We start from the raw sequence: 57,671 nt of genomic DNA, 5'->3' as shown, positions 1-57,671 counted from the left end.
CCGCCCCCGGCGGGCAGGGGCGGACCCATCAGCCGCACTTCGTGGCCAAGGCCCTCGAAGGCGCGGCACAGGGCCGTGATATGGACGCCCTGGGCGTCCTCCCCGCGGGTGCGGTGGTGGTACAGAATCCTCATGGCGACGACTCCGGCTGGCTCGCGGCCGGCCGCGGCCGGCCGGCGGCAGGGGCCGCGCCCGGGTACACCGGCTCCCGGTCCAGCTGCCGCAGAAAGGCCGCGAACATGAGCAGGGACCACAGCACCGCGCCGTGGTCCCACTTCCCGGACTGGTGCTCCTCCAGGATCCGCTCGAGGGCCGCCCGGTCGAACAGCCCGGTGTCCTGCAGGTCCGGCCCGAGCAGGGCCTCCCGGACCCGGTCCCGCAGGGGCCCGCGGAACCACCGATCCACCGGCACGGCGAACCCCATCTTGGGCCGGTACAGCACCTCGTCCGGAAGATAGGGCCGCAGGGCCTTCTTGAAGAGGTATTTGCCCTCCCCCTGGCGGTACTTGTAGCGGGGAGGCAGCGCCGCCGCCCACTCCACGAATTCGTGGTCGAGCACGGGGACCCGCACCTCCAGGGAGTGCGCCATGCTGGCCCGGTCCACCTTGGTCAGGATGTCGCCCGGGAGGTAGGTCTTCATGTCCAGGTACTGCACCTGGGACAGGGGGTGGTCCGGGGCCCGGCGGGCGTGGCCGCGCAGCACCTCCACCGCGTGATAGCCCTGCAGGTCCCGGCGCATCCGGTCGCTGAACATCGCCCGCCGGATGCCCTCCGGCACCACCCCCATGTTGTCCAGGTAGGCGTCCAGGCTATCCCGGGCCACCGACTCCAGGGTGGCCTTGGCCCGCAGGACGCGGGGCGCACGGTTGAGCTTGGGGTAGACCCGGGCCAGTGCCCCGAACAGGGGACCGCGCAGGGCCTGGGGTACGCGCCGCCGGACCTGCTCCTCGTGGACGTGCCAGCGGTAGCGCCGGTACCCCCCGAAGCTCTCGTCGCCGCCGTCCCCGGACAAAGCCACGGTCACCCGCTTCCGGGCCTGTTCGCAGACCCGGTAGGTGGGCATGGCGGAGCTGTCGGCGAAGGGCTCGTCGTAGATGCCGGCCAGGCGGTCCACCAGATCGAAATCCGAGGGGTCCACCTCCGACACCGTATGGTCGGTGCCGTAGCGCTCCGCCACTCGCGCCGCGTGGGCGGCCTCGTTGTAGCGGGGGTCGCCGAAGGAGATGGAGCAGGTCCGCACCGGCTCATCGTCGGCCCGGGCGAGCATGGCCACCACCGCGCTGGAGTCCACGCCGCCGGAGAGGAAGGCTCCCACGGGCACATCGGCCACGCGCCGCATGCCTACCGCCTCCGACAGCTTCTCGGTGAGCTCTTCCGCCACGCTGTCCTCCGCCGGCCGGGAGTCCCCCTCGGCGAAGGCCACATCCCAGTAGGCCTCCGGCTCGGGGACGGGCTGCCCCCGGCACACCATCAGGCGGTGGGCCGGCGGGAGCTTGCGGACCCCCTTCAGGATGGTGCGGGGATCCGGCACATAACCGAAGGCGAAGTACTCCTCCACCGCCGCCGGGTCCAGGTCCCGGCTCACCCCGGGGTGCGGCAGCAGGGCCTTGAGCTCGGAGGCAAAGGCCAGAGTCCCGTCATCGAGCAGGGCGTAGTACAGGGGCTTGATGCCCATGCGGTCCCGGGCCAGAAACACGCTTTGCCGGTCCCGGTCCCAGATGGCCAGGGCGAACATCCCCCGGAACCGGTGGACGCAGTTCGGTCCCCATTCCCGCCAGGCCTGCAGGACCACCTCCGTGTCGCACCGGGTGCGGAACCGGTAGCCCCGGTCGCGCAGCTCCCCGGCCAGCTCCCGGAAGTTGTAGACCTCGCCGTTGTAGACCACCGCCACCTTTCCGTCCTCGCTGAACAGCGGCTGGTCCCCGCCGTCGAGGTCGATGATGGCCAACCGGCGGTGGCCGAGGCCGATCCCGGGCTCCACATGGACCCCGCCCCCGTCCGGTCCCCGGTGGTAGAGCCGTTGGTTCATGGCCTCCACGAGGCCGCGATCCATGGGCCGCGTGTCCCGCGTGTCGAACAGCCCCACCAGACCACACATCAGCGTGCTCCTCCTTCGGGAATGGGTCCGCCCGCCAGGGGACCCGCCCCCTGGCCGAGCAGCCGGCGGTAGACGCCCAGGTAGGCCGCCACCATGGCCTCGATGCTGTAACGCTCCTCCGCCCGGGCCCGGGAGGCACGGCCCATGGCGGCCCTCCGGTCCGGGTCCGCCAGGGCCTCGGCCAGGGCCTCTCCGAGAGCCCGCGGGTCGCCGGGGGGAACCAGCACGCCGGTCTCGCCGTCGACGATCAGCTCCGGGTTGCCACCCACCCGGGTGGCCACCACCGGCACGCCGCAGGCCATGGCCTCCAACACGGTGTTGGAGATGCCCTCCGCCAGAGAGGGGAGCACGAACAGGTCGAGGTCCGGCAGGATCTCCGCCACATCCGCCCGCTCCCCCGGCAGCCAGGCCCGATGGGCCAGGCCTGCGGCCTCCAGCTCCTCCCGGGCCTGGCCACGGAGGGAGCCGTCTCCGAGCATGACCAGCCGCGCCTTTGTCTCGCCCTCCTCCTCGTCGCCGGCCACCCGGATGAAGGCCCGCACCAGGGCGAGCGGATCCTTCTCCCCCTCCATGCGGCCCACCCAGCCGATCACCGGGGCCGCCGGAGGGAACCCGGCCCGGCCCCGCAGGGCCCCGCCGTCCCCAACCGGCCGGAAGCGCCCCACGTCCACGCCGTTGCATATGCGGGTCATGCGTTCCGGCGGCACCCCGATGGCCCCGCCCAGGTAGTCCTCCAGGTCCAGGGACAGAGGGATGAAATGGTGGACCAGGGGGCGCAGCGCCCGCCGCAGCATCCGGTAGCGGCGGCTGGCCCCGCCCAGGTCCGCCATGTCCCAGCCGTGCTCGCCGTGCACCCGCCGCCGGACCCCCGCCAGGGCCGCCGGCAGCTGGGCCTCGATGGCCGCCAGGTTGCGGGTATGGACCAGATCCGGCCGCAGCGTCCGCAGGAGCCGCCAGAGCCGCCCGTACAGGCCGGCGTCCAGCCCCGGGTGCTTGTGGAGGGCATAAACCTCCACCGCGGGATCGAGGCGGGTGGCGAAGTCCGAGTACCCCTCCAGGCAGATCACGACGTGCCGCAGGGCCCCCGCCGGGGTCCGGTTAATGAGGTTCACCAGGCCGTTCTCCATGCCGCCCACGCGCAGGGAGTGGATCACGTGGGCCACCAGCGGCGGGCTGCGGTCCTGAACGGCCCCGGCCATCACCTCCCCCCTTCGCTCAGGATCCGCACCACCCGCCCTTCGCGGGTCAGCTCGGGATGCTTCGCCAGGAAGCCGGTTACCCGCTTCCGGGCCTCCCCCGGATCCCCGGCGTAATCGGCCGCCACGGCGATGAGTGTGGCATCGGGCCGCCCTCCCCTGACCCGCTCCCAGGCCATCCAGACCTTGCCCATCACCGAACGGGCGGTGATGTGGCCGCCGACGTCGAACCACTGCCACACCAGCCGCCGGTCCTCGGGTCCGCGTAGCCGGAGCTCCCGGACCCCCAGCTCGCCTCCCTTTCCGGGGAGGTCCAGGCGGGTTCGGCCTTCCCCGCTGCGGAGCCAGCGCTTCCCGTCGTACAGATGGTTGCCGGAGGCGATCAGCTCCTCGCCCTGACGCTGGTCGTAGTAGTGGATGAGAAGCACCTGGACGGACCCCTCCGGGGATCGGTAAACGCGCCGCAGGGTCCGGTCGGCGCCCCGGAAGGCCGGGCGCCAGCCGTCGTCCACGGGGAAGGGCCCGCTCCACGGATCCTCGGCGGCAGGGAGATCGAGGCTGGTGGCCTTGATGGGCGTGCCCGACCGCTCCAGCCACCCGGCCCCGGCGGGAGCCGCCCCCGCCACCGCCAACACGACCAGCCCGGACAGCGCCAGGGTCACGGTCCCCCGCCCCCCGCCCTCCGGGGCCTCCCCCTTCGGGGCCTCCGGGACCCCGGATTCGGCGTCCCGCCACAGCCCCCCGACCCAGAACAGCAGGACCATAACCACGCCAAAGAACACCCAGCCATAGATGAGGTGATCCACCCCCGTGGCCAGGGTCATGTCGCTCCAGCGAGCCAGCATCACGATGCCGTAGGCGCGGAGGCCGTTGGCCACCACCGGCACGGCCGCGGCGGCGGCGACGAAGGCCAGGCGGCGCCAGAGGGAGCGGTAGTTCAGGTAGGCGAACAGGGTGCCGATTGCCAGGGAGGCGATCAGGTAGCGGATGCCGCTGCAGGCCTCGGCCACCTCGAAGCGTCCCTCCGGGATGGAGAGGTAGTGGCCCTCGCGGTACACCGGCACCCCCGACAGCTGCAGGCCGGCGACACTGAAGTCCGCCGTGAAGCCCTGGAGGATGGGCACCAGGCCCTCGCCCAGGGGCACCGCGAACAGGAGGAAGCCCAGGGGGAAGGCGGCGGTCCGGAGGAACGGCAGCCCGAGCAGCGCCCAGAGCCCGGCGGGGACCATGGCCACGAAGGTCAGATGCTGCAGGAACAGCACATCGGCCTGCCGGGCCACCAGCCAGGTGACCGCCAGCAGGGCCAGGGCGAGCATCCCTCGCAGGTCCGGCTCCAGGGGCAGCCCCGCCAGGGCCCGCCGTCGGCGCCACAGGAAATAGGCGGACACCGGCAGCACCAGCATGCCGTGGGCGTAGGTCTCGGAACGCCACCAGATGGCGGCCATGGACAGGGCGGTCTCGTGGTAGAGGCCCACCAGCCCCGCCAGGAGGAGCAGGGCCAGGAGGAGGGGGCGCATCTCGGCCCGGCTCCCGGGGCCGGCGACCGCCTGGATCCCTTCCGGGGCCGGCACCCTCATCCTTCCTCCCCCACCGGCACCTGCGCCGGCGCCGGCACGGCGCCGGCCACGGGCTCGTCCTCTAGCAGGGACCGGAAGCGGGCCAGGTGCGCCTCCCAGGCGTAGCGCTCCGCCACCCAGGCGCGCAGTGCGGGGCCCGACACCGGCGGGTTCTCGGAGAGGGCCGCCAGGGTCGCCTGGCAAAGAGCCTCCGGATCGTCCCCCACCAGGGGGTAGTCAACGAGCCCCTCCAGCCCGTCCAGGGCCGCCCCCGTGGCCACCACCGGCCGGGCCATGGCCATGGCCTCCAGCACCTTGTTCTGGATGCCGCGCGCCACCCGGAGAGGCGCCACGGCCGCATCCGCGTGGGCCAGATAGGGCCGGATGTCGGGGACCGTTCCGGTCACCTCGATCCCCGGACGCGTCCCCAGCCCCAGCACGGCGTCCGTGGGCCGCGCCCCCACCACGAAGAAGCGGGCCGCCGGCAGCCGCTCCCGGATGCCCGGCCAGACCCCCTCAGCGAACCAGGTCACCGCGTCTACGTTGGCCCAGTAGTCCATGGCCCCCGTGAACACCAGGATCGGCCCCGTATTCGGATACGGATCCCGCAGGTCCGCGCCGGGGGTGAAATGCTCCACGTCCACCCCGTTGCCCACAGCGGCAAGCCGTTCCCCGGCCTCGGGGACCTCCGCCTCGAGAAGCTCCCGCTCCGGCCGGGTCACCAGGACCGTGGCGTCGAAGTCGAGGGCCGCCCGCCGCTCGTGCTCCAGCAACCGCCGCCCCTCCCGGCGGAAGATCCAGCCCATGGGGCCTGGCCGCATGCGGCCGTACTGGGCCCACTTGGCCGAGTCCACATCCACCATGTCGAGCACCCGGCGGGCCTCCGGGGTCCGTTCCCCCGGCACGTACTGGGCCATGGCCGAGGAGAACACCATCACCCGCCGCGGCTTCACCGCGCGGAGCGTATCGCGAACCCAGGCGTCCATGCGCCGGTCCTGGTAAAAGGGGAGCGACAGGGGGCTCCCCGCCATCAGGCCCCTCAGGCTCCGGAGCCGGGCCCGGCCCCGGCCCAAGGGCACCAGCTCGGTGGCGGCGCAGTACCGGGCCGTCTGCTTGGCGTACCTCCAATCGGCCGGATCGTCCACGAAGGCGCCCAGGTGGATGTCGTAGTACCGGCTCAGGTACTCCAGCAGATGGAACGAGCGGATCTTGTCCCCCTTGTTGGGGGGATAGGGAATCCGGTGCGCCAGAAACAACAGGGGGGGCTTGCCGGTCATCCGAGATTCCGCGCGATCACGGGCCCGATCACCCGGGCCATGGGCAGGGGCAGGCGCTTCCAGGCGTCCACGAAGACGCGGTAGCGGGGGTTGGAGGGACTCACGTCCGGGATCTCCTGCCCCCGCACCAGGTGGTATTCGTAGTACAGGGGCTCGGGCTCGAATCCCCAGTGCTTCTTGAACCGGTAGGAGCCCGTGTCCCGCTTGCTGCGGCCGTAGTCGAAGACGGCGTAGCCCCGCTCCACTGCCCGGCGCATGAGGTCCCAGTACATGAAGTCGTTGGCCTTGAGGTCGCGGGCCGCCGGCCCTCCCCCGCCGTAGTAGGGCAGCACCTCGTCCCGGAAGTAGAAGGACAGCACGCTGCTTACCGCCTGCCCCCGGTGCTCGATGGTGAGCACCTCGCAGTCGTCGCCGAACACCTCGCGCAGCGTGCGCAGGTAGCGCTTGGGGAACACCGGCGTACCCAGGTTCCGTACGCTCTCGGCGTACAGGGGGTAGAAGCGCTCCAGGTCGTCGTCGACCACCCCCTCCAGGCCGGCCTCCATGCCCTTGCGGATCATGGCCCGCTGCTTGCGGGGGATGGCCTTGAGGTTGGCCTCGGGATCGGGATCCAGGGCGCGCCGGAAATGGACGTACCGTTCGCTCTGGGTGGGCCAGTCCGGATTGCGCGGGGCCTCCTGGCGCAGCTCCAGATGGTCCACGCCGAGGCGGTCGGCGAGGTCGCAGGCCGCCCGCTCCAGGGCCGCCCGGGTCTCCTCGCTCCTGCCCACCACCCCGGCACGCACGCAGAAGGGCAGGGAAATGAGGGCATCCCCGAACAGCCGGCTGCGGATGCGGCCCAGGGGCAGGATCCCGTCCACCTCCCCGTTGCGCTCGGCGAACAGGAAGTGGGCGCGGTGGCCAAGCCCCTCCTCGAGAACACGCCGCCACCCGGCGCGATGGAAGAAGGTGGCCTCGGGCGCAGCGTCGACGAAGGCGTCCCAGCGCGCCTCCTCGCCACTGCCCATCTCGCGGATGACCGGATCGGTGATCCCGGTGACCGTCATGCCTGCTCCTCTTCGAGAAAGATCCGATCCATGCGCTCCCACCGGAAATCGTCGAGCAGGCGCCGGAGGCGGGGCTCGGTCCGGTGGAGGTTGACGTAATGGCGGAAGCGGGTCCGCAGGGCGACTCCCCGCTGGCGGGGCTGTTCGGGGTCGATCTCCCAGGGGTGGAAGTAGAAGACCGCCGGCCGCCCCTCCCTCCGGTTGATACGCCGCAGGCCCCAGCGGAAGTAGGCATAGGGCAGCAACCGGAAGAAGCCGCCGCCCCCGCAGGGGAGGTTTCGCCCCCCCGCTTCCACCGTGGAGACGGGCACCTCGATCAGGTCCCCCCCGGCGGGCGCGTGGGCGAAGCGCGGCGCCTCCGGCATGCCGTAGAGATCGTGTCGGATGGGGTTGACGCTGGAGCTGTAGCGGTGGCCTTCCTCGCGCAGCACGTCGAAGGCCCAGGTGCTGTCCCGGCCGATGGAGAAGCTGGCGGCCCGGTATCCCCGCACGGCCTGCCCGGAGGTGTCCTCGAGCAGGGCCTTGGCTCGCTGGACATCGGCGCGGAATTCCTCCGGGGACTGCTCATCGACCCGGATGTGCCCGTAGCCGTGGCTGGCCACCTCGTGGCCGTTGTCCGCCAGCCTTCGCACCAGGTCCGGGTAGCGGTCCGCCACCCAGCCGAGCACGAAGAAGGTGGCCCGCGCCCCGTGGTCGGCGAAGAGCTGGAGGATCCGGTCGGTGTTGCGCTCCACGCGATGCGGCAGGCGGTCCCAGTCGGCGCGATCGATGTGCCCCGCGAAGGCGGAAACCTGGAAATAGTCCTCCACGTCCACGCTCAGGGCGTTGGAAATCGGGCCGGAATCTTCCATGCCCCTACCCGTAGCGCTCGGCGAGGGCCTGGTTCAGGCCGTCGCGGGTGGCGCTAAGGGCCTCCTCCAGGAGCTCGATACGCCGTTCCAGGCGGGCCATGCGGGAGCCCCCCTCGGCGGAGCTTCCCTCCCCTTCCGCCTCCTCCTCGTCCTGAAGCTCCAGGTTGAGCTCCTGGGCCACGGCCTCCACGGTCTCCACCGAGATCTCGTGGAGCCCCTCCAGGTAGCCGTACAACAGGAGGCGATCGCAGAAGGTGTTGATGGAGCGCGGCACCCCCCGGGTAAACTGGTGGATGCTCTGGAGAGCCTCGTCCGAGATGGACGGATCGTGCTGCCAGCCCACGTTGCCCAGCCGGTGCTCGATGTAGCTGCGCGTTTCCTCCTCCTCGAAGGCCGTCAGGTGGCAACTGGCGATCACGCGCTGGCGCATCTGCTCCAGCCGGGGGGAGGCCAGGGTGTCCCGGAACTCCGCCTGGCCTAGCAGGAAGCTCTGAATCAGCGGCTGCTCGCCGTCGAGGAAGTTGGAGAGCATGCGCAGGGATTCCAGGCTCCGCGCGGGCAGGTTCTGGGCCTCGTCCAGCAGCAAAAGGACCCGCCGCCCCTCGCGCCGCTGCTTGCGCAGGTAGGACTCGAACTTGCGCAGCAGGGCGGCCTTGCTCAGGCCCTCGTTCTCCAGCCCCAGGGCCCCGGCCACCATCCGCAGGAGGTCGTCCGGCTCCAGCTGGGTCATGACCAGCTGAGCCGCCACCACGTTACGCTGGCGCTTGAGCTCGGCGAGCAGCATCTGCACCAGGGTGCTCTTGCCGGTGCCCACCCCGCCGGTAACCACCACGAAGCCGTCGCCCTGCCCCAGCCCGTAGCGCAGATAGGCCAGGGCCCGGCGGTGCCCCCGGCTGCCGAAGAAGAACCGGGGGTCGGGGCTGAGCTGAAAGGGCTTGGCCTGCAGGTTGTAAAAGGACTCGTACATGGTGCGTACCTAGAAGACCTTCGTGAGAAGCAGGGTGACCGAGTTCTGCCGGTACTCGGCGCTGGACTGGTTGGAGTCCCGGCGCAAGTACTGGTAGTCCACGGAGGTGGTCAGCTGCCGGCGCAGCTCGCGGGCCAGCCGCACCCCGAACCGCCAGATGTCGTCCTTCCGGTTCCCCTGAAAGGCCAGGTCGTGGTGGTCCCAGGACAACCGGGTGATGGCCCGGGTCCGGGGGGCCACCCGCCAGGTCCAGCCGGTGCCCGCGCCGTAGCCCTCTTCCTCCAGTCCAGTGCGCTGGTAGTCGCGGGACTCCTGGTACGCCGAGAGCCGGAACTGGCTCTTGCCGGTATCGGCGGTGACGTCCGCGGTCCATCGCTTGCGCAGGAAGACATCCTGGACCTGGAGGGAGAAGGGCACCTCCAGGAGAATGGGATTGCCCTGCTCGTCGGTGATGGTGTTGCCGCTGGGGTCCGTGACGCGCAGATTCAGCGTGTCGGCCTGGAGCTGGGACTCGGTCTCGATGGTCTCCGAATACCCCACCTGCCAGTTCGTCCGCCGGGTGGCGTGCTGCAGGCTGGCCCGCCAGGTATTGCCGAAATACCGCTCGCCGTAGGCCCCTTCCAGCGCGGTGCGGGGGGTCGGGTTGAAGCGCATCCCGGCCTCCCAGAAGTCGCTGCTCAGGTCCCCCCCCGTGGCATCGGTCTCGTAGTCGTTGTCCTCGTACCCGTACACCCCGAAGACCTCGGTCTTGGCACCGAGGCGGTGGCTGAGCTCGCCGGAGACCCGCTCGAAGGTGCGGTCGGGCCAGTCCTCCAGGCGCTCCTCCTCGCGGTAGTAGCTCGCCCGCCAACCGAGGTCGTTGTAGCGCTCCCCGCTGTCCAGGGAGGCGCTCACCCCGTTGCTCTCCGAGTCGGACAGGGACTGGGTCTCGTAGTCCACCCGGTTGTAGGTGTACCGGGCCCGGGCGTCGGCGAAGCTCCCCAGCCGCTGCACGTAATTGGGGCTCACCTCGTAGGTGGCCACATCCGTGCGATTGGCCGTGGGCACCAGGTTGGACTCGGGGACGGCACCCAACGGGGAGATCAACTGCTGGGTGTAGGAGGCGGCCCCGTCCAGAAACAGGTGGTTGCGCCACAGCTCCCCGGTCCCGTTGGCCTCCAGCTGGTGGAACACCCCGTCGCTTTCCGGGTTGCGCACGTAGAAGAGGCTCTGGGCCTGGTAGTCCAGGAAGGCCCGGGTCCGGCTTCCGTCCCGCTCCACCCGGATCCCCGGGGTGATCTGGGAGATCAGGTCCCACTCCTCCTCGCCCGGCGGGGCGAGGGCGAAGTTGTCGCTGATGGTCTCCCCCAGGGTCAGCCGCGGAGCCACGACCCACTCCCCGGTGCGCTCCTCGGGCTCCGTGCCCTCATCGGCCCCCTCGCCGAAGGGGGTGGCGCCGAACAGGGCGCCCGTGCCCTGCGCCGACACCCCCTGCCCCAGCACGGGAGCCGGCGCCGCGAGCGCGGTTACCACCATGGCGATTACCCTTCCCCCCTTGAACGGGGCAGAGGCGGGGGCGGCGAGCATGGAGGACGAACGACGACCGGCGCGCTCAGCCGTACTGGCCATAGTAGCCGCCGTAGTAGGAGCCGCTGGCAAATCGTTCACCCTTGTTCAGAAGCGAGCCGACCCACTGGTTCTCCGTATCGAGCAGGCCCATGGCCTCGTGCACGAGGTGCTGGGGAGTCCGCCCGGACTCCACCACCAGGAGCACCTGGCCAACGGACCCCGCCAGCACGGTGGACTGGCTCGTAACCAGCAAGGGCGGCGAATCGAAAAGCACGATCCGGTCGGGGTACCGCTGCGACAGCTCTTCCGCCACCTGGGCCATCTGGCCGCTCGCCAATAGCTCGGTGGCATGGGGATGACGCTTCCCCGCCGGGATCATGGTCAGACGCGGCATATCGGTGCGTAGCAGGGCCTCGCTGACATCCCGGTCCGGGTCCTCCAGGAGGTCCGAGAATCCCGTCATGTCCCGCCGCGCCAGCCAACGGGTTAGGGAGGCCTCCTCCAGGTCGCCGTCCACCAGCAGGACCGTGTGGTCCAGCTCCATGGCCATGCTCACGGCCAGGTTGAAGGCGGTGAAGGACTTGCCCTCCCCCTGGAGGGCGCTGGTGACCATGACCAGGTTGCTCCGGGCCAGCGTCCGGCGCTCCTCATGGAAGGCGTTCATGAGCAGGGGACGCTTGATCAGCCGGTATTCCTCCGCCAGGCGGCTGTCGGTGTCCGTGGGAGTCAGGAGCCCCCGCCGGCGGAGCCGCTTGAAGGGCAGCTGGATGTCCACATCCTCCGCGGCCCGTTCGCCGCCCGCCTTGCGGGACTGCTTCTCCTGGACCTCCTCCCCCCCGGTGGATTCCATATCCAGGGCGGGACTGCCCCCCATCTGGTCCATCGCCTTTTCTATGCTGCTCATAGGGAAATCCCCCACGCGTTGAGCCAAGTCTCTACGGGTCCTGTTCCCCAGAAGGCAATGGCCATGGCCACCCCGTAGGCGAGCAGCAGCAGGACCATCCCCAACAGGTACAGCAGGCCTTCGGTTCGCTTGCGGGCCGCGGTGGCCCGGGTGCTTACCCTGGACACCGTCCCCAGGACCGGCAGACCCGTGGCCTCGAACAGGCTCCTACGGGAGTCGAAAACCGGCCGGATCTGGGCCATGAGCACCCCCAGGACCATGCCCGCCCCCACGCTGCCGAACAGGCCGCCACTCACGAGCAGGGCCCGGTTGGGGGCCACGGGCTCGACAGGGGTCTGGGGCGGATCCACCACCTGGAACTTCACGTCGTCGCTGCTGCGCCCCGCCTCCTCGGAGATCTGGGCGCTCTGCAGGCGCGCCAGGAGCTTCTCGTAGTTCTCCTTGTTCACCCGGTAGGTGCGGTTGAGCTGCGCCAGCTTGGCCTCCACCTGAGGAATGGTGTCCACCTTCTCCTTCAGGGTTTCCACCTGCTCCTCGAACCGCTCCTTCCGGGCCCGCAGGGAGGCCACCTCCGCCTTGGCCTCGGCAAGGGCGGTGCGCAGGTTCTGGTAGTACTCGTTGGCCGCCAGGTTAGCCTCGAAGCCTCCGCTGTCTCCGCCCTGGTCGACCGCCGCCACCTGCTGGGACTGTTGGCCTTCCTGCTGTTCCTTCAGGTTCTCGATGGTGGCCTGCAGGTTGCGGACATCGGGGTGCTTGTCGGTGTACTGCAGCCGGAGCTGGTCCAGTTCCTGCTGGAGCTGGGAGACTCGCTGCTGGAGCTCGCTCGGTTGCCCCGTTCCGGCCGGGGACTGCGCGGTGCGCTCCATCACCCCATAGGTGGGCTTCTCGCCGGCCAGCTGCTCCTCAAGGACATCCCGCCGCTTCTGGGCGGTTTCCAGCTGGAGCCTGGCCTCCTCGAGCTGGGCCTGCTTGCCCTGCAGTCGCTCGTAGTAGTCCCCGCGCTCATCGGGCATCTCACCTGTGTGCTTGCGCTTGAAGTCCATCAGGCGCTGCTCGGCCTCTTCCAGGCGCCGCTCGTATTCCTTGAGCTTGTGCGTCAGGAACTTCTGGGCATTGGCCGAATCCTGCCGGGTATCGCCCAAGCTCTCCTCCACGAAGAGGTCCAGTAGGGTCTGGACCACCCGCTCGGCCCGCTTGGGGTCGGAATCGCGGTAGGTGATGTCGTAGAGGTTGAACTCGCTGGTGGCATCGATCTCGATCCGCTCCCGGAGCCCGTCGATTAGGTCCTCCATGCCCTTCCGGCCGTTGACCTGAAGGTCCAGGTCCGTCGCCCGTGCCACCTTCTCCAGGTTGGGGCGGCTGAGCAGGGTCCGGGCCATCAGGCGGACCCGCTCCTGGGTGTTGGTCTCCACCACCATTCCTTCCAGCAGGGGCTTGAGCACGGAATGGGTATCCACGTGGACGCGGGCATCGGCCTCGTACTTGTCCGGCAGGTAGTACACCAAGGCCCACGAGGCGAGAGCGATGGCCCAGGCCGTGAGCAGGGCGGACCAGCGGAAGCGCAGGACGCCCCGCAAATAGGTCATAAGCTGGCTTAGCATTTCGTGCATGATCGGTTACCAATCCGCCTGTAATCGGGGTAGCTAGAACAAGGCTTCAGGGATGAACAGGACGTCCCCGGGGAGCATGTCCACGTTCTGGCTGATATCGCCATCGCGGACCAGATCGTCGAGGCGGACGTTGTACTGCTTGCGCTCACCATCCACGGTCCGGACCAGCTTGGCTCGATTGCCGGCGGCGAACTCGGTAAGCCCCCCTACCTCGATCATCACGTCGAGCAAGGAAAGATCGTCTTGATAAGGCAGGGCCATGGGCTCCGTGGCTTCCCCCACCACGCGGATCTGCCGGGGGGGCAGCCCCTGGAACTGATCGACCATGACGGTCACTTCCGGCTGCTTGATGTAGGTGCTCAGCTCGTTCTCCATCACCCGCGCCAGCTGGGTAGGAGTCCGTCCACTGGCAACGACGTCCTCCACCAGCGGGGTGGTGATGCGCCCGTCCGGACGGACGGGAACGGTCACCGAGAGCTCCGGGTTCCGCCAGACGAAGATGTTGACCGAATCCCCCGGACCGATGCGGTAGTGCGGGGTCTCGTCAACGTCCAGCTGTTTGGGAGCCCCTTCCGGAAGGCCGGGACCGCCACAACCGGCCACCCCCACCAAACCCAACGGCAAAACCATCCATACGAGAGTGCGTGGCACCCCAAGGCATACCTTCAAGATTTCCCCCTCCCCGGCCCGGAGGCCCTTAGGTGCGATTTACTTTCTTTTGGACATTAATAACGTAAAAGACACCACCGAAACCTTGGGACGAACCCTTACCGGGCCCGGAAGGGCCCGTTTTGGTGTAAAAAATATTTTACAGAACATAATTTTTAGCATTTAAAAACAGCCTATTATTAAAAACAAAGGATCCAAATAACGCCGATGGGGTCATCAGCGCCTGTCCCGCTCCGGAACAAGAACAAAACCCTCCAAACGGCCGTCTTTACACCCCGTCTACTAGCGACGGGACAAGGGGGTCGGGTCTTCGTGGCGGGAAACAAGGGCGCGGTGGGGCCACGGTCCAGTGGCCCGGGGTCCGCCTGGTGGTGATTCCGAGCGGCTCATTGTCACCGCCCGACAAAACAGCCCGGAGCACGCGGACGGGTAACCGAAAACAATGGCGGATCCTGAGTCTCTCCCTTGGGGGAAAAGCCCCATGTCCGTTCTACGGACACCCAAGGGAAACGCCACTCCGGAGGGTCCCGCCCCCGGACGCGGCCATTCACCGGGGCGGACACGAGGAACTAGCGGCTCCCGGGAGCCTGGCGGGGCCACCCGGGCGGCGTCGGAAAAGTTTCCATGGCCTGCCCACGGATTCCATGTCCAGAAACTAGATAGTTGAAAAAATAAGCTTTTCTTTTTTGGCACGGTACTGGCTAGAGACAGGGCGAGGCGGGTGCCACAGATGTCGGGCTCCCAGCTAGACACCAAACATTCTGTGGAGGAAGAACGATGGCAGTACGCAATGTCGTGTTGCATACGACCCTGGCCGGCATGGTGGGTCTCGGGCTGGGCGCCGCGGGCGCGGCCCAGGCGACCGCCCTGGATTCCATCATGCCGTCCGGTATGGCCCTGTGGACCGATGACAGCGGGGAGAACTTCTACCGCAGCGGGGAACGGGTGCAGAGCACCATCCAGCAGGGGGATATCCTGCGTGGCGCCATGGATATCACCAAGCTCGAGAACGGGGGTGACTCCTCCTATGTGAACACCACCGGACGGCAGTTCACCTCCCTGTTCCAGGTGGAGGTGGCGGACCTGGGGAATTCGGGCAAGACCGCGGAACTCGGCGGCAACACCTACGAGATGTGGGACATCAGCTTCCGGAACCCGATCGCCACGGCCTGGGATCCCTACATCAGCGACGCCGAGGCCGACTCCCTCGGCATCGACAAGGGCCGGTTGTCCACCCTGTTCTTTGACGACTCCATCGGCGCGGGAACCGAGTTCGACCGGACCGCGGCGGATTCGGAGCAGGAGCTGGCGGAGGCCGGCGACGGAAGCCTGCGAGCGGCCGCGGGGCTGGACGGCGAGGACGACTTCTGGATTGCCCAGAGTCCTATCGAGCTCCAGGCCTTCCAGGACGCCATGATGAACGAGGACGTGGGCGACTTCTTCTTCGGGGCCAGCTGGATGTATGAGGATTTCGAGCGGGACTTCGGGGAGTTCTCCCAGAACCTGGGGTCGGCCGCCATCCAGGACATCGCCTTCGCCGGGGACGGCGCGGCCGAGGTCGGCCTGTACGGCGACGGGGACCTGTTCGGCCCCACCGGGTCGAGCGGCTTCGACGGCTTCAACAAGGCCAACATCACCGTTGCCGGGGGTGGGGAGCAGGTCCCCGAACCGGCCACGGCAGCCCTGGCCGGTCTCGGCCTCGTCCTGACGGCCGCCTTCGGACGGCGGCGCTTCCCGGGGCGGTCTCTGGGCTGAGTAGCTCACGGCACCGGCCTTCGGTATGGGCCGCCCCGCTGGGGCGGCCTTTTTGCGTCCAGCCCCAGCCGGTACAGAGAACACAGGTTGGCCCCCTCCATTCGCCGAGCGGAGGGGACCGTTTTCGGGGTGGCCGGGCCCGGGCCCATGTCCCGGGACGCCCCACCACCCCGGTCCGGAGACATCATGGCTGGGCCGATAGCTCCTCCAGCATCCCTTCCACCTCCGCCCGCTGGGGCAGATCGGTGCCCTGATCCAGCAACGACTCCAGAATGGAACGCGCCTCCCTCCGTTCCCCCTGGGCCCGCAGGGCGCGTGCAAGGTGGACCTGAAAGGCGGGACGCTCCGGGGCCAGATCCACGGCGCGCCGCAGCTTCCGAACGGCGTCTTCCGCCCGCCCCTGAGCCAGCTTGATCAGACCCGCGGTGTCCAGGACCACCGCGGACTCGGGGGCCAGCTCCAGGGCACGGGCCGCGTGGCGCTCCGCCTCCTCCGGATGGTCCTCCCGGAGCACCCAGGCGAGGTTGTTCCGTGCCGCCACGTTATCGGGATGCTCCTCCACGAGCCGCCGGAAGGCCCGCGCGGCCGCTTCCTTCCGGCCCTCTTCCAGATGGAGGTTCCCCAGGGCCAGCCGCGCCTGCCCGTCGCCGGGATGGCGCCCCAGCCAGTCCTCCAGGGTCTGTCTAGCCTCCCCCATTCGCCCAGAGCGGCGCTGCACGGCAGCCAGGTCCCGCACCCACGCGGAGCGTTCCTGCTGGGCCAGGGCCTCCTGGTAGGCATCCGCGGCGGCCTCCCACCGGCCCTCCCGCGCGGCCAGACGAGCCGCCCGGATGGCCACCTCCGGATGGTCGCCATGGTCCCGCCGCAGACGCTCCACCTGGTCTTCGGCGGCATCGATCCGGCCCTGCCGGATAAACAGCCGGGCCAGAGCCAGACGAGCCTCCAGGAGGCCCCCATCCCGCTCCAGCGCCGCCCGCAGGTCGCGCTCCGTTTCCGCCGCATCCCCGATCCGCGCGTGCGCCCGGGCCATCAGGAGCCGGGCCCGGGCGGACCCGGGGACGATCTCCGCCAGCTGCTCGAAGGCGTCCAGGGCCGCACCGCCCCGTCCCAGCGCCAGCCGCGCCCGACCGATCTCCTCCAGCAGATCCGGATCCGTGGGGGGGCCCTCCAGCCCCTCCTCGGCGGCGGCCAGCGCCTCGGCGTACCGCTCCTCGCTGCGGTGGTATCGCGCCAGCATGGTCCGCGGCTCGGCCGCTTCGGGATTCGCCTCCCGAGCCCGCTCCAGGTCCCGAACGGCCGCCTCGCGATTGCCACGCTCGGCCTCCAGGCGGGCCAGGGACACCAGGGTCCCCAGATGGCCGGGGTGCTCCTCCAGGATCCGGTCGTAATAGCGGCGAGCCGCCTCGAGCCGCCCGTCCCGGGCGGCCAGGCGGGCCAGATTGTTGCCCGCCGCCGGATCACCGGGCTCCCGCTCCATGGCCTCGCGGAAGGCCTCGCGGGCCTCCTCCACCCGGTCCTTGCCCAGGTAGGCCAGCCCCATGTAGACCAGGGGACGGGCGCTTTCCGGGCGGTTGTCCCGGTACCGGCGAGCCGCTTCCAGGGCCTTGTCCAGGTCTCCGGACTCGAAATACTGCCGGACGATGAGCGCCGCCGGCAGATCCGCCTCCGGGGCCAGCTCAATGGCCTTCTCCAGGGCCCGGGTACCTTGCCCCCGTTGCCCGCCGTAGATGTGGCCCAGGGCAAGGGTGGTATGGGCCGCAGCGTTGTCGGGGGACTGCTTCACTAGCCGTTTCAGGTAGGAGATGCCCTCCTCGGTCCGCCCCGCCCGCAGGGACGCCCGGCCCATGAGGGTCAGGGCCACCCGGTCCTCCGGACTGCGCCGCAGGATGGGCTTCAGCACCCTAATGGCCCGGTCGAAGTTTTCCCACCGGAGGTGGATGGAGGCCAGGAGTTTGGCGGCCTGGTCCTGGCGGGGTGCCCGCTCCAGCACTCGGGAGAGCTCCACCTCCGCCTGGTTGTAGTTCTCCTCCAGGAAATGGGTGACACCCAGGTAGAACCGGGCTGGAAGGTGCCGCGGAGCCCCCCGCACCGCCTGCCGGAACCCGCCCAGGGCCTCATCCAGGTCCCCCTCCTGGAAGGCGATCAGCCCCCGTCCGTAGGACAGGCCGGGGTGCTCCGGAGCCACCCTTTCCAGGGCGTCCAGATCCTCCTCGGCTGCGGCCATCTCCCCTTCCGTGATGCGGATCAGGGCCCGCTTGAAATAGTCCCCCGCATTGTTGGCCCGGAGCTCGACGGCCCGGGAGTAGGCCTCCTCGGCGGCCTCCACCTCGCCCTGGCGCCGCCGGATGTCCCCCAGCAGGCTCCAGGCGGCGCCCCGGTCATTACCCGTCTCCAGGGCCCGCTCTGCCCATTCCCGGGCCTCCTCCAGATCCCCGCCGGCGGCGGCCACCCAGGCGCGCGCCTGCAGAACGCTCGACGATCCCTCATCCAGGGACAGGGCCTGGTCCACCAGGGGGCTGGCCTTCTGCAGATCCCCGCGGGCCAGCCGCGCCCGGGCCCGCAGGGCGAGGATGCGGGCCCGCTTCCCGTCCCCGGAGACCGCCTCGGGATCGATCTCCTCCAGCACCTTTTCGGGAGCACCCTTCAGCAGCAGGGCCCGGCCCAGCGGCAGGACCAGGTCGGCCTCGGGAAGGCCCGCCTCTTCGGCCCGCCGCAGCTCCTTCACGGCGGAGACCCCGTCACCGAGGGATGAATAGGTGCGTCCCAGATGGAGCCTGGCCTCGGCGTTCCCGGGCTCCTTCTGCAGGGCGTTCTTGTACTCGATCACCGCCGCCCGCAGATTGCCCTCCTCCCGGTAGGCCTCCGCCCGCTCCAGGTGCTCCGCGGCGTCCATGCCCTCACCAAGGCACCCGGCCAGCAGGACGGCGGCCAACAGGCCGGCCAGGGGGCCCCCGTGGCGCCCCTTGCGTAGAAACGTTCCCATAAGCTGCTCCCGTGGAAGCCGATCCGGTTGAGGTTTCCCGCGGACTCAGGCGTTCTTGGTGGCCCGGCCGCTGCGCATCTGATGCTTGTCCAGCAAGGCATAGAGGGTGGGCCGGGTTACGCCGAGCACCTCGGCCGCCCGGGACAGGTTGTTGTTGGTATGGTTGAGGGCGCGGTGCAGGGCGGTGCGCTCCGCCTTTTCCCGGATCTGGCGCAGGTTGAAGGGCAGCGGCTCGGTCTCCGGAGCCTCCAGCTCCAGGTCTTCGGGGGTGATCCGGCCCCCCTCGCACATGATGGTGGCCCGCTTGATCCGGTTCTCCAACTCGCGGACATTGCCCGGCCAGCTGTGGGCCTCGATGGCGTGCACCGCGTCCTGGGTGAGCCGGGGCACCGGCCTAGATTGCTCCCGGGCGGTCTGCTCCAGGAGGGACCGGGCGATCACAGCCGCGTCCCCCTCCCGGGCGCGCAGGGCCGGGATGCGGACGGTCACCTCGGTGATCCGGTAGTAGAGGTCCTCGCGGAAATCGCCCCGGGCCAGCTGCTCCTCCAGGTCCTGGTTGGTGGCGCAGATGACCCGCAGGTCCACGGGGATCTCCTCGCGGCCGCCCACCCGCTCCACCACGCGCTCCTGGAGGAAGCGCAGGAGCTTGGCCTGCAGGGACAGGGGCAGGTCCCCCACCTCGTCCAGGAACAGGGTTCCGCCGTGGGCGTGCTCGATCTTGCCCTTGGTCTGCCGGTTGGCGCCCGTGAAGGCCCCCTTCTCGTAACCGAACAGCTCGCTTTCCAGGAGGTTCTCCGGGATCGCGGCGCAGTTGATGGCGACGAACCGGTTGTCGGCTCGGGCGCTGAGCTCATGGAGGCCGCGCGCCAGGAGCTCCTTGCCGGTTCCGCTCTCGCCCAGGAGGCAGACCGTGGCCTCCGAGGGGGCCACCTTCTCCACCATCTGGCAGACATGCTCCATCTGGGGGCTCGCCGCTACCACGCCCGCCAGGGGCGAATCCTGCCGGCTGCGGCTCAGCTTGCGGTTCTCCTCCTCCAGCTCGTAGACCTTGAAGGCCCGGTCCACGATGACGCCGAGCAGCTCGGGATCGAGGGGCTTCTCATAGAAGTCGTAGGCGCCCATGGCCACCGCCCGCACCGCGTTGTCGCGGTCGTTGTTGCCGGTGATGACCACCACCTTTACCCGGGGGTCCAGGGCTAGGATCTCGCGCAGGGTTCGCAGGCCCTCCTCCACCCCACCCGGGTCCGGGGGCAGGCCCAGGTCCAGGCTCACCACCTGGGGCTCGTACCGGCGCAGCTGCGCAAGGGCGCTCTGGCGATCCTCGGCGACGATTGGCTCCACCTCGTCGAAGGACCAGCGAAGCTGCCGCTGGACCCCCGGATCGTCCTCCACGATCAACAAACGGCGCTCCCTGCCACTCATTGCCCCACCTCCCTGGCCAAGTCCATGGGCTCCTCCACCAGCGCCTCCTCCGGGAAGCGGATCCGGAACCGCGTCCCCGCGCCGAGGGCACTGGAGACCTCCACATCGCCCCCGAGCTCGCGGACGTATTCCCGAGCCTCGTAGGCCCCGATCCCCATACCGGTGCTTCCCTTGCTGGTATCGAACGGCTTGAACAGTCGATTATGAATGAAGTCCGCGTCCATACCGCTCCCGTCGTCCTCTATCTCGATCAACGCATCGTCCCTGTCACGGCCCAGCCGAACCTCCACGAAGCCCTCCTCCGCCGTGGCGTCCTGGGCGTTCTGGATGATGTGTCCCAGCACCGCCACCAGCCGCCCACGGTCGGCCACCACCCGCCCGACGGGGCCGGGCTCCTCGAGGGTGGGAACCGGCTTGCGGTCGCCGTGGGCCGCCACCGCCTCCCGGGCGCACTCGGCCAGGTCCAGGGCCACGGGCTGGCTCAGGTTGCGCCCGCCCCGCAGTTGCTCCATCAGGCGCTGCATCCGTTCCACGGAGTGCTCGATGGTGAGGACGGCGTCGTCCACAAACTCCGGGTTGTGCTTGTGCCGGGAGGCGTTCTGGGCCAACAGGGAGAGCTGGCCCATGACGTTTTTCAGGTCGTGGAGGACAAAGGCGGAGAGGCGATGGTAGGTCTCGAACTGCTGGGCCTCGCCCAGCGCCTCGGCGGCCTCCTCCTGGGCGATATAGCTCGCCGCCTGGCGCCCCGCGGTCTTGATCAGGTCGTAGTCCTCCCAGTCCAGCGTTCGGGTGCCCGCGCGGGGCTCGCCCAGGACCACGAACCCGATCAGCGACTCGCGGTAGATCAGGGGCACCACCAGCCACGCCTCCGGTTGCACGCTGAACCATTCCGGAACCGCGATCCCGCGGTATCGATAGGGGCGCTCCCGCCATTCGCCGGCCTCCAGGATCCAGCCGGACTCCTCCAGGAAGCGAGCCAGGGGGTCCTCCCCGGGCAGGGGATCCGCCTCCGTCCGACGCATGTTCCAGGCCGCCGTGGGCCGGTAGTCGCTGTTCTCGTCCCGCTTCCAGAGCACGCCGCCCCGGCTCTCCACGATCCTCGCCAGGGCGCGGATCACCCGCTCCTTCAGCGGCCCGCCCTCCTCGTCGGCGAGGGTGGCGGCGAAGCGCAGCCATTCCTCGCGGTAGTCGTACTTGTAGTTGAAGAAATGCTTGCTGAGGAATACCCGGGCCTGAGCGCGTAGCTGACCCGAAAACAGCAGCACCGCCAGGAGGATCCCGGCGCCGAACAGGAAGACCGCCTGCACGGTCCCGCTCCAGATCCCCCCGTAGGCGCGGATGGAGTAACCCACCCCCGCCATCACCAGCATGTAGAGGCCGGCGCCCACCAGGGTGGCCGTATGCAGCACCATGCTGCGGGATACGTAGACGTCCAGGGACCAGCTCGGGTTGCGGGCCGCGGACACGGCGATCAGGGGCACCACCAGGGCGTTTACCGCTCCGCGGGCCGCCCACAGGTCCAGGTCCGTGCGCTGCACCAGGAGGCCGTCGGCGAACAGAAAGAAGTCGTAGGCGAAGATCGCCCCCAGCCCCAGACAGAGGTACTTGATGGCCCAGCGGCCGTCCTCCTCGGTGTTGCGCAGGGTCTGCTCCACCAGCAGGAGGCCGAAGACCGCCAGCAGGATGCCCGTCAGCATGGACGACCCGGCGAGCACCGCGCCCCCCGACCCCCCGCCCGCCCAGCTCCCCCAGGCGGCGCCCAGGAAATGGAGTACAGGCAGGCCGGCCGCGATCGCCGCGATCCCCCGGAATATGCGGGGCTCCGCCACCCCCTTCAGGAGGCCCGCCAGAAAGACGAACCAGAGGCCGTAGCGCAGCCCGTCCACCAGCGCCACCGCCACCGGTCCCCCCTGGCCGGACCAGGCCTGCCAGGCCAGGAAGCCGGCCCACAGGGTGTTCCCGGACGCGGCCGCCAGCAGCAGGGTACCGGCGCTGCGCCCCCGCCAACCGATGGCCAGCACCAGGGTCAGGGCCAGGAAGGCCGCCATCCCCCCGGCATAGCTCAGGGCCGCGATGCTAGGCATGGCTCTCCGTCCCGTCGGTGCAATTCCCCGGCACCTTCATCGCGCCCCCTTTCCCCAGAGAACCACTTCCGCCGTGTGGATGAGGATCATCAGGTCCAGAAAAAGGCTGAAGTTCTTGACGTAGTACAGGTCGTACTGGAGCTTCTCGAGGGCGTCCTCCTGGGAGGCGCCGTAGGGGTAGCTGATCTGGGCCCAGCCCGTGAGCCCGGGCTTGACCCGGTGGCGCTCCGCGTAGAAGGGCAGCTCCCGGAGCAGCTCCTCCTCAAACTCCGGACGCTCCGGACGGGGACCCACGAAGCTCATGTCCCCCCGCAGAATATTGAGCACCTGCGGGAGCTCGTCGATGCGATACTTCCGGATCACGGCGCCCACCCGGGTCACCCGGGGATCGTTCTCCTCCGCCCATTGGGGCACACCCATCCGTTCGGCGTCGGTACGCATGCTCCGGAACTTGATCAGCTGGAAGGGCCGGCCGTCCTCGCCAGCCCGTGTCTGGCGATAGAACACGGGGCCCCCGTCCTCCAGGCGGATGGCCAGGGCCGTCGCGATCATGACGGGGCCGGCCAGCACCAGGAGCGCCAGGGCCCCCACCAGATCGATGGCGCGCTTGAAAGTGCGGTGGAAAAGCCCTCGGTAGAAGAAGCCGGGGGAATAGGTGAACCAGCTCGGCTGGGCCAGATCCACCTTCACCTTCCCCGTCTCCCGCTCCAGGAAGGTCAGCAGGTCCACCACCTCGATACCCCGCACCCGGCACTCCAGGAGCTCCTGCACCGGCAGTACGTCGCGGCGCTCCTCCACGGCCACCACGATCTCGTCCACGTTGCGGTAGGCGTAGGGACAGAGGCCCTCCCCGAGCTCCACCAGCTGGCTCTTAGGAACCCGGGGCGTCTCGCTGCCCATGGGGACGTAGCCGATGATGTCCTTGCCCAGGCGGTCCGTCTCGCGGCGGAACTGGCTAAGGGCCTCCGCCCCCCGTCCGGCGCCCAGCACAAGCACGTGCCGGCGCATTCCCGGACTGCGCACCACCGAGAAGAAGGTGGCCCGAACGGCCAGGAGCGACGGAAAGGCGATAAGCAGGGCGGCACCCAGGATGCCGCGGCCCAGGTACAGCTCGGGAAGGGTGTAAAAGAACACCGTCAAAAAGATCACGGCGATGACGAAGGCGATCACCAGCCTCCGGCCGATCCCTCCATAGCCGTCCCGCAGGTGCCGCTGATACAGCCCGGTTGCCACCATGCCCAACTGCACCACCAGGGCGAAGAACACGGCCTTTGGGAACAGGGGGCCGACACTCTCCCGGACAAGAAGGGGGTCCCACTCGAAGCGGGCGTAAGCGGCAACGGACACCGCGACCACCAGGACCATCAGCTCCACCAGGCCCAGGATCAGGAATCCCGCCTTGATGTGGTGCTGGAACAGAGGGATGGTCCGCATCTGCCTCTCCTTTTTCCCGGATAGCCACCCGGGTTTTGGTTACCGGCCGCGGAAATTGCATAGGGATATGCTTAACGCTTCACCTATGTCCAGGGCTCAATTTGTTACCCCCTTCCCCAATTCATAGTACGCCCGCTGCAAAATAACAAAACAAATTTAAACTGCGTCAGTCTTCTTTACATGGGCAATCCTGCAATTTGTTTTACTATTTTTACGTCTGGAATTTGATGGGGAGAGTCCGGTAGGTGTATTCCCTAAAATTCCCAACAATGCCGTGTAGTGGGGAACGCTTTCGACTTTTTGTGGAGGATTGCGAGGTAGGCAGGAAACGGGGCCACCCGGAACGGCGCGCACAAGGACCCCGTGTGCCGCTGGCTGGCCCCTCCAGGGGCCTGCTCAACGCGGGGCGGATCCCCTTCCGTTTTCCGGTACTGGACAGCCCGCAGGCGGAATGCCCCGGCGCTGGGCTAGGGAGAGGGCGGCTGGCTCGAACTTGAGCGGATTCGTGGGCACCCCGGGTGCGGCCGTGGGGCCAGGCGGTGGCCGGGGCTGCGGTGGGCTCGGCTAGCCCGCGGCGCGCTCCTGGGCCGGGCCGGCGGGAAGCCCTTCGATGGCGGGAGGCGTGGCGGAGTGCTCTCGCTGCCAGGCCTGGAACATGAGCACGTCCCAGAGGTGGTAATTCCAGCGACGGTGTCCCGAGAGGTGCTCCCGCCACATCCGCCGGATGGGCTCGGGGCGGAGCACCCCCTCCTCACGCAGACGCTTCTCGTCCAGCAGATCCTCCGCCCATTCGCGCAGGGGGCCGCGAAGCCAATGTTCGATGGGAACCTCGAAGCCCATCTTGGGCCGGTCCATGAGGGCGGACGGCACGTGGCGATAGAGCACCTGGCGCAGCAGCCACTTCCCCTGTCCCCCGCGGAACTTCAGGCCCGTGGGCACCCGCCACGCGAACTCCACCAGCCGGTGGTCGAGCAGGGGAATCCGGGCCTCCAGGCTCACGGCCATGGTGGCCCGGTCGGTCTTGGCCAGGATGTCGTCGGGGAGATAGGTGAGCGCGTCGAAGTACATCATGCGCTCCCGCAGTCCGGGCAGATCCGGCCACCGGCCGGGCTCGGTGAGCAGAGTGTCCGGCTCCACCGCTCCGCGCACCACCTGTTCCGGCGCTTTCCAGTGGGATACCAGGCTGCGGTAAAACTCCTCGCCCTCCGTCGGCGGCAGCACCTCGGCAAGCTTCAGCAGCCGGTCTGCCGAGGCCGCCTGGCGCAGCCGCCGGGGCAGGCCCCTCGCCGCAGCGTCGAGGGTGGGGGCCGGGGTCCCGGACAGGGCCTCCGCCACCCGTCTGCGCAGGGCTAGGGGCACCCGGCGCAGACGGTTCCAGAGCCGAACCCCGAGGGCGTACTGGTGGTAGCCGCAGAACAGCTCGTCCCCGCCGTCCCCGGACAGGGCCACGGTGACGTGCTGACGGGCCAGCCGGCTCACCAGGTAAGTGGGGATCTGCGAGGAATCGGCGAAGGGCTCGTCCCAGATGGTCGGCAGCTCGGGGATGACCTCCCGCGCCTCCTCCGGGGTCACGTAGAGCTCGGTATGGTCCGTGCCCAGATGGTTTGCCACCGCCCGGGCGTGCTCCGCCTCGTTGTAGGCCGCCTCCTGGAAGCCGATGGAGAAGGTGCGCACCGGGCGCTGGCTGCGCGCCTGCATAAGGGCGGCCACGGTGGTGGAGTCGTAGCCGCCGGAGAGGAAAGCCCCGAGGGGAACGTCCGCGGCCATGCGACGTTCCACGGCGTCGCCGAGCAGCCCCTCCAGCTCGTCGGTCAGCGCCTCCGGATCGCCGCCCGCGCTCGCGGCCCCTTCCTCGGCCACCGCGCGCAGGTCCCAGTAGCATCGAGGCGCCGAAAGGCTCCTTCCATCCTCTCCCACCACCACGTAATGGGCCGGGGGGAGCTTGTGGATGCCCTGGTAGATACTCCGGGGGGCCGGGATGTAGTTGTGGCGGAGGTAGAGAGTCAGCGCATCGCGATCCAGGGTCCCCCGCCAGTGGGGGTGGACGGTCAGGGCCTTCAGCTCGGAGCCGAACAGGAAAGTCTCCCCGCTGCGGCCGTAGTACAGCGGCTTCTCCCCCATGCGGTCCCGGGCCAGGAAGAGCCGCCGCTCGCTGCGGTCCCACAGGGCGAAGGCGAACATGCCGTTGAGCCGGCCGAGGGTTTCCTCCACCCCCCAGTGGCGCAGGGCCGCCAGCAGGGTCTCGGTGTCCGAATGCCCGCGCCACCGAAAGTGGCCGCCCTCCCCCTCCAGCGCCTGGCGCAGCTCGGGATGGTTGTAGATCTCGCCGTTGTAGGCCAGCACGTACCGCCCGCAGGGGGAGACCATGGGCTGGTGGCCAGCCGGGGAGAGATCGAGAACCGCCAGGCGCCGGTGCGCCAGGGCGAGGCCCGCCTCCCGGTCGGCCCACACTCCGCGGTCGTCCGGTCCCCGGGTGCGCAGCCGGTCCCCCATGGCTCCGGCCACCTCCTCCGGAGTCCCGGGAAGGCTTGCCGTCCAGAACCCCGCGATACCGCACATATACCGGGTGGCCTCGCTGATCGGACCCGTCACCCCGAGGCAACGGGCCGTGGGAAGGAAAGAAATCGGAGCGCGGACGGTCCTAGAAGCGGCGGAGGGCCAGCTCCAGCAGCCCCCGTACCACCAGGCGGCGCACCGGGGCCGGCGCACCGCCGGCGGCCATGCCCCCCGCCAGGGCGGCCGCCAGGGACCCGTAGGGGTGGCGGCCTACCCACGCCGGTGGGTTGAGCCGGTCGGCCGTCCACCGAACCCGGTCCTTGGCCTCCTCCAGAGAGGGGGGACCCTCTGGCTCGGACCGGGGCTCCCGTCCGGCACGGAGCGCGCGCAGGCGGTCCCCGTAGGAACGCCCGGCGCGCAGGCGCTCCTTGGCCTCGGCGGTGCTCACCGGCCCAGGCGGCTGGCGAACCATCCCATCGCTCCGGCCGCCACCAGGGCCACTAGGCCGGTGACCAGGGCCCCCGCCACGGGATTGAGCAGGTCCGCCGTGAACAGGTACAGGGCCCACAGGAGGAGCCCGACCGCGGCGGCCGCCAGGAGGGCGGCGAGGATGGCCAGCGCCAGCCCACCGCCCAGGCGCACCAGACCGCGCCGCAAGGCCCGTCCCTCGGCCTCCGCGAGGTCCAGGAGGGCCACCAGGAAATCGGCCAGGTAGTTCAGCGTCGGCCTCCCACGCCCGTGATCTTGGCCAGCAGGTAGCCCACCCCGAAGGCGGCGACCAGGCTGGTCCAGGGGTGCTCCCCGATGCTCCGCTCGAGGTCCTCCTCCGCCTGCCGTCCCCGGTCCCGCGCCACGCCCAGAGCATGCAGGAGCTCCTCGCGACGCTCGTTCCACTCGTCCTGCACCGAGGAGCGCCAGTCGCTGGCCTTGTCCCGGCCCGCCTCGCGCATGGCCTCGGCCAGCTCCGAAACGTCCGAGCGCAAGGACGACAGATCGTCCTTCAGGGCCCGGATTTCCTCATTGAGATCGTTCTTTTCCTCGCCCATGGCTGCCCTTACCTTTCAACGGGATCCGCCCTCAACCGGGGCTCCTGCGCGGTCACCCCTAAAATCCACGGTAGGACAGGCCCCTCCCCCTGGCAAACAGAAAAAACCCCTACAGGACAGTCCATTGACAACTTTCGTTGTCCTTTTTTCCCTGAACCAGGTTTCATAAGGGTTAAACCCTATAAATCAAGGAAAAACCCTGATATTCCTCACCCCACCGCCCCTCATGGGGCTGGCTGGCAGTTCGGGCAGAGGTAGGCGGTGCGCCCGCAGGCGCCGATGGTCTGAAGGGGGGTACCGCAGCGGGGACAGAGGGCGCCCTTCTCGCGATGGGGCAGCAGGAAGCCTTCCGGCATGGCTTCCGGGCGCACGGCCGCCTGCACGGCGGCGTCGATAACCCGCCACAGGGTCCGATGAAGATCCCGCAGACGGGGGTCGGAGAGCGCCTTGACCGGCGTCCGCGGGTGAATTCCCGCCTGGAACAGGATCTCGTCGGAATAGACGTTGCCGATCCCGGCGATCTTGTCCTGATCCATGAGCCAGCATTTGACCTGGCCGCGCTGGCCCCGCGCCCGCTCCAGGAAGGCGTCCGGACCCAGGGCGCGGGCGTCCGGGCCCAGGCCGAGCTCCGCCAGATAGGCCTCCAGGTCCTCCAGCAGGGCCAGGTGGCCCAGCTTCCGCCTGTCCACAAAGGCCAGGTGGTGCCCGCCTTCCAGGTGGAACAGGGCCCGGGTGTAGGGGGGCGCGTCCTCCACGTCCTCCACGCAGGCCAGGTCCCCGGTCATGCCGAAGTGGAGCTCCAGCCAGGCGCCGCTGTTCAGCCGAGCAAACAGGTGCTTGCCGTGGCGGCGGGAGGCCTCCAAGGAGCGCCCCTGCAGCCGGCGCTCCAGCTCGGCCGGCCCGCAGCCCCGCAGGACGCGCTCGTCCTCCACCTCCACCCCGCCGATGGTCTGATGGAGGGCGGTGGCGTCCAGGCGCCGCTTGAACACCTCCACATCGGGCAGCTCGGGCATTCCCCCCTCTCCTATCGGGTCAGCGGCGGCGCAGCGCCTCCCGCAGCCCCCCCAGGTCACGGGTGTTGACCACGGACCCGGGCCCCACCCAGCCCCGCCGGGCTTGGTCCACGGCGAAGCGCATCAGGCCCAGGTTGTCGGTGCTGTGGGCATCGGTGGACAGGGCCAGCATGGCGCCCCGCTCCCGGGCGAGGCGGCAGTCCACGTCGCGGAGGTCCAGGCGCGCGGGCTGGGCGTTCACCTCCAGCACGCAACCGCGCGCCGCGGCCGCCTCGATGATCCGCTCCATGTCCAGCTCCATGGGCGCCCGCTCGTTGATGGCGCGTCCGCTGGGGTGGGCGAGGATGCGGAAATGGGGGTTGTCCATGGCGCGCAGGACCCGCTCCGTCTGCTTCTCCCGGGGCAGGTTCATCTGGTAGTGGATGGAGCACACGGTGAGGTCCAGCTCCGCCAGCACGTCGTCGGGCAGGTCCAGGGAGCCGTCCTCCAGGATGTCCACCTCGCACCCCTTCAGCAGGGTAGCCCCCTTCCCCTCATCGTTTACCCGGTCAATCTCCTCCATCTGGCGGCGCAGCCGGTCCGCATCGAGGCCGTGGGCCATGGCCACCCGCTTGGAGTGGTCGGTAACCGCCAGATACTCGTAGCCGCGGGCGGCCGCCGCCTCCGCCATGGCGCGCAGGGAGTCGGCGCCGTCGGTGGCGTCGGTGTGCGCGTGCAGGTCCCCAAGCAGATCGTCCTCCGTAACCAGCTCCGGAAGCTCCCCTTGCTCGCCCGCCTGGATCTCGCCGCGGTCCTCGCGCAGCTCGGGAGGGATCCAGGGCAGGCCCACCCGTTCGAAGACCTCCTCCTCGCGGGCACCGGCCACCGGCTCCTCGCCGCCCCCGCTCAGGAAGACCCCGTACTCGTTGATTTTGTAGCCGCGCTCCACCCCCCGGCGGCGCACGGCGATGTTGTGGGCCTGGGAGCCGGTGAAATAGTGCAGCGCCGCGCCGTAACTGCTCGGGGAGACCGCCCGCAGGTCCACATGCAGCCCCGAGGCCAGGCGCACCGTGGAGCGGGTAGAGCCTTGCGAAACCACCTCCGCCACGTCCTCGAACCCCACGAACCGCTCCATGGCCGGACCGCTGTCCGCGCAGGCGACCAGGATATCCAGGTCCCCCACCGTCTCCTTGCGCCGGCGGAAGCTTCCGGCCACCTCGATGGCCTCCACCCCTTCCGCCCGGGTCAGGTGCTCCACCAGCGGCCGGGCCACGTCCTCGGCGTCCGCCAGCCGCATGCGCTCCGGGGCCCCGCCGCGGAGCTTCTCGATCTCCGCCAGGATGGCGTGCTCCGACTTCTCCCCGAACCGTTCCACCTCGCGGATACGGCCGGCGCGGGCCGCCTCCTCCAGATCGTCCAGCCCGGTGATGCCCAGGCGCTTGTAGAGGGCCTTTACCCCCCGCGACCCCAGCCCCTCGATGGCCATGAGATCGGAGAGCTCCGTGGGCACGCGCTTCTCCACCTCCGCCAGATCGGGGAGCTCCCCGGTCTCCACAAGGGTCCGGATCTTGCTGGCCAGGTCCTTGCCGATGCCCGGGTAGCGGGTCAGATCCTCCCCCTTTGCGACCAGATCGGCGATATCCACCGACAGGCCGCCGATGGTGCGGGCGGCGTTGCGGTAGGCGCGGACGCGGTAGGGGTTGGCCCCCTCGATCTCCAGCAGGTTGGCCAGCCGGGTGAACCGCTCTGCGATGTCGCGATTGTGGACGGGCATGGGGGACCCTCCGGCCGCCGGCATGGGGAGCACCGGGCATCGGCCCGGTAGCCGCGACGGCACCGGGCCGAAAGCTTCCCCCGAATATAGAACGTGCGGGAGGGGGCGCCACAGGGGCGTGAAGGCCTAGGGGGCTAGGGGCGCCCCCATGGGGAAAGGCGCTGGGGAAGGGGCCGGAGCCGGCGGACGGCCGGCGTTCCTCGGGGCGCCGTTCAGCAGATCCGCGGCAGCTGCTCCCCGTACAGCCAGTCCACCAGGCGGGTACCGCCGAAGGCGGTCTCCATCTCCACGAAGCCCCGCTCGTCGGCGGTGACCTTGCCGATCTCCGCCGCCGCCCGCCCCAGGGGATGGCCGCCCATGGCGGCCAGCAGCGCCGGCGCCGCATCCGGGGGGCAGACCGCCACCAGCTTGCCCTCGTTGGCGACGTTGAGGGGATCCAGGCCCAGGATCTCGCAGGCCCCGCGCACCTCCTCACGTACCGGCAGGTCCGCCTCGCGGATGCGCATGCCGACCCCCGAGTGGCGGGCCAGCTCGTGGAGGGCGGCGGCCAGGCCGCCGCGGGTGGGGTCCCGCAGGCAGCGGACCCCCGGAGCGGCCTCCAGCATGGTCGCCACCAGCCCGTGCAGGGGTGCGCTGTCCGACTGCAGCTCCGTTCCGAAGCCGAGGTCCTCCCGGGCGGAAAGGATGGCCACGCCGTGGTCGCCCAGGGTGCCGCTCACCAGGACGCGGTCGCCCGGACGCGCCCGAGCGCCGCCCACCGCCACGCCCTCGGGCACCACGCCAACCCCCGTGGTGCTGATGTACACCCCGTCCGCCTTGCCGCGCTCCACCACCTTGGTGTCGCCGGCCACCACCGGGACTTCCGCTTCCCGGCTGGCGGCGGCCATGGAGCCCACGATGCGCCGGAGGTCCGCCAGCGGGAAGCCCTCCTCCAGCACGAATCCGGCGGCGAGATACAGCGGCCTCCCGCCCCCCATGGCCACGTCGTTCACGGTGCCGTGCACGGCCAGGGAGCCGATATCGCCGCCCGGGAAGAACAGCGGCGTCACCACATGGCTGTCGGTGGCCATCACCATGCGCCCCGCAGGCGCCGGGAAGGCGGCGGCATCGTCCCCCGCCGCCAGCCACCGGTTGTCGAAGGCGGCGGCGAACAGCTCCTCGATGAGCCGGGTCATGGCCCGCCCGCCACCGCCGTGGGCCAGCTCCACCCGACCCGCTTCGAGATCCGGTTTCCCGCTCATGCCTCCGCCCGCTCCCGGGTGCGGCCGTAGGCGTAGTGGGCGGCGCACGCCCCCTCCGAGGAGACCATGCAGGAGCCCATGGGATGGTCGGGAGTGCAGGTTGTGCCGAAGAGGGTGCATTCCGTGGGCCGGGCCGCTCCCCGCAGCACCGAGGGACAGATGCATGCCCGGTTCTCGCGGGGCTGCCCCACCGCCACCCCGAAGCGGCGCTCGGCGTCCAGGTGCGCGTATTCCGGCCGGACCTCCAGGCCGCTTCCGGGCACGCTGCCCATCCCGCGCCATTCGAAGGATTCCCGCACGGCGAAGACCGCGGAGACCAGCTCCTGGGCCTTCCGGTTCCCGACGCGGGTCACCGCCCGGGTGTATTCGTTCTCCACCTCGGCCCGGCCGGCGTTCACCTGGCGGATCAGCATGCGGATGGCCTGCATGACGTCCAGGGGCTCGAAGCCGGCGATCACCACCGGCCGGCCGTGCTCGCGGGCGAAGGGCTCGTAGGGAGCGCTCCCGATGATGGTGGAGACGTGGGAGGGGCCGATGAAGCCGTCGAGGGACGGCGCCGCGGGACCGTCCAGCTCCGGGGAGTCCAGGAGGTGCGCCATGGCCGGCGGTGTGAGGACGTGGTTGGAGACCACGCTGAAGTTGGCAAGGCCCTCGGCCTCGGCCCGCCGGACCACCACGGCGGTGGGCGGGGTGGTGGTCTCGAAGCCGATGGCGAAGAAGACCACCTCGCGGTCGGGGTGCTCCCGGGCGATTCGCAGACTGTCGGCGGGGGAGTAGACCATGCGGACGTCGGCCCCCTCCGCCCTGGCCCGGAGCAGGCTGGAGCGCCGCGAGCCCGGAACCCGTAGCAGGTCGCCGTAGGTGCACAGGATCACCTCCGGGCGGCGCGCTAGCTCGATGGCGGCGTCCACCCGGCCCACCGGCAGCACGCACACCGGGCAGCCGGGGCCGTGGATCAGGTGCACGTTGGGCGGCAGCAGGTCGGGCACGCCGTAGCGGAACACGGCGTGGGTGTGGCCGCCGCAGAACTCCATGAACCGGTAGCCGCGATCCGGATCCGCCTCGGCGGCGATGGCGGCGGCCAGCCGCCGGGCCGTGGCCCCGTCGCGGAGCTCGTCGACGTATTTCATGGCGCAGACTGCCTCTCCGTTAAACGGCTTTGAACCGCCAAGGACGCCAAGAACGCCAAAAGAAAAACCGTAAGAACAACCTTGAAAGCACCGGGATCTACCAAGGCCTTCCACGGGGCGTGGATCATTTCTGGTTTTTTGCCTTCTTGGCGTTCTTGGCGTCCTTGGCGGTTATCCTCCTTGCCGCTGGCTCATCTCCGCGAACAGCGCCAGGGTGCGCTCGGCCTCCTCCGGATCGATGCGCTGCAGGGCGAAGCCCACGTGCACCAGCACGTAGTCCCCGACCGCCACGTCCTCCACCAGGGCCAGGCTCACGCTCTTGCGGACCCCGCCGAAGTCCACCCGGGCGACCTCGTCGCCCTCCTGCTCCACCACCTTTCCGGGCACGGCCAGGCACATCTCAATCCTCCTCCAGGCTCCGCACGGCCACCCAGGCCTGCCCCAGGCTCAGTCCCCCGTCGCCCGGCGGCACCGCCTCGGCCTCGAAAACGGTCAGGCCGGAGGCCTCCAGGCGCCGGCGCACCTTGCCCGCCAGCAGGGTATTGGCCCAGCATCCCCCGCCCAGCACCACGCGCGTCAAGCCGCGGGCCGCCGCGGCCCAGCGGGCCCACTCGGCCAGCCCCGCCGCCAAGCCGGCGTGGAAACGGGCTGCCCCTCGGGCCGGATCCGGCTCCTCCAGGAGGGCCTCCAGCAGGGGCGTCGGGTCCAGCTCCGGACCGGCCACGCGGAAACCGCCCGGCTCTTCCACGGGCTCGGGCTGGGCGCGGGCCAGCCCCTCCAGCTCCATGGCCGCCTGCGCCTCGTAGCCGCAGACCTCGCGCACGCCGAGGAGCCCGGCGGCGGCGTCGAACCAGCGCCCGGCGCTGGTGGTCCAGGGGCAGGCCGCCTCCCGCTCCAGCATGCGGGCCAGGAGCCCGGCCCCCTCCCGGTGGCCGAAGCGGGTCTCGATCTCCGCGCCACGCCCCAGGAGGTGCAAGGCCGCGGCCGCCATCCGCCAGGGCTCGCGGGCGGCGCGGTCGCCGCCCGGCAGGGGCAGCGGGGTCAGATGCCCGAGGCGCTCGTAGCGGGCACCGTCCACCACCAGCATCTCCCCGCCCCAGGCGGCGCGGTCGTCGCCCAGGCCCACGCCGTCCAGGGCCAGGCCCAGGACGGGGCCACCCAGGCGGTGCTCGGCGGCCACCGCGGCGATGTGGGCGTGGTGGTGCTGGACGGGAACCACGGGGAGGCCGCGTACTTCGGCCAGCCGGTGGGCCAGGTGGGTGCTGGGGAAATCGGGATGAAGGTCGCAAGCCACGGCCCCCGGGGCCGTCTCCAGGAGGGCCTCCAGGTGGGCGGCCGCCCCCTCCATGGCCCGCACGGCGGCGGGATTGGCCAGATCGCCGATGTGCTGGGAAAGGTGGGCCTCGTCGCCGCGGGTGAGGCAGACGGTGTTTTTCAGCCAGGCGCCCGTTGCCAGCACTGGCGCCCCCTTGCGGGGCAGCGGAACCGCCCGGGGGGCGTGGCCGCGTCCCCGGCGGAGCAGGAGCCGCCGGCCGTCGCTCCGGAGCCGGGCCACGGAATCGTCGCAGGCCACGGCGATGGGCCGGTCGTGGTCCAGGAAGGCATCGGCGATGCCGGCCAGCCGCCGGTGGGCCTCGTCCGGTTCCGTTACCAGGGGCTCGCCGCCGGGGTTGGCGCTGGTCATCACCAGCAAAAGCCCCTGGGGCTCCCCCAGCCAGCCGGTGCCTGCCGGCCGCCCGGCCGCCTCGTGGAACAGCAGGTAGTGGATGGGCGCGTAGGGCAGCATGGCCCCCACCTCGGCCAGACCCGGGGCGATGCCGGGCAGCTCCGCCTCGGCCCGTCCACGCTTGGCCAGCAGGGCGATGGGCCGGGCCGGATCCCCCAGCAGATCCCGCTCCGCGGGACCGATCCTCGCCCAGCGCTCCAGGGAGGCGGGATTGGCCGCCATCACCGCCAGGGGCTTGCCGCCCCGCTCCTTGCGCGCGCGCAGGCGGGGCACGGCCCCGGGGTCGCGGGCATCGCAGGCCAGGTGGTAGCCGCCTACCCCCTTCATTGCCACGATCCGTCCCGCCCGGATATGGGCCAGGGCCCCGCTCACCGGATCCCCCGCCTCGGGCCGGCCTTCCGAATCCCGCAAAACCAGGGCCGGACCGCAGGCCGGACAGGCGATGGGCTGGGCGTGGAAACGGCGATCGCCAGGGTCCGCGTACTCCCGGCTGCAGTCCCCGCACAATGGGAAGCCCGCCAGGGTGGTGTTGGGCCGGTCGTAGGGGATGGCGGTGGTGATGGTGTAGCGGGGTCCGCAATGGGTGCAGTTGAGGAAGGGATAGCGATAGCGGCGGTCCCCGGGGTCCAGCAGCTCCGCCAGGCAGGCGGGGCAAACCGGAGCATCCGAAGCTACCCCCGTGCGGGCCGTCCCGCCGCCGCTGGATGCGATGCTGAAACGCGCAGGAGCGGGCCCGGACCCCAGGGACTCGACCTCCAAGGCCTCGATGCGGGCCAGGGGCGGGGCCTCCGCGCGCAGCCGCTCCCGGAAACGGGCACGGACGGCCTCCGGTCCCCAGATCCGGATCCAGAGGCCGGCCCCGTCGTTGCCCACCTCCCCCGTCAGTCCTTCTTCCCGGGCCAGCCGCCATACGGTGGGCCGGAAGCCCACGCCCTGCACCAGCCCCCGCACCCGGATGCGCTCACCCCCCACCGCGGCCGTGGCGGGGCGTCCCACGGCCTCAGTCCCCCGCCGCCGGCTCGGGAGGAGCGGCCCCGAGGCGGTCCAGCAGGCGCGCGCGCCGGGCGGCCAGCCAGGCGTGCCAGTCCTCCAGACCCGCCCCGGTGGTGGCGGAGAGCTGAACCACCTCCAGGTCCGGATTCACCCGGCGGGCGTGGTCCAGGCAGCGCGCCACGTCGAAGTCCAGGTGGGGCAGCAGGTCCACCTTGTTCAGCACCAGCAGGTCGGCGCCATGGAACATGTCGGGGTACTTGGCCGGCTTGTCCTCGCCCTCGGTGACCGAGAGGATCACCACCTTGGCCTCCTCGCCCAGGTCAAAGGCCGCCGGGCAGACCAGGTTGCCCACGTTCTCGATAAAGACCAGCCCGTGCTCCGCGGGGGCCAGGGACACCAGGGCGTGCTCCACCATGTGGGCGTCCAGGTGGCAGCCCTTGCCGGTGTTCACCTGCAGGGCCCGGGCCCCGGCGGCCCGCACCCGCTCGGCGTCGTTGTCGGTCTGCTGATCGCCCCCCACCACGGCGACGTCCAGGCGCCCCGCCAGGTCCGCCACCGTGCGGGCGAGCAGGGTGGTCTTGCCCGCACCGGGCCCGGAGACCAGGTTGAGGGCGAGGACGCCCTGCTCCTCCAGCCGGGACCGGTTGGCGGCGGCGTGGCGGTCGTTGGCGGCCAGCACGTCCCGCTCGATCCGCACCATGCGCGCCGGGTCCATCCCCGGCGCGTGGGCGCGGGCCGGGGAGGCTCCGTAGTCCGGCCCATCCGGCTCCCGGTCCCCGGCGCCCCGGGCCTCCTCCTCGCCAGGGACCGGGGCCGCGCCTTCTCCGCAACCGCAAACGTTACACATGGTCCCCTCCTGGCTCGGGCGGCGGTCACACCACGTCGAGGTCCTTGATCCGCAGGCCTAGGCCCCGGGTCAGCGTGAGCTCGAAGCCCCCGCAGCGGGGGCAGGGATCGGCCAGGGAGCGCAGCGTCACCGTTTCCTCGCACATCCCGCACCAGCCCTGCCCCGGGGCGTCCCGAAGCTCGAGCCGGGCCCCTTCGGCCAGCGAACCGCGCGCCACGGCCTCGAAGCTGAACCGCAGGGCCTCCTTCTCCACGCAGGACAGGGCCCCCACCTCCAACCGTACCCGCTCGACGCGGACGTAGCCCTGGCGCCCCGACTCCTCCTCCAGGACCTGCAGCACGTACTCGCACAAGGCCATCTCATGCATGGCGCGGCCCCCTGGCGCAACCTCCCCTCCCAATGTGGCAGAAACCGCCCGGGCCCGCTCCTCCCGACGATCCCTACCCCCGTTCCGGGCCCAGGGAACCCTTCCCATCACCGGCCCGGCCGGGCCCATTCCCGCCCCGGCACACCTTCACCGCGGGCGCCCCGGCTCCGGGCAACACCCCCCGCGCGTACACCAAACGACTCGGGCGGCCGCCGGCCCGAGCCGATCCCCGCGACGCCTTCCGGCTCAACCGGCCCACCTTCACCAGCGGGATGCTCGTCCGCCCGGCTCAGGGCCAGGAAGCCACCGAGACCCAGGAGCAGCGCGCTGGTGCCCCCCAGGATGGCCACCGGATAGGTTAGGTTCCCCGCCAGATCCAAATGGCTGTACTTGATCACCATGATGAGGGCCTCCAGGACCAGCGCGATGGAGGCCAGGCTTACGAACCGGGTGATGGTCCGCCGGACGATGCGGTAGAGGTTGTCCTCCTCCTCCTTGCTGCCGTATTCCTTGTGGATTCCCATGGCCAGCTCCAGGGACGCCAGGGCGATAATGGCCATGTTGAGCCCCTTGATAATGCTGGCGATGAGGTTCTCCCCGCCCTCGCCTTCCTCAAAGGCCAGGCTCCCGGAGGGCCCTCCCGACAGGACCAGGTCCCCCACGGTGCGAAGCAGGGTCCCCACCATCTCCATGACGCCGAGGCCGCCGATGACCACGGCCACCATCAGGAAGAAATTGCTGAAGGCCGCCACCACCAGCAGGCGGAAAAAGGTTGGATCCAGCATATTGGGCAATTCCGACACGGCTTTCGGCATGGTATCCCCGCTCTGTTTGGGCAACTCCCCCCTTCCCACGGCAACCTTCGTGCCAATCCCGTAGCCGCCCGTATTCCCAGCGCAAACGGGCAGCCGTCCAGCCGGACCGGGCCGGGAAGCGTCGTCCCCCGGGAACGAGGACACGGACCGGAACGGCCCCGGTCCCGCCCGAAACCACGCGGAAGCGCCGTCAAGCCGCTGTTGCCCGTTGCCTACACCGGGGGGAACAGAGCACCGGCTCTACCCAAGAAAAGGGCCCCCTGGCGGGGGCCCCGGACGGCAGTTCGAACCGGTTTCACCGACCCGGCACGGCCACCCAGAAGGGGCCGCCGGGGTCCTCGATCCGGCGCACGATGTCGTGGCCGCCGGTTTCCATCACCACCACCTCGTTCGTGCCCTGCACGGACACGAAGGCATGGTCGCCGTCCGCGCTGAACCGGACGCCATGGGGCCCCTGGCCCACCTCCACCTGGCCGACGCGGGCGAAGCGGCCGAGGTCGATGACGTTGACCACGGAGTCCCCGATACCCGTGACGTACACCCAGCGGCCGTCCGGACTCATGTCGATGCCGTGATGCTCCTTCGAGAGGTTCACGTGCACGATGTCCTGGCCGCTATCCAGCTCCACAACCGCCATCTGCTCGCTCTCGTTCAGGGTAACCAGCAGGAACTCCCCGTCCGGACTCACCACCAGATTGTGGGGCACGCCGTCCCCGGCGAGCGGGATCTCATCCAGATAAGTGTGGTTGGTGTAGCGGATGCGGCTCACGGTGTTCGATTCCGCGTTGCTGACATAGGCGATCTTCCGCGCGGGATCGAAGGCCACGTTGTGCGGGGCCTCGCCAACCCCGATCTCCTTCACGTGCGTCCAGGAGCCCACCTCGAACACGTCCACGCTGTTGGATTCCGGCCCCTCGTTCACGGCGTAGACGAACTCGCCGTCGGGCGTCACGCCCACCCCCTTGGGGGTGTCGCCGAGCTCCAGGCGCTCTACCACCTCCCCTTGCCCGGTATCCACCACGTAGAGCATCTCCTCCCCGGTGGCGGTCACCAGGACATAGTCCCCATCGGGGGTCACGGCGTTGTAGGTGGGGGTGTCCCCCACTTCCACCTCGCCGACCACCTCCCCGCCGTCCGGATCCACCATCGCCAGCTTGGCGGCGTTCTGGTCCACCACATAGACCGGCTCGCCGTCGCCGATGGACCAGCCCGCCTCGTTCATGGCGGCGCAGCCCCCCAGTAAGAGGCCCAGCAGGGCCGCCCCGCCGACGGCACCGAGCGTACGGCGGGCAAAAGGCATGAGCATGGCTCCCTCCTGTTTCGTTCCCCGGGCGCACCCGTTTGCGAATTCCTTCCCCTACAGGGAAAATTCGGGCCGCCGGACACCGCGGTCAACCCCGGGGGAGCATCTTTCTTGCACATTCTGCTCGTGGAGCCCTATCTCGGCGGGTCGCACGCCGCCTGGGCCGAGGGCCTCCGGCACCACTCCCGGCACACGGTGGAGATCCTCTCCCTGCCGGGACGCAGCTGGAAGTGGCGAATGCACGGCGGCGCCATCACCCTAGCGGAGCGCTTCCGGGCCCCGGACCGCCGCCCCGACCTGATCCTGGCGACGGACATGCTGGACCTCACCACCTTCCTCGCCCTCACCCGCGACCACACCGCGGGGGTCCCGGTGGCCCTCTACTTCCACGAGAACCAGTTCGCCTACCCCCGCTCCCCCTGGGACCCGGACCGGGAAAACGGCCGGGACAACCACTACGCCTTCATCAATTTCGCCTCCGCCCTCGCCGCCGACCGGGTGCTGTTCAACTCCGCCTTCAACCGCGACAGCCTCCTGGAAGGCGCACGGGCGCTGCTGGGGAACATCCGGGACCACGGGGAGGCCGAGAAGGTGGACGAGGTGGCGGCCAAGAGCACGGTGCTGCCCCTGGGCCTGGAGCTGGGCGCACTCGACCACCACCGGCCAGAGAAGCCGGCGCCGTCGGACCCGCCCTTGCTGCTCTGGAATCACCGCTGGGAGCACGACAAGAACCCCGAGGGCTTCTTCCGGGTGCTGCGCGCGCTGGCCGACGAAGGGCTGGATTTCCAGGTGGCGGTGCTGGGCCGGGTGCCCCCGCACCCTCCCCCAGCGTTCACGGAGGGCCGGGAGCTGCTGGGGGACCGCATCGTTCATTTCGGCTACGCCGAGGACGCCGCGGCCTATGCCCGCTGGCTGTGGGCAGCCGACATCCTGCCGGTCACCTCCTACCACGACTTCTTCGGCATCAGCGTGATGGAGGCGGTCTATTGCGGGGCCTTTCCCCTGCTCCCCCGGCGGCAGGCCTATCCCGGACTGCTGCCCACGTCCTGGCACCCCCGCTGCCTGTACGACGACGAGGAGGAGCTGGCCGGGTGCCTTCGAGAGCTACTCCGCGAGGGCCGCCCCGACTCCGGCGAGCTGGCGAACCTCGCCGCGGCCTACGATTGGGAACGGATGGCCCCCGAGTACGACCGGATCCTGGAGGAGGTCGCCGCGGGGCGGTGAGGCCGTTTGGATACCCGCGCCCCGGGGCTTCCCGGGACGCGGCGGGAGAGCTACTGTGGTTCTGGGGACCTTGCAAAGGAGCAAGCGATGTCCATGCGCATGGAAGTCCGCAACCGCCAGAACCCCCAGGAGGTGTTCGGCTATCTGGACCTGGCCGAAAACGCCCTAGCCCCGGAAACCCGGGAGCTGACCCTGTTCGCCAAGCCGCTGGGGGAGCACCCGGAGTACAGCGAGATCCACGTCCCGGTGGAGTTCCGCAAGGCCACCCCGGACCTGGGGAAATGGATCGCCTGGGTGGAGCGCCCGGACGAGCTGGACCAGGCCGCCGGCTACGTGCGGCGCTCCCGCGGGCACTGACCCTCCGAGGGCCTTTGCCGAAGGGGCCGCCAGGGAAGCGGTCCCCTCCCTGCACCTACCGGAATACCCGCCCGTATCCCCGAAACCTGGCAGGCGACTCAGTCCGGCCAGCCGGTAAAAAATAGGGCTGGGCGCCTGTGGGAGCGGCCAGTGGCCGCGACGGGAGGGACCATCGACCCCGGCCAGGACCGGGGGCCCTTCCACAGCCGCCTCCAGGAACGAGACGGACAGCCAACTTTCGCAACCCGCCCGGGGCCTCCCAACCCGGAGTCGCGTGTTATCCTACGGCGTTTCGGGGGAGGCCCCCGTTCGGCGGCCGACCTCCCCCGCCGGCCCGGCCCCGCGGCCGGTCCGCCCCCATACACCGCGGTCCACCCCGCCACCCAACCGCACCGAGAAGGTTGTCATGGCGCAATACGTGTTCACCATGAGCGGCCTGACCAAGGTCGTGCCGCCCAAGAAGACCATCCTCGAGGACATCAACCTCAGCTTCTTCCACGGCGCCAAGATCGGCGTGCTGGGCTACAACGGCGCCGGCAAGTCCAGCCTGCTGCGCATCATGGCGGGCGTGGACACCGAGTTCGACGGCGAGGCCCGGCCCGAGCCCGGCCTGAACATCGGCTACCTGCCCCAGGAGCCCCAGCTCGACGAGTCCAAGGACGTGAAGGGCAACGTGGAGGAGGGCGTGGCCGAGACCAAGGCCCTGCTCGACCGCTACAACGAGGTCACCGCCGCCTTCGCCGACCCCGACGCCGACTTCAACGCCCTCATCGAGGAGCAGGGCGAGCTGCAGCAGAAGATCGACGCAAGCGGCGCCTGGGAGCTGGACCGCAAGCTGGAGATCGCCGCCGACGCCCTTAACCTGCCGCCCTGGGACGCCGACGTCTCCCGCCTCTCCGGCGGCGAGCGGCGCCGGGTGGCCCTGTGCAAAGTGCTGCTGTCCAACCCGGACATGCTGATCCTCGACGAGCCCACCAACCACCTCGACGCCGAGTCGGTGGAGTGGCTGGAGCGCTACCTGGGCGAATTCCCGGGCACCGTGGTGGCCGTCACCCACGACCGCTACTTCCTCGACAACGTGGCCGGCTGGATCCTGGAGCTGGACCGCGGCCACGGCTACCCCTTCCAGGGCAACTACTCCGACTGGCTGGAGTACAAGGAGAAGCGCCTGGAGCAGGAGGAAAAGGAGGAGAGCGCCCGCCAGAAGGCCATGAAGGAGGAGCTGGACTGGGCGCGCTCCAACCCCAAGGGCCGGCAGTCCAAGAGCAAGGCCCGCCTGAAGCGCCTCGACGAGCTCTCCAGCCCCGAGTACCAGCAGCGCGCCCAGACCAACGAGATCTACATCCCGCCGGGACCGCGCCTGGGCGACAAGGTCATCGAGGCGGAGAACCTCACCAAGACCTTCCGCGACCGCGAGCTCTACCAGGGGCTGTCCTTCGTGGTGCCGAGCGGCGCCATCGTCGGCGTCATCGGCCCCAACGGCGCCGGCAAGACCACCCTGCTGCGCATGATCACCGGCGAGGAGCAGCCCGACGGCGGCTCCATGACTCTGGGCGAGACGGTGGAGCTGGCCTACGTGGACCAGTCGCGGGACGCCCTGGCCGGCGAGAACACGGTCTGGGAGGAGATCTCCGGCGGCGCCGACCACCTGCAGGTGGGCAACTGGGAGGTAAACTCCCGCGCCTACGTGAGCCGCTTCAACTTCACCGGCGCCGACCAGCAGAAGAAGGTCCGTGACCTCTCCGGCGGCGAGCGCAACCGCGTGCACCTCGCCAAGCTCCTGAAGCGCGGCGGCAACCTGCTGCTGCTCGACGAGCCCACCAACGACCTGGACGTGGAGACCCTGCGCGCCCTGGAGCAGGCCCTGCTGGAGTTCCCCGGCAGCGCCGTGGTGGTCTCCCACGACCGCTGGTTCCTCGACCGCGTGGCCACCCACACCATGGCCTTCGAGGAGGACGGCCAGGTGATCTTTACCGAGGGCAGCTACAGCGAGTACGAGGCCATGCGGGCCCAGCAGGGCAAGGGCGAGGCGGACCAGGCCAAAGGCAAGCACAAGCGCCTGGAGCGCTAAGCGCCACCGGCGACCCGCCGGGACGGTGGGGGCGGTCCAAGACCGCCCCCAGGGGAGGAACGCCCCCGATCAGTTGCTCGCTTGGGCCTCGCCCCCCGACGAGCGCAGGGTGAAGTGGAAGGTGGTCCCCGGCTCGGGGTCGTTGGAGGTAGCCCACAGGTTGCCGCCGTGGGCTTCGATCACCGAGCGGCAGATGGCCACTCCCAGTCCCAGTCCGTCGGGCTTGGTGGTGTACAGGGGGCGGTCCAGGTCCTCGCGCAGGGCCTCGGGCAGCCCCACCCCCGAGTCCCGCACCTGGACCTCCACCAGGCCGTCCCGACGGAAGTCGGTGACGATCTCCACCACCGGGTCCTCCTGCCCCTCCATGGCCTCGGCGGCGTTGTTCATGAGGTTCTGCAGGCATTCCTGGATGAGGGTGGGATCCGCGGACACGGCGGGCAGGTCCGGTGCCAGGTCCTGGCGGATCCGCGGCGCCCGGCTCTCGCGCCCCGTGGCCAGGCGGGGACCCAGCTCCCTGATCAGGCCGTTGAGGTCCAGGGTCTGGAAATGGGGCGAGCCGCCGCGCAGGAAGTTGTGCAGGTCGCGGACGATGCTCCCGGCCTTGCGGACCTGGACCAGGACCTGCTCCAGGCCCTCCCGCAGGGCCACGGGCACCCCCTGGAGGTTGTCGAACCGGTGCAGGGTGCCCTCCGCGTAGGTGAGGGCGGCGGTCAGGGGCTGGTTGAGCTGGTGGGCCACCACCGAGCCCAGCTCGCCGATGGCCATGAGGCGCCGGCTACGCTCCAGCTCGGCGCGCTGCTGCTTGAAGGTGGTGAGGTCGTGGGCGATGGTGGACCAGTACTGGACCCGCCCCTCGCTGTCGTAGTGGGCCAGAATCACCTGGTTGACGGGCATCTCCCGGCCGTCCCGGCTCAGGAAGGCCAATTCCCCCCGCCAAAGGCCGCGCTCCCGGGCGGTGGGGAAGGCCTCCCGCTGCAAGCGCTCGTAGGCCCAAGCTGGGTGGTACTCCCGGATCGCGTGATGCCCCGGCTGGAAGGTTTCCGGGTCGTAGCCCAGCAGCTCGTAAGCGCCCGGATTCCAGTAGATGGTCCGCCCCTCGGCGGTGGCCATGGCCACGAAGTCGGGGGTGGCCTCCAGGATCTGCACCAGCCGGTCCCGCTCCTGCTCCGCGCGCCGACGGTGCTCGCGGTGGCGCAGGGCGCACCAGGCGGTGGCCAGCTCGTCGGCCACCTGGCCGAGCCACTGCATCTCCTCGGCGTCGAAGGAGTCCGCCTCCTCCGCGTACAGCCCGAGAACCCCCAGGGTGCGGCCCCCTTCCACCAGGGGGATGCCCACCACGGCGTTCAGGCCGTAGGCTAGCGCCCGGTCCCGCCAGGGCTCGAAGGAAGGATCCATCCCCACGGAATTGCTGATGACGGGCCTGCCCGTCTGCACCGCCCGGCCGAAGGGCCCCTTCCCCTGCGGGCCCTCCTTCCAGCGGATTTCGCCCACGACCTGCTCCAGGTAATCGGTGGCGCCGCTGGCCCCGAGCACCCTTGCCGTGCCCTCCTCGTCCTTTACCGGCTCACCCACGAAGGCCAGGGCGTACCCGGCTTCCTCGTTCAGGAACCGGCAGACCCGCTCCATAAGGTCCTCGGGGGTCTCCGCCTCCCGGGTAGCCTCCTGAACCCGGCTCAGGGCGTAGAGGGCCCGGTTGATGCGCCGCTGCAGGGCCTCCGCCTCCTTGGCCTCGGTAACGTCGGTGAGCACCATACGCACCACCGGTTCCTCGTCCCGGGGCGAGACGGCCCGGGTGCCCTCCAGCTTGAGGATCCGTTCCCCGCCGTCGGCACCGGGAAGCTCCACCTCGAGGGAGTCGGGGGCCCCCGTCCGAAGCAGGGTGTCCAGGTATTCCTCCAGCCTTGCGAGGTCCCGTCGTCCCAGGAAGGCGGTCAAGGGCTCCCCGATCAGGCCGCCGGGTCCGCCTTGCAGCAGCCGGCTCCCGGCGAGGTTCACGTTCCGGATCACCCCCTCCTGGCTCAGGGTCAGATAGGCCACCGGGGCGGTCTCGTACAGGGCCACATACCGGTCGCGGGAGACCTCGAGCTGGGCGCGCAGCTCCGCCATCTCGCGGTTCTGGCGCTCCAGCTCCATCTGATGGACCTGAAGCTCGTAGAGCATGCGGCGGGAGTCTTCCGGAGCGGTATCGGCCTCCAGGCATTCCTCCAGGCGGCGCAGCCGGGCGATCAGGTCGTCCCGGGACCATCCGCTCAGCTCCTCCGGCCCCGCGGCTCCCCGCGGGCCCGGGACGGGATTCCGCCCGCCATGACACCCGCCGTGGTGGCCTTGTTTATTTCCCACTGCCGTATTCCCCATTTTCCCGATCATCCGGACCGCTACCTCGAGGACCCCGAAAAAAGGTACCGCTTACGTGCGCCTTTATCCAACGTCCCGGCCCCAAACGGTTGATTGGGCAGGGGACGCCCTCCCCGCCCGCAGCGGGGTCCAAGGATGGGGAGAGCGTGACCAACACGGGTCCTATTTGCAATGGCTCCGGGCGCGAAGGCCGTGCGCTAACAAGGCTGAATAACCGCCACGCGCTCCCGCGGCACCTCGAACCGCTCCGAGGCCCGTTCCCGGGCCTCCTCGGAATCCCCCGAGGAGAGCAGGACCCCTTCCAGGGGCGGCAAGGGATCCAGCCCCCCGTCCGCCTTCCGGTCATAGGCCTTTCCCACCCAGCCCGGCTCGGGCAGGGTCTGGTCCAGAAAGACATGGACCTCCTTCCCCTGGCGATCCGGCATGGTTTCATTCCTCCGGTTCCAGGCGGTTACCGGGCCCGCCGCCCCGGGTGTGCGGCCCGGCGGGCCCGCATCCCTCCCCGTTGAGACCACCAGGGCGGGACTCTATTCCGGACACCACGAAATTTCGACTCCCCCCTTCCCAACCTCCCCGAAAACCCTTAGGGTAAGCCCTCACTTGCATCGGGGTATGCCTGTACACGGGATTCCCGTAATCAGGAAAGGGGTTTGGATGCTGGGATCTGGTTGGCCTTCAAGGGGGGGTCGAAAGTGGGTCTGACCACCATGGAAACCCGGATTCTGCAGAGACTGGCGGAGGGATGGTCCGTCGCCGATATTCAGGAATCCCTGGCCGATTCCGGGGCCAAGCAGGAGGTGGCCGACGCGTTGGCGGGCCTCCTGGAAGGCAAGCTGTTGGAGCCGAGCGGCAACGGCATCCAGCTCAGCCCCCTGGGCGAGGAGGCCCTTCGCGAGCATCGGGGCCCCACCGCCGGCCACACCCTGGGCTGAAGCCCTTCCCAAGACCGCAACGGGGCTGCATGGGGTCATCTAGAGGAAGGCCAGGGCCTCGAACTCCAGGTAGAAGCTCTCTCCCAGCCGCTCGTATCGCCGGGGCGCCACGATCATGCGGCCCCGGGCCCCATCCCGGGGCTTCTCCACGGCGGCATCGCGATATTTCTCGAAAAATCGCCGGATCTCCCCCGCCTCCTCCTCGGTAAGGCGGATCTCGCCGCAGATGAGGGGCGGGCTCGTGCTCTGCGCCGCCTCGTCCTGGGTATCGCCGCAGTTCTGGCCCACGCCGTGCCGGCCCTCACCAAGCTGCTCGATGTGCCGCATGATGCAATCCGGGATCCGGGCGAGGTCCCCCTGGCTCATCCTGCACCCCTGCCTTGAGAAGCGTACATACCCTTCAACCTAGCGCGGCCTCTCCGGTTCCCGGAATGGGGCGCCTCCCCATGGTCAGCCCCCCTCATGCTCGACCTGCTCCAGGGCCTTGCGCAGCACCCCCACGGTGGGGGGCTTGAGCAGGTACTCGTCGAAGACGTTGGTGGACTCGTCGGAGAAGTCGGTGGGGGCGTGGCCCGACAGGGCCACCAGGGGGGTATCCCGCAGCCGCCCCCGCAGCCTCCGGGCCACCTCGAACCCGGACTGATCGGGGAGGCCGATGTCGATGAGCACGAGCTCCGGGGCGGCCCCCTGCAACATATCGAAGGCCTGCTCGCCGGAACCGGCGTGCCTGGCGTGGTAGCCCAGGTCCTCCAGGAGAAAGGATAGCGACTGAGCCACGTCGGGATCGTCCTCCACCATGAGCACCTCGTGGACGCCCTCCCGGAGGGCGGGCTCGGCCGCCTCGGGCTGGTCGGGCGTGTTGGCTTCCGCGGCGGGGAGATGCACCGTGAACTCGCTGCCCTGCCCCGGCCCCGGGCTCCGTGCCTCCACCCAGCCGCCGTGCAGCTCCACCAAGCGGCGGACCACCGCCAGCCCGAGCCCCAGGCCCTTGGGCCCGGCGTTACGCAGGCCGCCCCGATCGAAGTCGTCGAACAGGCGCGGTAGCCGCTCGGGGGGAATACCCTGCCCGGTATCCCGCACCCGGATCACCACCTGCCCGTTGTCCCGGAAGCCCGTCAGGCGCACCTCTCCCCCGGGGTCGGAGTACTTCACCGCGTTGTCCAGCAGGTTGGTGAGGATCTGGGTGAGGCGGACGGGGTCCCCCTCGGTGGTCAGGGACGCCTCGGGCAGGTCCAGCTCCAGGGACTGCTCGTTCTCCCGGGCCGCTGCGGCCACCGACTCGGCCGCCTGGTCGGCCACGGTCCGCAGGTCCACGACCTCCTTCTGCAGGTCGATGCGCCCGGTCTTGATCCGGTTGAGATCCAGCAGGTCGTCCACGATCCGGGTCAGGTGGGTGCTCTGTCGCTGGATGGTGGCGGCCATCCGGCGCAGCCGCGCAGGGTCCATGGGCTCCCGCTGGGAGGCCAGGACCTCGCCCATGGTAGCGATGGGGGTCAGCGGGTTGCGCAGCTCATGCGCCAGCATGGACAGGAACTCGTCCTTGCGCCGGCTGGCCTCGGCCAGGGTCTCCTCGGCCTCCCGGCGCTTGGTGATGTCCTCCAACAGGGCGATGAACTGGCGGGGGTGCCCCGTATCCCCCGGCCGCAGGGTTACGGTGGCCTGGATCCAGGCGTTGCCGCCGTCCTTGCGGACCAGGCGCTTCTCCACGGAGCAATCATGGACCTCCCCGTCCCGGAGACGGGCCATGGCTACCTCCGCGCTCGGCCAGTCCTCCGGATGGATCAGCTGCCGGACGGAAAGGGCGCCGTCAGTGAGCTCCTCCTGGGCATAGCCCGTGATCTCCGCGTACGCCGGATTGGCCTCCAGGATGTTCCCCTGCAGGTCGAGGACGGCGATGCCCACCCCCGCGTGGCTGAAGATCTCGCGGAAGGTAGCCTCGCTGCGGCGCAGGGCGGCCTCCGTGGCCGCGCGCTGAACGGTAGCGCCGAGCACGTTGGCCACCCCCTTCAGGAAGTTGACGTCGTACTGGGTGAATTGCCGCTCCCGGCGGCTATGGACGCCGACCACGCCGTAGGGACCGTCGTGCCCCTGGATGACCACGCTCATGCCGCTGATCACGCCGTGCTCATGGAGCAGATCCGGTCCGGTGAAGCGGTCCTCGGTGCGCAGGTCCGCCGCAATCACCGGCTCCTCGTAGAGCAGGGTATAGCCGGCCTGGGAGCCCCACCCGGTGGGGACGACGGCCTCGCCCACCAGGCCCTCCCCCCAGCCCACCCCCGAAACCAGGAGCGCCCCCTCCCCCGGCAGGAGCTTCAGGACCTTGGTGAGCTCCACGTCCAGGACCTCGGCGAGCACCGCCACGGCCTCATCGAACAGGGTCTCGAGGGAGGCCCCCCGCAGGCCCATCTCCCCCAGCTCCGCGACCACCGCCTGTTGCTTGAGGCGGGACTCCACTTCGGCCGGCGACGGGTTCTCGCCCGGATCGAAGGAATAGCGGGACAGGAGGCGGGAGGAGAGGGAGGAAGGGTTTTCGCCCATAGCCGGTGCTGCTCCCATGAAAAAGTGAAAAAATGGGAAACCGGCTTCCGGTAAAACGGGATGCCGGGAAGCCGTACCCGATAGCGCCTAACCGTAACCCCCAGTCCCTATAAGAGGAATAAGGGTTTTCCCTAAAAAGGCCCGGACACCCGGGCCGGCCGGGCCCCGCGCACGGGGCCTGGCGCGGGCGGAACCGCGCGTTGGAACGGGAGAAAAGGGGGGTCAGGGGGTTGGGGTGGGAATCGAGTCCCGAAAGGGCCACCCCGCGGGGCGCACCGGGCAAAAAAAACGCCGGCCTGCCCGAAGGCAGGCCGGCGCACCCATGCCGGAGCAAGCACCAGAAGCACCCGGCAAGCCCATTGCCCGAAGGGAGAGAAGAGCATGCGGGCTCTTCTATTCACCATAGAGCCCATGAAAATCCGGACAAATGGGGAAAATACCTAGTTACCGCGGGAATTTCCCTATAAAGCGGCCGCGCCATCCCTCCAACCCGGCGCCCGCGCTTGCAACCAGCCCCCCGGTTGCGCCACCTTATAAGCATGTTCCCGGATACGGTTAGGTAGATCCCCATGCCCCTACCCCAGCCCCACCGCAAGGAAGACCGGTTCCCCGTGCCGGAGAACCTGGACGTGGAGGTGCTCCTGAAGGATCACGACGGCGGTGTGCTGGCCCGGGGTCGCCCGATGGACGTCTCCGGGGAGGGCATGGGCCTGCTGCTGGACACCCCCCGGTCACCGGCCGAGCACGACCCCGGCCTGGTGGACGAGGTGGCCACGGTGGTATTCATCGAGGCGGGGGAGCCGCAGATGGAGATCCTCGCCAAGGGCGCCCACCTTTCGGAGACCGCCGAGGGCACCCTGAAGCTGGGCCTGGAGTTCATGGACTGGCCGCCGCAGTGGCTCCTGGACGCGGCAGTGCAGGCGGCGCGGGACGACGCCACCACCGCCGGGGAGCCATAACCCGGGACCCGGCGTCCCGCCACCGTCTCCGCGCTCCGTACCGCATTTCCGCTCGGGAGAGCCCCAGCCCCTTGCTGACCCTGCACACCGGCAACCGCCTCGAGCACCTCGCCGACCTGCTCGCCGACCACCTCCGCGAAGCCCGCGCCGACCTGCTGCGCCCCTCCGTGGTCGCCGTCCACAGCAACGGCATGGCCCGCTGGCTGTCCATGCGGCTGGCGGACCGCAACGGCATAGCGGCCAACCTCCGCTTCCCCTTCCCCGCCAGCCTGGTCTGGGAGCTGGTGCGCGCGGTCCTGCCCGACGAGCGTACCCGGCCGGGGGAGGCCTTCCAGACCGTGGTCCTCACCTGGCGCCTGTTCCGCCTCCTGGGCGAGGAGCCCACCGCCCCCGAGCTGGAGGCCTACCTCCGCCAGGAGGGGGCCCTGCCCCGCTACCAGCTGGCCGCCCGCATCGCCGACGTCTTCGACCAGTACCTGGTCTACCGCCCCGACTGGATCCTGGCCTGGGAGGCGGGGGAGGAGGACCACTGGCAGGCGCGGCTCTGGCGGGCCCTGGTGGCGGAGGACGCCTCCGGGGCCCGGCACCGCCCCCGCCTGTTGGCGGCGGTGCAGGAGGGCCTGCCCAGGGACGGGCAGGAGCTCCCTCCGGAGACCCGCGCCGCCCTCCCCGAGCGCGTGGCGCTGTTCGGCATCCCCGGGCTGCCGCCGGCCCTCCTCGACATCCTGGGCCGCCTCGCCCGGTACGTGGCCGTGGACCTCTACCAACTGGCGCCCAGCCGGGAGTACGCCGCCGACCTCCTGACCCCCGCGGCCATCGCCGGCCGGGCCCTCTCCGGGGCCGCCGACGCCCCCTACCTGGACACCGGCAACCGCCTGGTGGCCTCCCTGGGCCGGCAGTGGGCGGAGTTCCAGGGCCTTGTGCAGGAGCACGGCGCGGCCCCGGGCGCCGAAGCCTTCGCCGACCCCGGCACCGACACGCTGCTCGGCGCCCTGCAGTCCGACATCCTCAACCTGCGCGACCGCGGCCCCGGGGCGGGACACCCGCCCCTGCCCGCGCCGGAGCCCGGCTCCCCAGCGGCCGACCTCGCCGTCCATGCCTGCCACAGCCCCCTGCGCGAGGTGGAGGTCCTCCACGACCAGCTCCTGGCCCTGTTCCAGGCCCATCCGGACCTGCGGCCCGGCGACGTGGTGGTGATGACCCCGGACATCGATGCCTACACGCCTTTCATCGAGGCCGTGCTCGGCCACGCCGAGGACCGCCCGCGCATCCCCTACCGCATCGCCGACCGGGGCATGCGGGCCCGGTCGCCGGTGGTGGAGACCGCCTTCCGCCTCCTGGAGCTGCCCGACGGCCGCTTCGGCGTCAACGAGATCCTCGATCTGCTGGAGCTGGGCCCCATCCGGGCCGCCCTGGAGCTCACCGAGGCCGAGCGCGACCGCATCCGCACCTGGGTGCGGGAGACGGGGATCCGCTGGGGGATCGACGCCGAGTTTCGCGCCGCCCAGGACCTGCCCGCCACCGCCGCCCACACCTGGAAGGCGGGCCTGGACCGCCAGCTCCTCGGCTACGCCCTCCCCGGCGACGGCGACACCCTGTTCCACGGCGTGCTGCCGTATCCGGAGGCGGAGGGCGCCTGGGCGCGCACCCTGGGCCGCTTCCAGGCCTTCGTCCGCGACCTGTTCCGCTGGCGCGAGCCCCTCACCCGCACCCGCGCCCCCGCCGAGTGGGCCGCGCTGCTCCGCGACTTCCTGGCCCGTTTCCTGGCCGCCCCGGAGCCGGAGCAGGAGGAGGACCTGGAGGCCTTCCACCGCGCCCTTGCCCGCATGGAGAGCTGCGCCGGCGAGGCGGAGGCCGAGGCCCCCGTTCCTCGCGAGATCGTGCTGGAGGAGCTGGAGGCCCACCTGCGCCTGAACGTGGAGGGGGCGGGCTTCCTCGGCCACGGCGTAACCTTCTGCGCCATGGTTCCCATGCGCGCCATCCCCTTCAAGGTGGTGGCCATGATCGGCATGAACGACGGCGCCTTCCCCCGCGTCCAGCGCCCCGCCTCCTTCGACCGCATGGGGGAGGACTACCGCCCCGGCGACCGCTCCCGCCGCGAGGACGACCGCTACCTCTTCCTGGAGGCCCTGCTGGCTGCCCGCCGCCACCTCTACATCAGCTACGTGGGCAGCGACATCCGCGAGGACTCGCCGCGTCCGCCCTCGGTGCTGGTGAGCGAGCTGCTGGACACGGTGGACGCCACCTTCACCCCCCCGGAAGGCTTCGGCCGCGCCTCCGAGGCCCTGGTCACGCGCCATCCCCTCCAGGCCTTCAGCCCGCGCTACTTCCAGGACCAGGGAGCTTCCAGCCTGTTCAGCTACTCCCCCGGCCTGCGCGAGGCCGCCGAACGGGTCCTGGCCCAGCAGGGCCGGACCCCGCCGGAGCCCCCGGCCTTCCTCACCGAGGCCCTGCCGGAGCCCGACGAGGACTGGCGCACCGTGGAGGTCGGCGATTTCGTCCGGTTTTTCCGCCATCCGGCCCGCTACCTCCTGCGCCAGCGCCTGGGCATCCAGCTGGAGGCGGGCGAGGAGGAGCTGGAGGAGCAGGAGCCCTTCGCCCTGTCCGGCCTGGAGGCCCACCAGGTGCGCCAGCGCATCCTCGAGGTCCAGCGCAAGACCGCCGACACCGGGGCAGCCTATCCCCTCCTCCAGGCGGAGGGGCTGCTGCCCCACGGCACCGCCGGGGAGATCGCCTTCGCGGCGGAGCGCAAGCGGGTGGAGGGCTTCCTCGACAGGCTGGCGGAGGAGCCGGACTCCGCCCCCCTCGATCCCGTGCCGGTGGACCTCCAGGCCGGGCCGGTGCGGCTCGTGGGCTGGCTGCCCGGCCTCCGCGCCGAGGGCCTGCTCGCCGAACGCTGCGGCCGGCTGAACGAGGGCTTCGCCCTCGACACCGCCATCCGCCGCCTCCTGCTCGGCGCCCTCGCGCCCCAGGGGGTCGAGGGCGTCACCCGGGTGGTGACCCTGAATGCGCACCTGCACCTGAAGGCCCCGGGGACGGAAGAAGCCCGCGAGACCCTCGCCTGGCTCGGTTCCCGCTACTGGGAGGGACTGCGCAGCCCGCTGCCCTTCCCCGCCCGGACGGCCTTCGCCTACGCCCACGCCCTGGCCCGCACCGGCAACCCGGACCAGGCGTTCCGGGCCGCGCGCGATACCTGGACCCCCAACGACTTCAACGGGGCCGCCGGGGAGCGGGACGACCCCTACCTCGCGCTGGCCTTCCAGCACGACAGCCCCCTCACCGACCACGCCGAGGCCTTCGAGGAGCTGGCGGAGACCCTCTTCGGCCCCATCGCGGAGGGGCTGGCCCAATGAGCGCGGCGGAGAACCGGACCCCGGACCCTCTGTGGGGGGAGCTCACCGGCCACAACCTCATCGAGGCCAGCGCCGGCACGGGCAAGACCTTCACCATCGCCGGGCTCTACCTGCGCCTGGTGGTGGAGGCCGAGCGCCGGGTGGGCGAGATCCTGGTGGTGACCTTCACCGAGGCGGCCACCGAGGAGCTGCGGGAGCGCATCCGCGACCGCCTGGAGACCGCCCGGGCCGCGGTGGCCGCGGGGACCAGCGACGACCCCTTCCTGGCCGCGCTCCTGGAGCGGCTGCCCGACCTCCGCCGCGCCGACCTGCTCCTGCAGCGGGCGGTGCAGTCCTTCGACCAGGCCGCCATCCACACCATCCACGGCTTCTGCCAGCGCGCCCTGGCGGACCACGCCTTCGAGGGCGGCCGGCCCTTCGACGTGGAACTGCTCCCCGACCAGGAGCCCCTCATCCAGGAGGTCTGCAACGACTTCTGGCGCCGCGAGACCCACGGCGCCGACGCGGACTTCGTCGCCCACCTCCGGGAGAACCGCCTGTCCCCCGAGGACCTGGCCGCCCGGCTAAGGCCCTACCTGGGCAAGCCCGACCTCGCCGTGCGGCCCCCGGACCCGGTGGAAGGCTGCGACGCCGCCCCGGACCGCTACCGCAGGGCCTACGCCGAGGTCCGGCGGCTCTGGGCCGAGGGGGCGGAATCCATCCGCGACCGCCTCATGGAGGCCCTTCCGGGCCTGAACGCCAACCAGTATTCCCGGGACAAGGTGGAAGGCTGGCTGGACGGCCTGCAGGAGGTCCTGGCCGCCGAGGACCCGCCGCCCGGGGGGATCAAGGAGCCGCAAAAGCTCGGCGCGACCGCCCTGAAGAAGGGAACCAAAAAGGGCCACGAGACCCCGGAGCACCCCTTCTTCGCCGCCTTCGACGAGCTCCTGGAGGCCAGCGCATCGCTGGCGGACTGCCTCGACTTCCGGCGCCGGGAATTCCTCCGGCGGGCCCTGGACTACGCCTGGGAGGAGCTGCCGCGCCGCAAGGCCGCCCGCCGGGTCCAGTCCTTCGACGACCTGCTGCTCAACCTGGACCGCGCCCTGGCCGGGCCCGGCGGCGACGGCCTGGCGGAGGCTTTGCGCCGGCGCCACCCCGTGGCCCTCATCGACGAGTTCCAGGACACCGACCCCACCCAGTACCGCATCCTCCGGCGCGTCTACGCGGAGGCCGAGGGCCCGCTGTTCCTGGTGGGGGACCCCAAGCAGGCCATCTACGCCTTCCGCGGCGCCGACGTGTTCGCCTATCTGAGGGCCAAGGGCGACGTGGAGGACGACGCCCGGGGCGGCACCTACAGCCTGCCGCGCAACTGGCGTTCCACGCCGGCCCTCGTGGACGCCTTCAACGCCCTGTTCCGGCCCGCGCACCCGCCCTTCTGGTTCGAGGCCATCCCCTACCAGCCGGTGGAGCCCGCCCCCAAGGCCCACGACGAGCTGGTGCTGCCCGCGGGCTTCGGCGCGGAGCCCTTCCGCTGGTGGTTCCTGGAAGGCACCACGGAAACGAAGAAGAACGGCGAGCTCAAGGAGAAGCCCAGGAGCAAGGGCGCAGCCGCCGAGGAGGCGGTGGCGGCCACCGCCGCGGAGATCGCCCGCCTGCTGGCCGCCGGCCGCCGGGGCGAGGCGGGTCTGCGCGGCGCCAAGGGCGACTGGCGGCCCCTGAGCGGCGGCGACATCGCCGTCCTGGTGCGTACCCACCGCCAGGCCCAGCAGCTGCGCGCGGCCCTCGGCGGCCTCGGCATTGCCAGCGTGGAGCACTCCCAGTCCAGCGTCTTCCACACCGCCGAGGCGGAGGCCCTGGAGCGCGTGCTGCTGGCGGTGGCGGACCCGCAGAACGAGCCCCTGGCGCGCGGCGCCCTGGCCTCGCCCTTCCACGGCTACACCGGCGAGGCGCTGCACGCGCTGGCCGGCGACGAGGAAGGCTGGGACCGCGTCATGGACGGCTTCCAGGCCCTCCACGACCGCTGGCGCGGTGAGGGCTTCATCCCCATGTTCCGCCAGTGGCTGGCGGACCACGACGTCCGCACCCGCATCCTGGACCTGCCCCAGGGGGAGCGCCGCCTAACCAACCTCCTGCACCTCGGCGAGCTCCTGCAGCGCCAGAGCGTGGAGGCCAACCTCGGCCCCGAGGGGCTGCTGTCCTGGCTGGCGGGCCGTCGGCAGTCCGGGGCCCAGGCCGGCAACGAGGAGCAGCTCCGCCTGGAGAGCGACGAGAACCTGGTGCAGCTGGTCACCATCCACAAGAGCAAGGGCCTGGAATACCCGGTGGTCTTCTGCCCCTTCCTGTGGGACCTGCCCATCCGGAAGGCGGACGGCGACCTCCTGGAATTCCACGACCCTGGCGACGGCAACCGCCTGACCCTGGACCTGGGATCGGCGGACCGGGAGGAAGCGGAGGCCCGCTTCCGCGAGGAGAGCCTGGCGGAGAGCCTGCGCCTGCTCTACGTGGCCGTGACCCGCGCCGCCCACCGCCTCTACGCGGTCACCGGCCGCATCAACCAGCTGGAGCAGTCCGCCCTGGGCTACCTGCTCCACCTGCCCAAGGAGCAGGCCGGGGAGGCGCGGGATCCCGAGGCCTTCAAGGACGCCCTCAAGGCCCGCGGCGAGGAGGACCTCCGCAACGACCTGCGCGCCCTCACCGGCGCGACCCCGGGGGCCTTCGCCGTGGAGGACCACGACCCCGAGACGCCGAAGGCCGACGTCGCCGAGACCGCGGAGCCCGCCACCCCGCTCGCCCAGCGGAGCTTCGCCGGCGGCCTCCCCCCGGACCGCTTCGTCACCAGCTTCAGCGGCCTGATCCGGGGCACGGAGGAGGAGCGCCCGGCCTTCGACCTGGGCGAGGCGGCCCCGGCCGCTGCGGAGCCGGAGGGGGCGGCCGAGGGCATCGCCGCCTTCCCCCGGGGCCCCCGCGCCGGCGACTGCCTGCACGCGGTGATGGAGGCCGTGGACTTCACCGCCGCGCCGGAGGACTGGGAGCCCGAGGTGGCGGGGGCGCTGCGCGGCTTCGGCTTTGATGCGGAGCGGTGGACGGGGACGGTGACGGCCATGCTGGAGGCGACCGCCGCCACGCCTCTGGGCGGCCCCCTGGGCGACACCGGCCTGGGCGGCGTGGCGCCCGGGAAGCGCCGCGACGAGCTGGAGTTCTACTACCCCCTGGCCCGCCTGGGCCCCGAGGCCCTCAACCGGGTGCTGAGCGACCACGGCTACCCCCCCGGCTCCGCCAGCCCCGAGCAGGGCGCCGCCCTGGCCTTCCGGCCCCTGGAGGGCTACCTGCGCGGCTTCATCGACCTCACCTTCGAGGTGGACGGCCGCTACTACCTGGCCGACTACAAGTCCAATCGCCTCGGCCCCACCCCGGCGGCCTACACCGCCGAAGCCATGGCGGAGGCGGTGCACCAGCACGGCTACACCCTGCAGTACCTGCTCTATACGGTGGCCCTGCACCGCTTCCTGGACCGCCACCTGCCCGGCTACGACTACGACCGCCACTTCGGCGGGGCCTACTACCTGTTCCTGCGCGGCATGGACCCGCGGCGCGGCCCGGGCGCCGGGGTCTACTTCGACCGGCCCGAGCGCGGGCTCATCGAGGCGCTGGACGCCCTGTTCCGGGGGGAGACGTGAGCATGTGGGAGACGCTGGAGGCGCTGCGCGGCCGGGGCGCCCTGGACGACGTGGACGTGGAGCTGGCCCGCCTGCTCGCCGAGCAGGAGCCCGCCGCGGACTGGCCCGTGCTGCTCGGCGCCTGCCTGGCCAGCCACGCGCCGCAGCAGGGCGACACCTGCGTGGACCTCGCCGCCCGCGCCGGGCGCCCCCTGCCCGAGGGCGAGGAGCCCCTGGCCACGGCCCCGGATCGGGAGGCCTGGCGGGAGGCGCTGGCGGCCTCTGCGCTGGTGGGCGCACCCGAAGACTTCCGGCCCCTGATCCTGGAGGGCGACCGCCTCTACCTGCAGCGCTACTGGGCCTACGAGGCGCGCATCGCCGAGGACCTGCGCGCGCGGGCGGCGGCCCCCACCCGGGCCGTGGACGGCGACGCCCTGCGCGCCGCCCTGGAGCGGCTGTTCCCGGATCCCCCGGCGGAGGGGCTCGACTGGCAGCGGGTGGCCGCGGCGGTGGCGGCGCTGCGCCCGCTGACCCTGATCACCGGCGGCCCCGGCACCGGCAAGACCACCACCGTCGCCCGCCTCCTGGCCGCCCTCTTGGAGCAGCCCAGCACCGGGGGCCTGCGCATCGCCCTCGCCGCCCCCACCGGCAAGGCCGCCGCCCGCATGCAGGAGGCCATCCGCCACGCCAAGGCGGAGCTGCCCCTGGACGACGGGCTCAAGGCACGCATCCCCGAGGAGGCCCGCACCCTGCACCGCCTGCTGGGCTCGCGCATGGGCTCCACCCAGTTCCGCCACCATCGCGACAACCCCCTGCCCTTCGACGTGGTGGTGGTGGACGAGGCCTCCATGGTGGACGTGGCCCTGTTCGCCAAGCTGCTGGACGCCGTGCCGCACGGCGCCCGGCTCGTCATCGTCGGCGACCGGGACCAGCTGGCCCCGGTGGAGGCGGGCTCGGTGCTCGGCGAGGTGGCGGCCGGCGAGCCCGCCTTCACCCCGGAATTCGCCCGGGCGCTGGCGCCCCTGGCGGGGGCCGAGCCGCCCGCCGCCGACCGCCCCGGGCCCCTGGCGAATACCCTGGTAGCCCTGCGGCACACCCACCGCTTCGGCGACGACGGCGGCCTGGGGCCCCTGGTGCGGGCGGTGAAGGCCGGGGACGCGGAGGCCGCCCTGGAGGTGCTCGACGACCCCGGCCAGCCGGGGGTGGAGCGGCGGCCCCTGCCCCAGGAGGCCGCCGAGGGGGAGGCCCTGATCCGCGAGCTGGCGGCGGGCTTCGCCGACCTGATCGAGGCGGCCACCGCCGGCGACCCCGAGGCCGCCTTCCGGGCCTACCGGTCCTTCGGGGTGCTGGACGCCATGCGCCACGGCCCCTGGGGCACCGAGGCCCTCAACCGGCGCCTGGAGACGGCCCTGCGGCGGCAGGGCCGCATCCCGGCGCACGGCACCTGGTACCCGGGCCGGCCCGTGCTCATCACCCACAACGACTACCGGCTGGGGCTGTTCAACGGCGACGTGGGCATCGCGGTTCGCCAACAGGGCGGGATCCGGGTAGTCTTCGAGACCCCGGACGGCGGCCACCGCAGCCTCACCCCCGCCCGCCTGCCCGCCTTCGAGCCGGCCTACGCCCTCACCGTCCACAAGAGCCAGGGCTCCGAGCTGGGGCGCGTGGAGCTGCTGCTCCCCGAATCCGCCTCCGCCCTCAACAGCCGGGAGCTGCTTTATACGGGCATCTCCCGGGCCAAGCGGGGCCTCACCCTGCGGGCCGACGAGGCCACCCTGCGCCGGGCGGTGACCCAGCCCCTGGCCCGGGCCTCCGGGCTGGGGCCGAAGATGGCCGCCGGCGGCGAACAGACCGGCCCGGGCCCGGCCTGAGGCCGCGCCCCGCACGGAAGACCCTGCTGTAAAAACGGTTTCCCGTGCTACACTTCGGCCCCAAAACAAGGGGGACCCCATGGGCACCGAACCGAACGGGACGCAGGGCGCGTCCGACCACGTCCGCACCTACCGCGAGCGCCGCTACAAGGGCCTGGACCAGCGCATCATCCACGGCATCGAGGCGCGGATCATCAGCGGCTACCTCGACCGGGTCTGCGACGGGGACGAGGCCATCCTGGACAT

The 57,671-nt window shown here is 70.7% G+C and carries 44 protein-coding genes (2 of these 44 cut by a window edge); 10 read left to right on the top strand and 34 right to left on the bottom strand.

Annotation, left to right across the window (positions count from 1 at the left end; genetic code table 11):
- From AN478_RS07525 to AN478_RS07470, 12 genes are all read right to left on the bottom strand, one after another.
- Positions 1 to 134 carry the 5' end (the start) of a glycosyltransferase family 4 protein gene (locus AN478_RS07525; RefSeq protein ID WP_054966005.1) on the bottom strand. 1,036 nt of this gene lie to the left of the window's left edge, so only the first 134 of its 1,170 coding nucleotides appear in the window; its start codon is at positions 132 to 134; the stop codon falls past the left edge of the window.
- A complete protein-coding gene (locus tag AN478_RS07520; protein ID WP_074471312.1) occupies positions 131 to 2,098 on the bottom strand; it encodes an XrtA/PEP-CTERM system amidotransferase in 1,968 nt (655 codons plus the stop codon). Before AN478_RS07520 ends, AN478_RS07525 begins: the two co-directional genes overlap by 4 nt.
- Complete coding sequence (locus AN478_RS07515) at positions 2,098 to 3,261, bottom strand: TIGR03088 family PEP-CTERM/XrtA system glycosyltransferase (RefSeq protein WP_054966369.1); 1,164 nt, start codon at positions 3,259 to 3,261, stop codon at positions 2,098 to 2,100. Before AN478_RS07515 ends, AN478_RS07520 begins: the two co-directional genes overlap by 1 nt.
- Positions 3,262 to 3,296: 35 nt before the next feature.
- Positions 3,297 to 4,871, bottom strand: a complete 1,575-nt coding sequence (xrtA, locus tag AN478_RS07510) for an exosortase A (protein ID WP_074471311.1) — start codon at positions 4,869 to 4,871, stop codon at positions 3,297 to 3,299.
- Entirely contained in the window at positions 4,868 to 6,127 is a 1,260-nt protein-coding gene (locus AN478_RS07505; protein WP_054966003.1) for a TIGR03087 family PEP-CTERM/XrtA system glycosyltransferase, read from the bottom strand. The genes xrtA and AN478_RS07505 overlap by 4 nt, the downstream gene beginning before the upstream one ends.
- A complete protein-coding gene (locus AN478_RS07500; RefSeq protein ID WP_054966002.1) occupies positions 6,124 to 7,173 on the bottom strand; it encodes a FemAB family XrtA/PEP-CTERM system-associated protein in 1,050 nt (349 codons plus the stop codon). The genes AN478_RS07505 and AN478_RS07500 overlap by 4 nt, the downstream gene beginning before the upstream one ends.
- Complete coding sequence (locus tag AN478_RS07495; RefSeq protein ID WP_054966001.1) at positions 7,170 to 8,024, bottom strand: XrtA system polysaccharide deacetylase; 855 nt, start codon at positions 8,022 to 8,024, stop codon at positions 7,170 to 7,172. Before AN478_RS07495 ends, AN478_RS07500 begins: the two co-directional genes overlap by 4 nt.
- A 4-nt stretch (positions 8,025 to 8,028) precedes the next feature.
- Positions 8,029 to 8,991: an XrtA/PEP-CTERM system-associated ATPase gene (locus tag AN478_RS07490; RefSeq protein WP_054966000.1), complete on the bottom strand. Its 963-nt coding sequence runs from the start codon at positions 8,989 to 8,991 to the stop codon at positions 8,029 to 8,031.
- A gap of 9 nt (positions 8,992 to 9,000) precedes the next feature.
- Positions 9,001 to 10,506, bottom strand: coding sequence for a TIGR03016 family PEP-CTERM system-associated outer membrane protein (locus AN478_RS07485; RefSeq protein WP_054965999.1), 1,506 nt, complete (start codon positions 10,504 to 10,506; stop codon positions 9,001 to 9,003).
- A gap of 76 nt (positions 10,507 to 10,582) precedes the next feature.
- Positions 10,583 to 11,443 (bottom strand): XrtA-associated tyrosine autokinase, encoded by an 861-nt coding sequence (locus tag AN478_RS07480; RefSeq protein ID WP_074471310.1) that lies wholly within the window; start codon positions 11,441 to 11,443, stop codon positions 10,583 to 10,585.
- Positions 11,440 to 13,053, bottom strand: coding sequence for an XrtA system polysaccharide chain length determinant (locus AN478_RS07475; RefSeq protein WP_074471309.1), 1,614 nt, complete (start codon positions 13,051 to 13,053; stop codon positions 11,440 to 11,442). Before AN478_RS07475 ends, AN478_RS07480 begins: the two co-directional genes overlap by 4 nt.
- 33 nt (positions 13,054 to 13,086) lie before the next feature.
- Entirely contained in the window at positions 13,087 to 13,683 is a 597-nt protein-coding gene (locus AN478_RS07470; RefSeq protein ID WP_054965996.1) for an XrtA/PEP-CTERM system exopolysaccharide export protein, read from the bottom strand.
- 816 nt (positions 13,684 to 14,499) lie between these two features.
- Between AN478_RS07470 and AN478_RS07465 the strand changes: the two genes are divergently transcribed.
- Positions 14,500 to 15,477 carry a PEP-CTERM sorting domain-containing protein gene (locus tag AN478_RS07465; protein ID WP_143004094.1) on the top strand — a complete coding sequence of 326 codons (978 nt, stop codon included), beginning with the start codon at positions 14,500 to 14,502 and terminating at the stop codon, positions 15,475 to 15,477.
- Positions 15,478 to 15,661: 184 nt separating this feature from the next.
- Here AN478_RS07465 and prsT read toward each other — a convergent pair whose 3' ends face one another.
- The 18 genes from prsT to AN478_RS07375 all read right to left on the bottom strand — a co-directional run bounded on the left by prsT (position 15,662) and on the right by AN478_RS07375 (position 38,133).
- Positions 15,662 to 18,460, bottom strand: coding sequence for an XrtA/PEP-CTERM system TPR-repeat protein PrsT (gene prsT / locus AN478_RS07460; protein ID WP_054965994.1), 2,799 nt, complete (start codon positions 18,458 to 18,460; stop codon positions 15,662 to 15,664).
- 45 nt (positions 18,461 to 18,505) lie between these two features.
- The gene (gene prsR / locus AN478_RS07455) at positions 18,506 to 19,882 is read right to left on the bottom strand and encodes a PEP-CTERM-box response regulator transcription factor (RefSeq protein WP_054965993.1); all 1,377 of its coding nucleotides are present in this window, start codon (positions 19,880 to 19,882) and stop codon (positions 18,506 to 18,508) included.
- Positions 19,879 to 21,966, bottom strand: a complete 2,088-nt coding sequence (gene prsK / locus AN478_RS07450; protein WP_054965992.1) for an XrtA/PEP-CTERM system histidine kinase PrsK — start codon at positions 21,964 to 21,966, stop codon at positions 19,879 to 19,881. Before prsK ends, prsR begins: the two co-directional genes overlap by 4 nt.
- 36 nt (positions 21,967 to 22,002) lie before the next feature.
- Positions 22,003 to 23,400, bottom strand: a complete 1,398-nt coding sequence (locus tag AN478_RS07445; protein WP_054965991.1) for a TIGR03013 family XrtA/PEP-CTERM system glycosyltransferase — start codon at positions 23,398 to 23,400, stop codon at positions 22,003 to 22,005.
- Between the two features lie 564 nt (positions 23,401 to 23,964).
- Positions 23,965 to 25,959, bottom strand: coding sequence for an asparagine synthase (glutamine-hydrolyzing) (gene asnB, locus AN478_RS07440; RefSeq protein ID WP_074471308.1), 1,995 nt, complete (start codon positions 25,957 to 25,959; stop codon positions 23,965 to 23,967).
- An 82-nt stretch (positions 25,960 to 26,041) separates the two neighbouring features.
- Positions 26,042 to 26,368 carry a hypothetical protein gene (locus AN478_RS07435; protein WP_176758739.1) on the bottom strand — a complete coding sequence of 109 codons (327 nt, stop codon included), beginning with the start codon at positions 26,366 to 26,368 and terminating at the stop codon, positions 26,042 to 26,044.
- Positions 26,341 to 26,592 (bottom strand): hypothetical protein, encoded by a 252-nt coding sequence (locus AN478_RS07430; RefSeq protein ID WP_054965989.1) that lies wholly within the window; start codon positions 26,590 to 26,592, stop codon positions 26,341 to 26,343. The genes AN478_RS07435 and AN478_RS07430 overlap by 28 nt, the downstream gene beginning before the upstream one ends.
- Positions 26,593 to 26,612: 20 nt before the next feature.
- On the bottom strand, positions 26,613 to 26,942 hold the full coding sequence (locus AN478_RS07425) for a DUF883 family protein (protein ID WP_054965988.1): 330 nt from the start codon (positions 26,940 to 26,942) through the stop codon (positions 26,613 to 26,615).
- A 224-nt stretch (positions 26,943 to 27,166) separates the two neighbouring features.
- Positions 27,167 to 27,955, bottom strand: coding sequence for an Fpg/Nei family DNA glycosylase (locus AN478_RS07420; protein ID WP_054965987.1), 789 nt, complete (start codon positions 27,953 to 27,955; stop codon positions 27,167 to 27,169).
- Positions 27,956 to 27,974: 19 nt separating this feature from the next.
- Complete coding sequence (gene polX / locus AN478_RS07415; protein ID WP_054965986.1) at positions 27,975 to 29,708, bottom strand: DNA polymerase/3'-5' exonuclease PolX; 1,734 nt, start codon at positions 29,706 to 29,708, stop codon at positions 27,975 to 27,977.
- A 212-nt stretch (positions 29,709 to 29,920) separates the two neighbouring features.
- Positions 29,921 to 30,949: a hydrogenase expression/formation protein HypE gene (gene hypE / locus AN478_RS07410; protein ID WP_054965985.1), complete on the bottom strand. Its 1,029-nt coding sequence runs from the start codon at positions 30,947 to 30,949 to the stop codon at positions 29,921 to 29,923.
- Positions 30,946 to 32,079, bottom strand: a complete 1,134-nt coding sequence (hypD, locus tag AN478_RS07405; protein ID WP_054965984.1) for a hydrogenase formation protein HypD — start codon at positions 32,077 to 32,079, stop codon at positions 30,946 to 30,948. Before hypD ends, hypE begins: the two co-directional genes overlap by 4 nt.
- Before the next feature lie 171 nt (positions 32,080 to 32,250).
- Complete coding sequence (locus AN478_RS07400; protein WP_054965983.1) at positions 32,251 to 32,478, bottom strand: HypC/HybG/HupF family hydrogenase formation chaperone; 228 nt, start codon at positions 32,476 to 32,478, stop codon at positions 32,251 to 32,253.
- 1 nt (position 32,479) lies between these two features.
- Entirely contained in the window at positions 32,480 to 34,801 is a 2,322-nt protein-coding gene (gene hypF / locus AN478_RS07395; RefSeq protein ID WP_054965982.1) for a carbamoyltransferase HypF, read from the bottom strand.
- A gap of 4 nt (positions 34,802 to 34,805) precedes the next feature.
- Positions 34,806 to 35,645, bottom strand: a complete 840-nt coding sequence (gene hypB / locus AN478_RS07390) for a hydrogenase nickel incorporation protein HypB (RefSeq protein ID WP_054965981.1) — start codon at positions 35,643 to 35,645, stop codon at positions 34,806 to 34,808.
- 25 nt (positions 35,646 to 35,670) lie between these two features.
- Positions 35,671 to 36,012, bottom strand: a complete 342-nt coding sequence (gene hypA / locus AN478_RS07385; protein WP_054965980.1) for a hydrogenase maturation nickel metallochaperone HypA — start codon at positions 36,010 to 36,012, stop codon at positions 35,671 to 35,673.
- Between the two features lie 107 nt (positions 36,013 to 36,119).
- A complete protein-coding gene (locus tag AN478_RS07380; protein ID WP_054965979.1) occupies positions 36,120 to 36,797 on the bottom strand; it encodes a hypothetical protein in 678 nt (225 codons plus the stop codon).
- 325 nt (positions 36,798 to 37,122) lie between these two features.
- The gene (locus AN478_RS07375) at positions 37,123 to 38,133 is read right to left on the bottom strand and encodes a YncE family protein (RefSeq protein ID WP_054965978.1); all 1,011 of its coding nucleotides are present in this window, start codon (positions 38,131 to 38,133) and stop codon (positions 37,123 to 37,125) included.
- Positions 38,134 to 38,241: 108 nt separating this feature from the next.
- Between AN478_RS07375 and AN478_RS07370 the strand changes: the two genes are divergently transcribed.
- From AN478_RS07370 to ettA, 3 genes are all read left to right on the top strand, one after another.
- Positions 38,242 to 39,354, top strand: coding sequence for a tRNA-queuosine alpha-mannosyltransferase domain-containing protein (locus AN478_RS07370; protein ID WP_054965977.1), 1,113 nt, complete (start codon positions 38,242 to 38,244; stop codon positions 39,352 to 39,354).
- Positions 39,355 to 39,447: 93 nt separating this feature from the next.
- Positions 39,448 to 39,711 (top strand): hypothetical protein, encoded by a 264-nt coding sequence (locus tag AN478_RS07365; RefSeq protein WP_143004093.1) that lies wholly within the window; start codon positions 39,448 to 39,450, stop codon positions 39,709 to 39,711.
- 406 nt (positions 39,712 to 40,117) lie between these two features.
- A complete protein-coding gene (gene ettA / locus AN478_RS07360; RefSeq protein ID WP_054965975.1) occupies positions 40,118 to 41,782 on the top strand; it encodes an energy-dependent translational throttle protein EttA in 1,665 nt (554 codons plus the stop codon).
- A 69-nt stretch (positions 41,783 to 41,851) separates the two neighbouring features.
- On the opposite strand, the gene AN478_RS07355 is transcribed toward ettA, so the two are convergent.
- Together AN478_RS07355 and AN478_RS07350 are read right to left on the bottom strand one after the other, a co-directional pair.
- Positions 41,852 to 44,122 carry a PAS domain S-box protein gene (locus tag AN478_RS07355; RefSeq protein ID WP_054965974.1) on the bottom strand — a complete coding sequence of 757 codons (2,271 nt, stop codon included), beginning with the start codon at positions 44,120 to 44,122 and terminating at the stop codon, positions 41,852 to 41,854.
- 212 nt (positions 44,123 to 44,334) lie between these two features.
- A complete protein-coding gene (locus AN478_RS07350; protein WP_054965973.1) occupies positions 44,335 to 44,562 on the bottom strand; it encodes a hypothetical protein in 228 nt (75 codons plus the stop codon).
- Positions 44,563 to 44,829: 267 nt separating this feature from the next.
- Here AN478_RS07350 and AN478_RS07345 point away from each other — a divergent pair, with 267 nt between their 5' ends.
- Entirely contained in the window at positions 44,830 to 45,069 is a 240-nt protein-coding gene (locus AN478_RS07345) for a hypothetical protein (RefSeq protein WP_054965972.1), read from the top strand.
- A gap of 39 nt (positions 45,070 to 45,108) precedes the next feature.
- Here AN478_RS07345 and AN478_RS07340 read toward each other — a convergent pair whose 3' ends face one another.
- Entirely contained in the window at positions 45,109 to 45,435 is a 327-nt protein-coding gene (locus AN478_RS07340) for a hypothetical protein (RefSeq protein ID WP_054965971.1), read from the bottom strand.
- Between the two features lie 84 nt (positions 45,436 to 45,519).
- Positions 45,520 to 47,607: a hybrid sensor histidine kinase/response regulator gene (locus AN478_RS07335; RefSeq protein WP_054965970.1), complete on the bottom strand. Its 2,088-nt coding sequence runs from the start codon at positions 47,605 to 47,607 to the stop codon at positions 45,520 to 45,522.
- Positions 47,608 to 48,176: 569 nt separating this feature from the next.
- On the opposite strand from AN478_RS07335, the gene AN478_RS14110 reads away from it, so the two are divergent.
- The 5 genes from AN478_RS14110 to AN478_RS07310 all read left to right on the top strand — a co-directional run.
- On the top strand, positions 48,177 to 48,566 hold the full coding sequence (locus tag AN478_RS14110; RefSeq protein ID WP_054965969.1) for a PilZ domain-containing protein: 390 nt from the start codon (positions 48,177 to 48,179) through the stop codon (positions 48,564 to 48,566).
- Between the two features lie 71 nt (positions 48,567 to 48,637).
- Complete coding sequence (gene recC, locus AN478_RS07325; RefSeq protein WP_054965968.1) at positions 48,638 to 51,919, top strand: exodeoxyribonuclease V subunit gamma; 3,282 nt, start codon at positions 48,638 to 48,640, stop codon at positions 51,917 to 51,919.
- Positions 51,916 to 55,575 carry an exodeoxyribonuclease V subunit beta gene (gene recB / locus AN478_RS07320; protein WP_054965967.1) on the top strand — a complete coding sequence of 1,220 codons (3,660 nt, stop codon included), beginning with the start codon at positions 51,916 to 51,918 and terminating at the stop codon, positions 55,573 to 55,575. The genes recC and recB overlap by 4 nt, the downstream gene beginning before the upstream one ends.
- Positions 55,576 to 55,577: 2 nt before the next feature.
- Complete coding sequence (gene recD, locus AN478_RS07315) at positions 55,578 to 57,425, top strand: exodeoxyribonuclease V subunit alpha (protein ID WP_054965966.1); 1,848 nt, start codon at positions 55,578 to 55,580, stop codon at positions 57,423 to 57,425.
- Positions 57,426 to 57,504: 79 nt separating this feature from the next.
- On the top strand, positions 57,505 to 57,671 hold the start of the coding sequence (locus AN478_RS07310; RefSeq protein ID WP_054965965.1) for a class I SAM-dependent methyltransferase. The gene runs 472 nt beyond the window's last position; the window shows 167 of its 639 coding nt (coding positions 1-167); it begins with the start codon at positions 57,505 to 57,507; the stop codon falls past the right edge of the window.

The organism is Thiohalorhabdus denitrificans (assembly GCF_001399755.1).
Taxonomy (GTDB): domain Bacteria; phylum Pseudomonadota; class Gammaproteobacteria; order Thiohalorhabdales; family Thiohalorhabdaceae; genus Thiohalorhabdus; species Thiohalorhabdus denitrificans.
The sequence above is the reverse complement of the archived record's forward strand: the minus strand, read 5'-3'. Positions and strand labels throughout refer to the sequence as shown.

Coding starts and splice junctions, on each gene's coding strand:
- AN478_RS14110 (WP_054965969.1), top strand. CDS start 48,177: ATGCCCCTACCCCAGCCCCACCGCAAGGAAGACCGGTTCCCCGTGCCG.
- hypB (WP_054965981.1), bottom strand. CDS start 35,645: ATGTGTAACGTTTGCGGTTGCGGAGAAGGCGCGGCCCCGGTCCCTGGC.
- AN478_RS07340 (WP_054965971.1), bottom strand. CDS start 45,435: ATGAGCCAGGGGGACCTCGCCCGGATCCCGGATTGCATCATGCGGCAC.
- AN478_RS07420 (WP_054965987.1), bottom strand. CDS start 27,955: ATGCCCGAGCTGCCCGATGTGGAGGTGTTCAAGCGGCGCCTGGACGCC.
- AN478_RS07445 (WP_054965991.1), bottom strand. CDS start 23,400: ATGCGGACCATCCCTCTGTTCCAGCACCACATCAAGGCGGGATTCCTG.
- recB (WP_054965967.1), top strand. CDS start 51,916: ATGAGCGCGGCGGAGAACCGGACCCCGGACCCTCTGTGGGGGGAGCTC.
- polX (WP_054965986.1), bottom strand. CDS start 29,708: ATGCCCGTCCACAATCGCGACATCGCAGAGCGGTTCACCCGGCTGGCC.
- AN478_RS07465 (WP_143004094.1), top strand. CDS start 14,500: ATGGCAGTACGCAATGTCGTGTTGCATACGACCCTGGCCGGCATGGTG.
- AN478_RS07480 (WP_074471310.1), bottom strand. CDS start 11,443: ATGAGCAGCATAGAAAAGGCGATGGACCAGATGGGGGGCAGTCCCGCC.
- prsT (WP_054965994.1), bottom strand. CDS start 18,460: ATGGGAACGTTTCTACGCAAGGGGCGCCACGGGGGCCCCCTGGCCGGC.
- AN478_RS07380 (WP_054965979.1), bottom strand. CDS start 36,797: ATGCTGGATCCAACCTTTTTCCGCCTGCTGGTGGTGGCGGCCTTCAGC.
- asnB (WP_074471308.1), bottom strand. CDS start 25,959: ATGTGCGGTATCGCGGGGTTCTGGACGGCAAGCCTTCCCGGGACTCCG.
- AN478_RS07505 (WP_054966003.1), bottom strand. CDS start 6,127: ATGACCGGCAAGCCCCCCCTGTTGTTTCTGGCGCACCGGATTCCCTAT.
- hypE (WP_054965985.1), bottom strand. CDS start 30,949: ATGAGCGGGAAACCGGATCTCGAAGCGGGTCGGGTGGAGCTGGCCCAC.
- hypA (WP_054965980.1), bottom strand. CDS start 36,012: ATGCATGAGATGGCCTTGTGCGAGTACGTGCTGCAGGTCCTGGAGGAG.
- AN478_RS07495 (WP_054966001.1), bottom strand. CDS start 8,024: ATGGAAGATTCCGGCCCGATTTCCAACGCCCTGAGCGTGGACGTGGAG.
- recD (WP_054965966.1), top strand. CDS start 55,578: ATGTGGGAGACGCTGGAGGCGCTGCGCGGCCGGGGCGCCCTGGACGAC.
- prsK (WP_054965992.1), bottom strand. CDS start 21,966: ATGCCTAGCATCGCGGCCCTGAGCTATGCCGGGGGGATGGCGGCCTTC.
- AN478_RS07490 (WP_054966000.1), bottom strand. CDS start 8,991: ATGTACGAGTCCTTTTACAACCTGCAGGCCAAGCCCTTTCAGCTCAGC.
- xrtA (WP_074471311.1), bottom strand. CDS start 4,871: ATGAGGGTGCCGGCCCCGGAAGGGATCCAGGCGGTCGCCGGCCCCGGG.
- AN478_RS07520 (WP_074471312.1), bottom strand. CDS start 2,098: ATGTGTGGTCTGGTGGGGCTGTTCGACACGCGGGACACGCGGCCCATG.
- AN478_RS07500 (WP_054966002.1), bottom strand. CDS start 7,173: ATGACGGTCACCGGGATCACCGATCCGGTCATCCGCGAGATGGGCAGT.
- prsR (WP_054965993.1), bottom strand. CDS start 19,882: ATGAGTGGCAGGGAGCGCCGTTTGTTGATCGTGGAGGACGATCCGGGG.
- AN478_RS07470 (WP_054965996.1), bottom strand. CDS start 13,683: ATGGTTTTGCCGTTGGGTTTGGTGGGGGTGGCCGGTTGTGGCGGTCCC.
- AN478_RS07400 (WP_054965983.1), bottom strand. CDS start 32,478: ATGTGCCTGGCCGTGCCCGGAAAGGTGGTGGAGCAGGAGGGCGACGAG.
- hypD (WP_054965984.1), bottom strand. CDS start 32,079: ATGAAATACGTCGACGAGCTCCGCGACGGGGCCACGGCCCGGCGGCTG.
- AN478_RS07350 (WP_054965973.1), bottom strand. CDS start 44,562: ATGCCGGATCGCCAGGGGAAGGAGGTCCATGTCTTTCTGGACCAGACC.
- AN478_RS07375 (WP_054965978.1), bottom strand. CDS start 38,133: ATGCTCATGCCTTTTGCCCGCCGTACGCTCGGTGCCGTCGGCGGGGCG.
- AN478_RS07475 (WP_074471309.1), bottom strand. CDS start 13,053: ATGCACGAAATGCTAAGCCAGCTTATGACCTATTTGCGGGGCGTCCTG.
- AN478_RS07365 (WP_143004093.1), top strand. CDS start 39,448: ATGCGCATGGAAGTCCGCAACCGCCAGAACCCCCAGGAGGTGTTCGGC.
- ettA (WP_054965975.1), top strand. CDS start 40,118: ATGGCGCAATACGTGTTCACCATGAGCGGCCTGACCAAGGTCGTGCCG.
- AN478_RS07435 (WP_176758739.1), bottom strand. CDS start 26,368: ATGGTTCGCCAGCCGCCTGGGCCGGTGAGCACCGCCGAGGCCAAGGAG.
- AN478_RS07485 (WP_054965999.1), bottom strand. CDS start 10,506: ATGGTGGTAACCGCGCTCGCGGCGCCGGCTCCCGTGCTGGGGCAGGGG.
- AN478_RS07335 (WP_054965970.1), bottom strand. CDS start 47,607: ATGGGCGAAAACCCTTCCTCCCTCTCCTCCCGCCTCCTGTCCCGCTAT.
- AN478_RS07425 (WP_054965988.1), bottom strand. CDS start 26,942: ATGGGCGAGGAAAAGAACGATCTCAATGAGGAAATCCGGGCCCTGAAG.